Genomic DNA, 56485 nt, shown 5'->3' on the forward strand with positions numbered 1-56485 from the left:
ATGTCGCGCGGCTCCAGTGTGGGGTCGTCCTGCAGGAGGCCGAGCAGCACCTCGCGCAGCACGTCGACCTGACGGGCCGCGCCGTGGCAGCTGTGTATCTGGACGGAGCGGTCGTCCGCCGCGACCGTGCGCCCTTGGCGCCGAACGGCATTGGCCGCGATGTCGGACTGCAGCCAGCCGAGCAGCGTGTCGGGACGCGGCCGGCCGGGCAGGTATTCGTCGGTGCGCGGATCCGCCGGCAGGCCGCGCTGCAGCTCGCGCAGGTCTCGCCCGAGCGTCGCCAGCAGCGGATGCCTCACGTCGCGGTGGCTGACGTCCGCGCGGCGGGGAATCGCGCCGCGGACGCCGGCCAGCGCCCGCCACAGCCCGTCGCTGGGGTGCGGCAGCCACAGGTGCAGGTCGTGGTGGGTCGCCAGAGCGTCGAGCAACTGCACGTCGGTGCACGCCAGGCGGGTGTGCCCGAACAGCGACAGCCGCTGCGGCAGGTCGCTCGGCCCGTCCCGCAGCCGCTCGACGGTCTTGCGGTGGCGCACGTGCGGGGGGTCGGCCTGCACGCGCCCGACCAGCGCCCGCCACAGTTCCGGCTGCCAGAGCAGGTCCTCGTCGAGGTCCCCCGCGTTGCCGTCCAGCCAGTCGGTGAGCAGGTGCGGGCGCTGCCGCGCGTAGGAGGCGAACAGCCCCGCCAGCCGGCGCGCCGTCGCATACCGCCGGGCCCGGCGCAGCTCCGACTCCTCGCCGGTGTGGAAGTGGCCCAAATGTGTTGCCAGCGTTGCACACCACGGCTCGTCGAGGCTGCAGTCGATGACCTCCAGCAGCGGCCACGTCATCGCCTCCGGCGACCACGGGTCCTCGTCGACCGTGCGGGTGATTTCGGCGGTCAACGACGCCGGGCTGCGGAACGCCACCCCGGCGCACACCCCGTCGCCGCCGGCGGCCCCGGACCCGAGCACGTGCGACAGCCGCTGAGAAAGCCAGCGCTCCACACCACGCGCGGGCACCAGCACCAGCTCCTCGGCGAACGGATCGGCCTGGGGGTCGGCCAGCAGGGCGCCGAGAGCATCGGCGAGTGAGTCGGTGCGTTCGGCGCGGTGGAGATGGAGGGCCATTGCGCTGCCACCATAGAACGCCGCACCGACGGGCGGGGATGATTCCGCGCCGACATGCCGTTCGACATGGCATGGAAGCTTGGGACGCGATCAGCGCGCGGCGCAATGTCCGGCAGTACCAGCCAGAACCGGTGTCGGAAGAGGACCTGAACCGCATCGTAGAGGCCGGCTGGCGGGCGCCGTCCGCGAAAAACCGGCAGCCGTGGGACTTCGTCATCGTCACGGACCGCGATCAGCTGCGGGAACTGTCCACGGTCTGGCAGGGCGCCGGTCATATCGCCGCGGCCCCGGCAGCGATCGCGATCGTCGTGCCCGAGCCCCCGGACCAGCGCCGGCTGGTCACCGACACCTACGACATCGGCCAGGCCACGATGGCGATGATGATCGCGGCCACCGACCTGGGCATCGGGACGGGCCACTCGTCGGTGGGCGATCAGGACAAGGCGCGGGCCATCCTGGGCGTGCCCGATGACCACCAGGTCGCCTTCCTGCTGGGCGTCGGATATCCCGCCGACCGTCCGCTCACCCCGGTCCGCAAGCCGAATCGGCGTCCCTTCGCCGAGGTCGTCCATCACGGGCGCTGGTGAGCGCGCGCGACTGAATATGATTGTGCTCGTGCATGATCACCGCGGCGACTACGGAATCGACGGCTCATTCCACACGATCTCGGCGCGCACGCAGGCCATCGCCGTGGCCGCCCAGGCCGCGGCCTTGGGGGTGTGGGCCGGGATCGGCTGGGCGCGCGGCCGGCAGGCCAGGGCGGCGCTGGCCGGGGGATCGGGCGTCGCCCTGCTCGGGGCGATGTTCTCGTATATCTACGCGACGCGCTCGGGCAAGTTCGTCGTCTGGGACCGGGTGCTCGACGAGCTGCGGCTGCGCGGCGACGAGACCGCGCTCGACCTGGGATGCGGGCGCGGCGCGGTGTTGATGGCCGCGGCCAAGCGGCTGCCGCGCGGCCGGGCGATCGGGGTGGACCTGTGGCGGGCCGATCAGACCGACAACTCACAGCAGGCCACGCTGGCCAACGCGGCCTTGGAAGGGGTGACCGACCGCGTCGAGGTGCGCACCGGCGACATGACCGCCCTGCCGCTGCCCGACGAAAGCGTGGACGTCATCGTCAGCAACCTGGCGATCCACAACATCCCGACGCGCGCCGGCCGGTGGCAGGCCCTGGACGAAGCGGTTCGCGTGCTGCGCCCGGGCGGTCGGCTCGCCATCGCCGACCTGTGGGAGACCCGCAACCACGCGGCCCGGCTCCGCGAGCTGGGCTGGCGAAACGTCAAGCGGCGCAACCTCGGATGGCGCATGTGGTACGGCGGCCCCTGGTTTTCCACGCGCCTCGTCACCGCCACCAAACCGGTGCAATGCTGATACGCATGACGAGAAACGAACTCACCGAACAGGTCGTCGTCGCGCGGTTGGCGAAGGGGCTGACCTGGCAGGAGCTGGCCGACGCGATCGACAGGCCGGTGCTGTGGACCACGTCGGCGTTGCTGGGCCAGCACCCGATACCCGCCGAGCTCGGCAAGGTCCTCGTCGAAATGCTCGGTCTCGACGAGTCGGCGGTGCCCGTGCTGGCCGCCCCGCCCATGCGCGGCGGCCTGCCCACCGCCGTGCCGACCGATCCGACCATCTACCGCTTCTACGAAGCCCTGCAGGTGTACGGCGGCGCCATCAAGGAGGTGATCCACGAGCAGTTCGGCGACGGCATCATGAGCGCGATCAACTTCAGCGTCGACCTGCAGAAGCGGCCGCACGCCTCCGGCGATCGGGTGGTGGTGACGTTCGACGGGAAGTTCCTGCCCTACCAATGGACGTCGGCGCAAGGGTGAAGTGACGGTGCGCCGCATCCGTGCCACACTGGCCGCGAGGAGGCGAGCAACGCGGTGGTCAGGTCTTTTACCTGCCACCGCGTTCGCGTTGCCAGTTCAGGCGCCGCGGGGTCTCAGAGCCCGAACTCGGCCTCTATCCCGTCAATTCCGGCGCGGATGGCCGCCAGGGCGTCGGCGCGGGCGCGCAATTTGGTTGCGGCGTGGGCGTGCTGGTGCAGGCCGGCGAATTCGCGCGCGGCCTCCTCGGCGCGGCTGATCACCATCTCGGGCAGCACGATTTCGTCGACGAAGCCCGCCGCGAGGGCGGTTTCGCCGAAGAACGTCTTGGCCAGCCCGGCGGCCTGCTGGTAGGCCGACTGGGTCAGCCGCAGCTTCATGATCTCCAGCGCCGCGTAGGGGATGACCATGCCGATCGCGACCTCGTTGGCCTGGATGTTGTAGGCGTGCGCGGCCACCCGGTGGTCGCCCGACGACAACAGGAACGCGCCCATCGCGATGGCGTGGCCGGTGCAGGCCATCACCACCGGCTTGGGATAGGACAACAGTCGGTACGCCAGCTCGAAGCCGCCGCGGAGCATGTCGATCGCGGGCTGCGCCTGACCCGAGGTCAGGATCTTCAGGTCGAAGCCGCCGCTGAACACGCGCTCGTTGCCGGTGATCACCAGCGCCCCAGCGTTGTCGCTCTCGGCCCGGTCGATCGCCTCGCCCAGCGCCTGCTGCATGGTCGGGCCCAGCGCGTTGACTTTGCCGTCGTCCATCCGGATGACCGCGATGGAGTCCTTCAGGCTGTAGAGGACCGGGCCGCTCATGGTTGCTCCTTCGATCCTCGTCAGACGTGCTGGCTGCGGTGTTTGGCCAGGTCGGCCTCGGCGTTTCCCCAGCGCAGGCTGACGTCGGTGGGCTCGTCGAGCTGCCGGGTGCGCCACCGGTCCTGGGTCTCCTGCACGGCGCCGTTGATCCGCTCGATCTCGCTGCGGAACACGTCGGGGCGGGTTTCCTTGCTCGCGTAGTGGAAGTAGGTCAGCAGGCCGCGCAGCAGCTCGAGCTTCTGCTTTTCCCGTTTCGCCAGGTCGTGGCTGGTCATCAACTCGATGCGCTGAACCGGCGGCAGCGCGTCCCAGTCCAGCACCACATTCGTCTGCAGGACGGGTCGCTCGCCCTGCCAGAACCGCCAACCGCGCGGCTTGTCGGGGCGGTCGTAATAGATCACCGTCCCGGCGAAGCGAGATTCGATGCCGGTTCCGATTTCGGCGCGATCGAGCGCCGAGTCCCACACCATGCGCCATTCCTGGCCGGGCGCGAGCACCGGCAACTCGCGCGGAAGCTGCAGTTCTACGACGTCGGCGTAGCCGTCGGCGGCGTTTTCGTATTCGGCCACCGTCGGCGGATTCGGAAATGAAAAACGGATGTCATAGGCCGCGGTCTGGCCGAAATTCCGGACGACGAGTTCGATCACGTGCCAGTCGGCGGAGTGGGGCTCCATGAACATCGCGACGTGGGGCCGGGTCCGCTCTGCTGCCACCCGACGACTGAGCCTGAGCTGGCGATTTGTGAAGATCAGCGCGACGATACCGAGCAAGATGGCAGCCCACGCCGCCCACGCCAACCAGGTGCTGGACCCCACATTTGTTACCCCGTGCCAGCCGCCCTGGATCCACCCCATTGAATCCACCCTCCGCTTATATCACAGTGATCTTCGGCGGGAAATTTCGCTGGACCGATCGTAGAGGTATTCGGCCCATATTGCCGCCCGGCAATCAGTGCATCGAAAAAAGGCCAGGTTCAATTAGCCGCCCATCAACATTCGCCACTGATCGAGATCGGCGGCGCGGTACACATAGTTGGAGCGCTTGACCTCCGACAGCGATGCGCTCGGCTCGGCCGAATACCAGTGTCCCGGAAACACTGTCGGGTCGCCCGGCAGCGCGGCGAGACGCTGCAGACTGCGATACATCTCGTCGGAGTCGCCGCCCGGGAAGTCGGTGCGGCCGCAACCGTCCAGGAACAGCGTGTCCCCGGCGACCAGGCGGTCCCCCAGCAGGAAGCACTGGCTGCCGGGAGTGTGCCCCGGGGTGTGCAGCAGCTCGATTTCGATTTCGCCGATGCTGACCTTGTCATGGCCCTCGTGGGTGGTGAGGTCGTCCATTCCGATCCCGGTCACCCGCGAAACCCAAAGGGCTTCATGGGTATTCACATGAACCGGGACCTCCGCCCGCTCCTGCAGCTCGGCCAGGCCCTCCATTTTGAAGCCCATCATCTCCCCGCCCACGTGGTCGGGGTGATGGTGGGTCACCAGCACGCCGGACAGGCGCATGCCGTCGGCCTCTAGCGTGTCGAGCAGGTCGCCCGCGGCATACGCGGGGTCGACCACCAGGCAGTCCCCGGTCTGGCGGTCCCCGATCAGGTAGGCAAAGTTGCGCATCTGCGTCGCGAACATGTCACCGGCGGCGAAATCGCGACCCGACAGCAGTTGGCGAAAGTACAGCCGGTCCTCTGGCACCCGACCAGACTAGGGCCTGGCCGCGGCTCGCCGCTCGGTTCAGCCCATGCTGAGTGGGTATTGTTGGCCCATGAAGAAGACGGTCGAGATCGAAGTCGACTTCGATCTGGTCCAAGAGGCGATACGTCGGTTCCATCTGGCCGACACGCGCGAGGCCGTCAATCTCGCGTTGCGGACCCTGCTCAGCGAGTCCGACGCGACGGACCAGGACGACGAGGAGTACGACGAGTTCAGCGACCTCAGCGCGTGGCAACCCCATCGCGACGCGACTAGTTGAGGAGCCGCCCACGGCCGCGTCGGCGGTTTGGTGACGTTGCGCGCCAGGCTGTACCCTCTTTTAGGCCCCGCGGCAGGACTGTCGCTTGGGTGAACGGCCCCCTTAGCTCAGTCGGTAGAGCGTTTCCATGGTAAGGAAAAGGTCAACGGTTCGATTCCGTTAGGGGGCTCGGCGGACGCCGAGCAGGCAGGCGGCCCACACCCCAAACGGGGTGGCCCCGAGGCGATGTAGCTCAGTCGGTTAGAGCGAACGACTCATAATCGTTAGGTCGCCGGTTCGAGTCCGGCCATCGCTACAAGGCAAAAGCGCGACTTGAGAGAGATTTGAGAGAGAACGGACATGGCTTCCAGTACCGATGTGCGGCCCAAGATCACCTTGGCATGCGAGGTGTGCAAGCACCGCAACTACATCACCAAGAAAAACCGCCGCAACGACCCCGACCGCATGGAGCTGAAGAAGTTCTGCCCCAACTGCGGCAAGCACCAGCCTCACCGCGAGACACGGTAGGGCCGCTGCATCTATTGAGATTGACTAGGTAGGTTCTAGACCTGTGTCTTTGAGTCAGGATCTTGTCGGGATTCACTTCCGCTATCCGGACCACTATGTGGTGGAGCGGGAGAAGATCCGCGAATACGCGGTGGCGGTGCAAAACGACGACCCGTGGTTTTTCGGGGAGGACGCGGCGGCCGAACTCGGCTACAAGGCCCTGGTCGCCCCGCTGACCTTCATCTGCGTGTTCGGCTACAAGGCTCAGTCGGCGTTCTTCGACTACCACAACATCGCGGTCGAGGACGCGCAGATCGTCCAGGTCGACCAGGTGCTGAAGTTCGCGAAGCCGATCGTGGCGGGCGACAAGCTCTACTGCGATGTCTGGCTGGACTCGATGCGCGAGGCGCACGGCACCCAGATCATCGTGACCAAGAACATCATCACCGACGAGGCCGGTGACATAGTGCAGGAGACCTACACGACCCTGGCGGGCCGTGCGGGCGAGAACGGGGAAGCGGGATTTTCTGATGCCACTGCGTGAGTTCAGTTCGGTCAAGGTGGGCGACAAGCTCCCCGAGAAGACCTATCCGCTCACCCGCCAGGACTTGGTGAACTATGCGGGGGTCTCCGGTGACTTGAACCCGATCCACTGGGACGACGAGATCGCCAAGGTCGTCGGGCTGGACACCGCGATCGCGCACGGCATGTTGACGATGGGGCTGGGCGGCGGCTACGTCACCTCGTGGGTCGGCGACCCCGGCGCGGTCACCGAGTACAACGTACGGTTCACCGCCGTGGTGCCGGTGCCCAACGACGGCAAGGGCGCCGAGCTGGTCTTCAGCGGCAGGGTGAAGTCGGTGGATCCGGACAGCAAGTCGGTGACCATCGCCATATCGGCCACCACCGGCGGCAAAAAGATCTTCGGCCGGGCCGTCGCGTCGGCAAAGCTGGCGTAGGCGGGGGCTAGTTCATGGCGCTCAAAATCGACGTCCGCGGGATGAGCTGGATATACCCGGACTACTTCGAGATTGGCCGCGAGCAGGTGCGCGCCTTCGCGCGAGCGGCTAAGTGCGACAATCCGGCCCACTTCGACGAGGCCGCCGCCGCCGAACTGGGCTACGAGGGCCTCGTCGCGCCGCTTACTTTCGTTTCGATCTTCGCGAAAATCATCCAGGACGACTTCTTCCGGAATGTGGACATAGGCATGGAGACCATGCAGATCGTCCAGGTCGACCAGCAGTTCGTCTACCACCGGCCGCTATTCGTCGGCGACAAGATCTTCGGCCGCATGGACATCGAGTCCGTCAACGAGCGCTTCGGTGCCGACATCGTCGTCACGAAGAACACCTGCACCAATCTTGATGGCGAGGTCATTCTGAGCGCCTACACCACCCTGATGGGACACGAGGGTGACGACTCCATCCAGCTCAGATGGGACAAGGAAACCGGCCAGGTCGTCAGAACCGCGTAATTAGTATCTGACTCCCACGCCGATGTACACTCGGACCTCGGGGTTTTCCCAGCATCAGCGCGCTTTCCGGGATTCACACAATCGGGGAGCGCGCGTGTCATGTAAGCCCCGGCAGGTAAGCGCAGGTTGGCCTGCCAACCGCGAAGGGGCGTAGCTCAACTGGCAGAGCAGCGGTCTCCAAAACCGCAGGTTGCAGGTTCAAGTCCTGTCGCCCCTGCTGATGGCCGTCCGACGACGACGCAGGCCGAAACGGCCTGAGGAGGAGTCGGACAAACGCGGCGCGTGCGATGGTGGACACTGGAAGAAGTGCCCCACCATGCGGGACGGCTCGCGGAAACTAGCAAACAAAGGAGCATGCGGTGAGCGACGAGGGCGACGCAGCCAACGACGCCGCACGCGACGGCGGCGAGACTGAGGACAGCCGCGACAGCGGCGGTCGCACGGCCGTGGTGACGAAGCCCGCGCGCCCCACCGGCAAGCGGACGCGGCAGCGCGTGACCGACGACTCGAGTTCGTCGGTCGACGCGGAGTCGTCCGACGAGGTCGAGGCCGCCAAGGGGGGCAAGGCCAAGAAGGGCCCAACGGCCAAGGCCCCCAAGAAGAAGCCCGCCGGTCGTTCGGTCAATCCGTTCGCGTTCGTCTACAACTACCTCAAGCAGGTCGTTGCGGAGATGCGGAAGGTGATCTGGCCCAACCGCCGGCAGATGCTCACCTACACCTCCGTGGTGCTGGCGTTCCTGGCCTTCATGGTCGCGGTGGTCGGCCTGGCCGATTTCGGCCTGGCCAAGCTGGTGCTGCTGGTGTTCGGCTGAGCTTTTCAGAGTTACAGGAAGGACCGAAAACCGTGACTACCTTCGACGGTGACACGTCCGCGGGTGAAGCGGTCGACGTGCAGGACGTCGCCGAGACCGCCGAGGCCGCCGAGATCAGCGAGGCCCCCGAGGCCGGCGAGGCCACCGAGACCCCAAGCGACGAGGCTCCCGCCGAGCCGACCGAGGAGGTCGAGGAGGACCCCGCCGCCGCGCTCAAGGCGGATCTGCGCAGCAAGCCCGGCGACTGGTACGTCATCCACTCGTACGCGGGATACGAGAACAAGGTGAAAGCGAACCTGGAAACCCGCGTGCAGAACCTGGACGTCGGCGACTACATCTTCCAGGTCGAGGTGCCCACCGAAGAGGTCACCGAGATCAAGAACGGCCAGCGCAAGCAGGTCAACCGCAAGGTGCTGCCCGGCTACATCCTGGTGCGCATGGACCTGACCGACGACTCGTGGTCCGCGGTGCGCAACACCCCGGGCGTCACCGGGTTCGTCGGCGCGACCTCGCGTCCGTCGGCGCTCTCGCTGGACGACGTGGTGAAGTTCCTGCTGCCGCGTGGGGCGGCGAAGAAGGCCGCCAAGGGCGCGGCCAGCACCGCCGCCGTCGCCGAGGCTGGCGGCCTGGAGCGCCCGACCGTCGAGGTCGACTACGAGGTCGGCGAGTCGGTGACGGTCATGGACGGGCCGTTCGCGACGCTGCCGGCCACCATCAGCGAGGTCAACGGCGAACAGCAGAAGCTCAAGGTGCTGGTGTCGATCTTTGGCCGCGAAACCCCCGTCGAATTGACGTTCAGCCAAGTCTCGAAGATTTAGCAAGGAAGGAACGAACAACAACTCATGGCCCCGAAGAAGAAAGTCGTCGGGCTGATCAAGCTGCAGATCCAGGCCGGGCAGGCCAACCCCGCCCCACCGGTCGGCCCTGCGCTCGGCCAGCACGGCGTCAACATCATGGAGTTCTGCAAGGCGTACAACGCCGCGACGGAAAACCAGCGCGGCAACGTCATCCCGGTGGAGATCACGGTCTACGAGGACCGCAGCTTCACCTTCGCGCTCAAGACACCGCCGGCCGCCAAGCTGTTGCTCAAGGCCGCCGGTGTGGGCAAGGGCTCCGCGGAGCCGCACAAGACCAAGGTCGCCAAGGTCAGCTGGGATCAGGTCAAAGAGATCGCCGAGACCAAGAAGGCCGACCTCAACGCCAACGACATCGACGCCGCGGCCAAGATCATCGCCGGTACCGCCCGGTCGATGGGGATCACCGTCGAGTAGCAACGCACGCCGTGGGAGGGCCAGCTTCGGCCCGCGTAACCACGACCCAACACCAGATTGGATGAATCAATGAGCAAGAACAGCAAGGCATACCGCGCCGCCGTCGAAAAGGTGGACCGCAACAACCTCTACACCCCGCTGGAGGCGGCCAAGCTCGCCAAGGAGACGTCGTCGGCCAAGCAGGACGCGACCGTCGAGGTGGCGATCCGGCTCGGCGTCGACCCGCGCAAGGCCGACCAGATGGTCCGCGGCACCGTCAACCTGCCGCACGGCACCGGTAAGACGGCCCGGGTCGCGGTGTTCGCCGTCGGCGACAAGGCCGAGCAGGCACAGGCCGCCGGCGCCGACATCGTCGGCAGCGACGACCTGATCGAAAAGATCCAGGGCGGGTTCCTGGACTTCGACGCCGCGATCGCCACCCCCGACCAGATGGCCAAGGTCGGGCGCATCGCCCGGATCCTGGGTCCGCGCGGCCTGATGCCGAACCCCAAGACCGGCACCGTCACGCCCGACGTCGCCAAGGCCGTGTCCGACATCAAGGGCGGCAAGATCAACTTCCGCGTGGACAAGCAGGCCAACCTGCACTTCGTCATCGGCAAGGCGTCGTTCGACGAGAAGAGCCTGGCGGAGAACTACGGCGCCGCGATCGACGAGGTGCTGCGGCTCAAGCCGTCGTCGTCGAAGGGTCGCTACCTGAAGAAGATCACGGTGTCGACGACCACGGGCCCGGGCATTCCGGTGGACCCGGGCGTCACCCGCAACTTCGCGGAGGCGTAGTAAGTCGGCGCCTCGGGGCGCCGACGAACGCAGCCGACCATCGATCCCGAGGCCTAGGTAGCCCTAGCCGCCGCACTCGGCGATGCGCCGGCGCAGGAACTCGCGGCCCGGCTCGGAGCCGTTGGACTGCAACGCCTTTCGGTACCACGTCACGGCCTCCGCGGTTCGGCCCGCGCGCCGGAGCAGGTCGGCCCGCACCGTCGCGACGAGATTCGAGCGGCCCAGACGCGGATCGTCCGCCGCGCTGTCCAGGGCGGCCAGCCCCGCGTCGGGGCCGTCGCGGAAACCGACCGCCAGCGCGCGGTTGGCGCGCGCCACCGGGGAGTCCGTCATCGACAGCAGCCGGTCATAGGCGGCGCAGATGGTGACCCAATCCGTGTGCTCCCAGGACGGCGCAGTCGCGTGCAGCGCGGCGATCACCGCCTGCGGCAGGTACGGGCCCGCCGACCCCTCGGCCCGCCGCAGCCGGTCCAGCCCGCGGGCGATGCGTCCGCGGTCCCAGCGGCGACGGTCCTGCTCCTCGAGCGGCACCAGCATCCCGTCGGCGTCCACCCGGGTCGCGCGTCGCGAATCATGCAGCAGCACAAGGGCGGCCAACGCGTGCGCCTCCAGCTCGTGCGGCATCAGCGCACACAGCTCCTGCGCCAGCCGGACCCCTTCGTCGCACAGTTCGTCGCGGATCGCCGACGGGCCCGCCGTCGACCAATAGCCCTCGGTGAACACCGAGTAGATGCAACCGAGCACATGCGGCGTGCGTTCGGGCAACAGCTCGGCGGGCGGCACGCGCAGCGGGATGTTGGCGTGCCGAACCTTGTTCTTGGCGCGCGTGATCCGCTGGCCGATGGCCACCTCGCTCTGCAGCAGCGCGCGGGCGATCTCGCCGACGGTCAGCCCGGATACCAACCGCAGCGTGAGCGCGAGCTGCGATTGGCGGTCCAGCGCCGGGTGCGCGCAGGTGAACATCATCCGCAGCTCGTCGTCGACGACGGGGTGCGGGTCGGTGTGATCGGTGCGCGCCCGAATCTCGTCAACCACTGCCGCCAATTCCTTTCCGGGACGCACCGATTCGCGGCGCAGCCGGTCCCGGGCGCGGTTGCGGGCGACGGTCACCAGCCAGCCGCCGGGGCTGTCCGGCACGCCGTCGCGGGACCAGGTGCGCAGCGCCTCGGCGCAGGCCTCCTGGACGGCGTCCTCCGCGACCGTGAGGTCCCCGGACCACCGCGCGAGCGCGGCGACGGCCGGGCCCCACTCCCGGCGGAAGACGCCGTCCAGGCCTGTCATCTCGGCGAATCTAGAGCGCGGAGATCCCGGCCAGCTGGCGCAACTGCACGGTCGAGGCGGGGATCATCGACGCGACCTTTACGGCCTCGTCGCGATCCGCGGCGCCGATCAGGTAGATGCCCGTGGCGATTTCGGCGCCCTCGATATATGGCCCGTCGGTGATCAGGACCTCACCGTTGCGCACCCGCACGGTCGTCGCCGTGGACCGGTCGTGCAACGCGGCGCCGCCGACGATGTGATCGCCCGCGGCCGCGTGCAGGTCGGCGTGCTTTGCCGCCACCGCTTCCCACTCCGGTGTGCCGGGCGTGTGTGCCGACTCGGCGGGTTCGAGCAGCAGCGCGAGCCAGTCGTTGCCGGTGAGCTTGCGGGACAACTCGATTGAGTGGACGGCGGGCCACACCTCCACGGCCCCGAACTTGGCGAGCGGGACGTCGCGCGCCAGCGCCAGCGCCTCGTCGAGGTTTTCCGCTTCGAACACGTAGTAGCCACACGCCACCTCCGCGCCCTCGGCGAAGGGCCCGTCGGTGACCACCGGCGCGTCCGGACCGCCGCTGATGACCGCCGCCGCGGCGGCGGGAGCCAGCGCGTCTCCGGATCTGATCGCGGGGAGGGCTTTGGCGTGGAAGCTCTCCCATTCCGCCATCGCGGCGGCCGCATCGTCGGGTGAGCGGTCTTGCTCCTGGCTGATCAACAGCGCGAAGTACTGCATTTGTCGTCACCTCCGGGTAGTGAGCGAAACCCTCTGTTCCACTCTCTACCTACTCGACGAACGGCGCAGCCCCGATCCGACAGTCAGGCCTCGATTACTTCGAGGCACCCGGCTTGAGGTAGGTCACCAGGCTGCAGTCGAGCAGCTCGTAGTCGAAGTAGTGCTCGCAGCCGCGTAGATACTTCATGTAGCGCTCGTAGACCTCTTCGGAGGTGACCTCGATGGCCTTGTCCTTGTTGGACTCGAGCGTGTCGCCCCAGATGTGCAGGGTCTTGATGTAGTGCGGACGCAACGAAAGGGGTTCGGGGACAACGAAACCGGCCTTCTCGCCGTGTTCGACCATCATTTCGGTCGACGGCAGCCGGCCGCCCGGGAAGATCTCGGTGACGATGAATTTGATGAACCGGACCGTCTCGAAGGTGATCTTTTTCCCGCGGGCGGCCATCTCGTACGGGTGGTAGCTGACGCTGCTTTGAATCGTCATCCGGCCGTCGTCGGGCATGATGTCGAAACACCGCTTGAAGAAATCGGGGTAGTTCTCGTGCCCGAAGTGCTCGAAGGCCTCGATCGACACAATCCGGTCGACGGGGTCGTTGAAATCCTCCCAACCGTGCAGGCGAACCTCGCGTGACCGGTCGGTGTCGAGCGCCCCGAGCACCTGCTCGCACCGGGCGTGCTGGTTCTTCGACAACGTCAGGCCGATGACGTTGACGTCGAACCGCTCGACGGCGCGCTTCATGGTGGTGCCCCAGCCGCAGCCGATGTCCAGCAGCGTCATGCCCGGCTTGAGATCCAGCTTGTCGAGGTTGAGGTCGATCTTGGCGAGCTGGGCCTCCTCGAGGGTCGAATCCCAGGGCTCGAAGTAGGCGCAGCTGTAGGTCCGGGTCGGGTCCTGGAACAAGGCGAAGAAGTCGTCCGAGACGTCGTAGTGGGCCTGGATGTCTTCGGCGCGTGTCCGCGTCTTGGTCGGGCTAATCGGTTGCTCAGCCATTCTCGTCTTGCTCTCCTGAACTCACGTTCGCCGCCTGAGGTGCAGGTATGCCGCGCGGCGGTGTCTGGCGTGCAACGATACCGAAGCTCACTTCGCAAGCGTGAATTGGTTGCAGTCGACGTAGCCGGTCCTGAACCCTCGGGCGCAGCCGGTCAGATACTTCATGTACCGCTCGTACACCTCTTCTGACTGGAGCGCGACGGCCTCGTCCCGGTGCGCCTCCAGCGCCTCGGCCCAGAGATCGAGGGTCCTGGCGAAGTCCGGCTGCAGCGACTGAATGCGGTTCACGTCGAATCCGACCTTCGCCGCGTGTTCCTCGACCTTCTCGATCATCGGCAGTCGGCCGCCCGGGAAGATCTCGGTCACGATGAACCGGATGAACTTGGCCAATTCCATCGTCACCGGTATGCCGCGCTCCACGAGCTGCCTGCCATGCAACCCGGTGATGGTGTGCAGGAGCATCACACCGTTGGCCGGCATGGCCTCGTAGGCGAACTCGAAGAAGTCGTCGTAGCGGTCGAAGCCGAAGTGCTCCAACGCTTCGATGACGACGATGCGGTCCACCTGCTCGCCGAACTCCGCCCAATCGCACAGCATCACCCGTCGCGACCGGTCGCTGTCGAGTCCATCGAGCACTTGCCGGCAGTAGGCGTACTGGTTCTTGGACAGGGTCAGCCCGACGACGTTGACGTCGTAGCGCTCGATGGCCCGCTTCATCACCGAGCCCCAGCCGCAGCCGATGTCGAGCAGGGTCATCCCGGGTTGGAGCCCAAGCTTGTCCAGCGCCAGGTCGATCTTGGCCAGCTGCGCCTGCTGCAGGGTCATCCCCTCGCGTGGGAAGTAGGCGCAGCTGTAGGTGCGGGTGGGGTCCACGAACAGCGCGAAGAATTCGTTCGACAGATCGTAGTGCGCCCGGACGTTGTCGGAACCGGACCGCATCCGCGTAGCCCCAACCCGATTCTCAGCCATTTGTCCTCCCCGGTGGACGGCACCTTGACCACGTGGCTATCCCCGGGACCCTACACCGGGCGGGGCGCGTCGCTCGGATTTAACCTGCCATGCCCAGCTATTTCTCGAGCGTGAACTGATTGACGTCGATGTAGCCGACCCGGAACGCGTCGGCGCAGCCGGTCAGGTACTTCATGTACCGCTCGTAGACCTCTTCGGACTGGATCGCGATGGCCTCGTCACGGTGCGCCTGCAGGCCCTCCGCCCAGAGGTCAAGCGTCCGGGCGTAGTGCAGCTGCAGCGACTGCCGGCGGGTCAACGTGAAGCCCGCCTTCGCCGAGCGCTCCTGCACCATCTCGATCGACGGCAACCGGCCGCCCGGGAAAATCTCGGTGACGATGAACTTGATGAAGCGGGCCATGTCGAACGTCAGCGGTATGCCGCGTTCGACGCACTGGGGCCCCGTCAGCCCGGTGATCGTGTGCAGCAGCATCACGCCGTCAGCGGGCAGGATGCGATGGGCGAGCTGGAAGAAGTCGTCGTAGCGGTCGTGGCCGAAATGCTCGAACGCGCCGATCGACACGATGCGGTCGACCGGCTCGTCGAACTGCTCCCAGCCGGCCAGCAACACGCGCTTGCCGCGCGGGCTCTCCATGTCGTCGAACGACTTCTGCACATGGGCCGCTTGGTTTTTCGACAAGGTCAGGCCGACGACGTTGACGTCGTAGCGCTCGATCGCCCGGCGCATGGTTGCGCCCCAGCCGCAGCCGACGTCGAGCAGCGTCATACCGGGCCGCAAGCCCAGTTTGCCCAGGGCCAGGTCGATCTTGGCGACCTGCGCCTCTTCCAACGTCATGTCGTCACGCTCGAAGTAGGCGCAGCTGTACGTCTGGGTGGGGTCGAGGAACAAGCGGAAGAAGTCGTCGGACAGGTCGTAGTGTGCCTGCACGTCGTCGAAATGCGGTGTCAAATCCTTGGCCATGTTCGCCTCACTTCGTAAGCGTGTATTGGCCGACGTTGGAGATGCCCTTGCGGAACAGGTTCGCGCAGCCGGTCAGATAGCGCATGTAGCGGTCGTAGACCTCCTCGGACTGGACCGCGATAGCGCGTTCGCGATTGCCCCGCAGATTGGCTGCCCACGTGTCCAGGGTCCGCACGTAATGCGGCCCCATCAATTGGATTTCATCAACTGAGAATCCGCTTTTTCGGGAATTGTCGATGATGTCGGCTTCGCTGCACATCGATCCGCCGGGGAAGATCTCCGTCCCGAGGAAGTGAAAGAACCGTAGATCGGTCATCGTCACCGGGATGCCGTGTTCTCGCCAGTACGTTTGGGGATGGGTGAATATGCTGTGCAACAACATCCGTCCATCGTCCGGAAGGATGTCGTAGGCGCGGTCGAAGAACACGGGCCAGCGGTCCTTTTTGAACGCGTCGAAGGCCTCGATGGTGATGATCCGATCGACCTTCTCGTCGAACTCTTCCCACCCCTGCAGGCGTGCCTCCGCGTGCCGCGCCGTTCCGATGGCGGCGAGCCGGGCCTTGCTGCGCTCGTAGTGGTTGCGGCTCAGGGTAAGTCCGATGACGTTGACGTCGTATTTCTCCACGGCGCGGACCAGCGCCCCGCCCCAGCCGCACCCGACGTCGAGCAGCGTCATGCCGGGCTCCAGCTTCAGCTTGTCCAGCGCTAAGTCCAATTTGGCGAGCTGCGCCTCTTCGAGGGTCATGTCGTCGCGCTCGAAGTACGCGCAGGTGTAGACCCAGCTGCGATCCAAGAAGAGCCCGAAGAAATCGTCCGAAATGTCGTATGCGGCTTGGGACTCTTCGTAGTAGGGCTTCAGCTCCGCCATTGTTAGACATCCTCCTAACGCCAACCGTACAACGCGGTAAGGGTGCCCGAAAATCCACAAGGGCACTCCGAAAACCGCCCGACCGTGACCTCAGACGGCGTCGGCGAAGTTGCTAGTAAGGACGCTTATCAACCGATCCCAAAGTGGCTGAGGCAGGTCGTGACCCATGCCGTCAAACAAGACTAGTCGAGCGCCATTGATGGCGCGCGCGACGGCGCGGCCGCCGGAGGGCGGCATCAGCTTGTCGGCGCGGCCGTGTATCACCACGGTCGGGGCGACCGTGCGCCGGTTGTAGCCGAGCAGGCTGCCGCTGGCCATGATCGCGCTGAAGTGCCGGGCGACGCCCCAGGGGTAATAGCTGCGCTCGTAGCCCTCGACGGCCTCGGCGCGCACCTGCTCCTCGGGCGCGCGATAGCGCGGGCTGCCGGTGATCTTGGTGACGCGCACGACGTTGTCGACGATCACGTCGAGGGGCGAACCGGGCGGGGGTCCCTTGAGGATGGCCAGCAGGGCGCGCGGGGCCGGCGGCGGCAGGAACGGGCGGTTGTTGCTGGAGAAGATGACCGCCAGGCTCTTGGTCCGCTCGGCGAACCGCGCCGCGAAGACCTGCGCGATCATGCCGCCCATCGACGCCCCGACGATGTGGGCGCGCTCGACGCCCAGGTGGTCCAGCACGGCGGCCGCGTCGTCGGCCAGGTCCTCCAGCGCGTAGGCCGCCTCGGCGCGCAGCCCCAGCCAGAACCGCAGCAGCCGCGGGACCAGGGGCTGCCCGGAGCCCGCCTTCGGCGTCTTGCTGGACAGGCCGACGTCGCGGTTGTCGTACCGGATGACCCGCAGGCCCTGGGCGACGAGCCTCTCGCAGAACGCGGTCCGCCACAGCAGCAACTGCGCCCCCAGGCCCATGATCAGCAGGACGGGCGGGTCATCGACGTCGCCCATGTCCTCGTAGTAGAGCTTGAGGTCGCCGGATATCGCGGCGCCGGTGCGAATTTCCATCGGGGGAGTCCCTAGACCTCCACGTCGGTCTGATGCTCGCGGCTGACCTCGACCATGAAGTTGGCGAAGTAGCCCGTCAGTTGCGGGTCGGACATCATCTGCCACTTCGGTGCGAGCAGCTTCATGTACCGCTCGACGTAGAGGAACTGCTTGCCGATGAGCACCAGCTCCCGGGGCAGCTTGACGTCGTAGGCGTCGGCCAGCGTCGACAGCTGCCGCCCGATGTCGGCGTAGGACATGTCGCCCAGCGTCTGCATGGTCAGCGGGGTGGCGAACTTTTCCAGGTCCTTGGCAGCCTGGGCCTCGGGCTTCATGGTGCCGACGGCGCCCATCAGCACGACGATCTTGCCGGCCGAGGCGTGGTCCTTCTTGACCAGCAGCGCGTACACCAGCTCGCGCAGCAGCCAGCGGGTGCGGGGGTCGATGCGGCCCATGATGCCGAAGTCGAAGAACACGATGCGGCCCGCGTCGTCGACGTAGAGGTTGCCGGCGTGCAGGTCGCCGTGGAACAACCCGTGCCGCAGGCCTCCCTCGAAAAGGGAGAACAGCAGCGCCTTGACCAGCTCGGTGCCGTCGAAGCCGGCCTTGCGGATGGCGGCGACGTCGTCGATGCGGATGCCGTGCACCCGTTCCATGGTCAGCACCCGGTCGCTGGTGAAGTCCCAGTGCACCTGCGGCACCCGGATGTTCTTGCCCAGCGGGGAGGCGTGCAGGTGCGACACCCATGCCTCCATCGACTGGGCCTCGAGCCGGAAGTTCAGCTCCTCGGCGAGGTTGCCGGAGAAGTCGGCGACCACGTCCTGCGCCGAGAGCCGGCGGCCGAGCTTGGCCAGCTCGACGGCCTGGGCGAAGCGCTTGAGGATCTGCAGGTCGGCGGCCACCCGGCGGCGGATGCCCGGGCGCTGGATCTTGACGACGACGTCCTCGCCGCTGTGCAGCGTGGCGTAATGCACCTGCGCGATGGACGCGGACGCGAACGGCGTCTCGTCCCACTTGGCGAACAGCTCGGCGGGGTCGGCTCCCAGCTCCTCGACGAAGAGCTTGTGCACCTCTTTTGCGTCGGCGGGCGGCACCCGGTCGAGCAGGCCGCGGAACTCGCGCGACAGCGACTCGCCGAACGCGCCGGGGCTGGACGCGATGATCTGGCCGAACTTCACGTACGTGGGCCCCAGGTCGGCGAACGTTTGGGGGAGCTGCTTGATCACCTTCTGCTGCCAGGGCCCCTTGCTCGGCAGCTTGGTGAGGATGCTCGCGGCGGCGCGGGTGACCTGCCAGCCGGTGGCTGCTACCCGGGCCGCTTCGACCGGCAACGGCACCCGGTCCAGCTTGGACACCTCGCGGTGTTTGGTAGTAGTCATCTCAGCAGTCTGCCAAATCGAGCGTGTCAAGTCCCAATTCCTGTGAGCGCGCTCACCGCGTTTCGGTGCGGGCGAAGTTCTCGGTGAGGGCCTCGATGATCGGCCGCCACACCGGTTTGGGGAGGTCGTGTCCCATCCCGTCGATCACCACGAATCGCGCCCTCGGGATGGCCGCGGCGACGGCGCGCCCGTTGCGCGGCCGCACCATGGGGTCGGCCGAACCGTGCAGCACGACGGTCGGGGCGGTGATCGCCTTGCTGTAACCCAGCAGGCTGCCGGTGCCCAGCATGGCGTCGAATTGGCGCAGCATGCCCGGCGGGTAGCCGCCGCGCTCCGCGAGCCGGCGCACCCGGTCGCGCAGCTCGGCGGCGGGCGGCAGGAAGTTCGGGCCGTTGAACACCGCGACGTTGCGCACCTCGGCCGCCAGTTTCTCCTCCGGCGAGGCGTCCTTCGCCGGCGGCTCGAAGGCGAGCCGGAGGACGCGCCAGGCCGGCAACGCCGCGAACGGCTTGCCGGTGCTCGACATGATGATGCCCAGCGACGCCACCCGATGCCGCTCGGTGGCGGCCAGGATCTGCGCGATCATCCCGCCCAGCGAGGCGCCCACCACGTGCGCCCGGGCGACGCCCAGGTGGTCGAGCAACGCCACCACGTCGCCCGTCATGTCGATCAGGGTGTAGGGCACCCGGCTGGGCCTGCCCAGCAGGTAGCGCCCGACGCGCCCGTACACCGAGCCCGGCGCCCGCAGCCCGTGCATCTTGGCCGACAGCCCGGTGTCGCGGTGGTCGAAGCGGATGACGCGGTAGCCGGCGTCGAGAAGCTGCGCGCAGAAACCGTCGGGCCACATGGGCAGCTGGGCGCCCAGGCCCATGATGAGCAGCGCGGGCGGCGCGGCCGGGTCGCCGAGATCCTCGTAGAAGAGCTCGACCGGGCCGTGCGGCGTCTCGCGGCGCGCGATGCCGCTACGGATTTGCCCTATTTCCGCCAGGGCTGGACCCACCCTTCGATCTGCCAATTTTCCAGCCCGGCGATCAGCTCGTACATGGTGGCGCCGTCGATCGATTCCCGGACGATGTCGGCGTGCCCGGCGTGGCGGGCCAGCTCGTTGATCACGTGCAGGATCACCCAGCGCACCGACCACGCCTTTTGGTCCTTGGGGAACCAGGGGATGTCCTGCGGCACGGGAACCGTGGCGTCGAGGTCGGAGGTTTCGACCAGGCGCAGCGACTCCGCGTTCTGGGCCTCGAGCGCCCGCAGCAGCCCGGCCAGCGTCTCGTCGGGCCGCATCACGTGCTGGTCGCCGAACTCCTTGGCGATCTGCTCGAACGGGCGGGGATCCTTCGGCGGCAGCTCCGGCGCCGCGGCGACGCGCGCCATCCAGTTGCGTTGCATGGCGGTGGCGTGCTTGACCAGCCCGCCGACCGACAGCGCGCTGACCGAAGGCGTGGAGCGGGCCTGTTCGTCGGTGAGGCCGTACGAGACCGCGAAATAGGCGCTCTGGTGGAACGCCAGGAATTCGCGCAGGGCGTTGCGTTCGTCGGTGACGGGCGGGGCGAGTGCGGGCATGGCCCGATCCTAGGTCGAGATGCCGACACGACGGCCGTTTGCGCCGTAAGGTGCGGGCATGCAGGTGATTTCGGCGGACTCGACCGAGCTGTTCGTCGGGCCACCGGACGCGCCGCTGCAGCTCGCGCGCGTCGGCCTGGCGGGCTGCGCCGAGCCGACGCCGATCCGCGTCGACGGCGACGGCCTGAGCGGCGAGGCGATCGCCCGGCCCGGCAGCGACGTCGTCGAGGTCCCGGTCACGGTCGACCGCCCGGTCGTTGGCCAGCGCCGCGCCGCGCGGGTGCGCGCGGGGCGCGCCGGCAAGCCGTTCGAGTTCACCGTCGCCGAGCCCGGCTGGACCATGTTCATGGTCAGCCACTTTCACTACGACCCGGTCTGGTGGAACACCCAGGGCGCCTACACCAGCGAATGGGCCGAAGACCCGCCGGGGCGGCAGGCCAACGGCTTCCAACTGGTCCGCGCGCACCTGGAGATGGCCCGCCGCGAGCCCGAGTACAAGTTCGTGCTGGCGGAGGTCGACTACCTCAAGCCGTACTGGGACGCCCACCCCGAGGACCGCGCCGACCTGCGCCGGTTCATCGCGCAGGGCCGCGTCGAGGTGATGGGCGGCACCTACAACGAACCCAACACCAACCTCACCAGCCCGGAAACGACGATCCGGAACCTGGTGCACGGCATGGGGTTTCAGCGGGACGTGCTGGGCGCCGACCCGGCCACCGCGTGGCAGCTCGACGTGTTCGGCCACGACCCGCAATTCCCCGGGCTGGCCGCCGACGCCGGCCTTACGTCGAGTTCGTGGGCGCGCGGACCGCACCACCAATGGGGTCCGGGCCATGACGTCGAGGCCATGCAGTTCGCCAGCGAGTTCGAGTGGATCGCGCCGTCCGGCCGCGGCCTGCTCACCCATTACATGCCCGCGCATTACGGCGCCGGCTGGGGGATGGACGAATCGGTGTCGCTCGCCGAGGCCGAGGATGCCACCCGCGCGCTGTTCGATCGGCTCAAGAAGGTCGCCCTGACCCGCAACGTGCTGCTGCCGGTCGGGACCGACTACACGCCGCCGAACAAGTGGGTCACCGCGATCCATCGCGACTGGGCCGCGCGCTACACGTGGCCGCGCTTCGTGTGCGCGATACCGCGGGACTTTTTCGCGGCGGTGCGCGCCGAACTCGCGCAGCGCGGCCGCGAGCCGTCCCCGCAAACCCGGGACATGAACCCGATCTACACCGGCAAGGACGTCTCCTACATCGACACCAAGCAGGCCAACCGGGCGGCGGAGAACGCCGTGCTGGAGGCCGAGCGCTTCGCCGTGTTCGCCGCGCTGCTGACCGGCGCCGAGTACCCGCAGGCCGCGCTGGCCAAGGCGTGGGTGCAGCTGGCGTACGGCGCGCACCACGACGCGATCACCGGCTCGGAGTCCGACCAGGTCTACCTCGACCTGCTGACCGGCTGGCGCGACGCCTGGGAGCTGGGCCGAGCGGCCCGGGACAACTCGCTGGCGGCGCTGTCCGGCGCCATCGGCGGCGACGTGGTCGTGTGGAACCCGTTGGCGCACAAGCGGACCGACATCGTCACCGCGCGGTTGGACGCGCCGGTCGGCGCCGGGGTGCGCGTGCTCGATCCCGACGGCGCCGAGCTGCCGGCGCACGTGGCGGACGACGGGCGGTCGGTCACCTGGCTGGCGCGCGACGTGCCGTCGCTGGGCTGGCGGTCCTATCGCCTGGTGCCGGGGAGCGCGGCCGCCGGATGGGAACCGGTGCCCGGCTTGGCGATCGGCAACGAGCACTACCGGCTGGAGGCCGACCCGGCGCGCGGCGGCGGGATCGTGTCCCTGGTGTCCTCCGACGGCCGGCAGCTGATCGCCGACGGCCGGGTGGGCAACGAGCTGGCCCTCTACGAGGAATACCCGTCGCACCCCCGGCAGGGGGAGGGGCCGTGGCACCTGCTGCCCAAGGGTCCGGTGGTGGGCTCGTCGGAGTCGCCGGCCCGGGTGCGGGCCTACCGCGGCCCGCTCGGTCAGCGCCTCGTGGTGCACGGCCGCATCGGCGGGCAGCTGCGCTACACGCAAACCCTGACGCTGTGGAACGGGCTGGCCCGGCTGGACTGCCGCACGGCCATCGACGAATTCGCCGGGGAGGACCGCTTATTGCGGTTGCGCTGGCCGTGCCCGGTGCCGGGCGCCATGCCGGTCAGCGAGGTGGGCGACGCCGTCGTCGGGCGGGGCTTCGCGCTGCTGCACGACGGCGCCCGCTCGGTGGACACCGCGCGGCACCTGTGGACGCTGGACAACCCGGCCTACGGCTGGTTCGGCCTGTCGTCGGCGGTGCGGGTCCGGGTCGGCGCCGGGGTGCGGGCGGTGTCGGTGGCCGAGGTGGTGTCGCCGGCCGAGGCGCAGTCCGGGCCGCTGGCGCGCGAGCTGATGGTGGCGCTGGTCCGCGCCGGCGTCACGGCCACCTGCAGCGGCGCCGACAAGCCGCGCTACGGCTGCCTCGACGTCGACTCGAACCTTCCCGACGTCCGCATCGCGCTGGGCGGGCCGGCCCGCAACTCGTTTACCAAAGCCGTTCTGGCGCAAGCAGACCCGGAGTACTCCGCCGAACTCGAACGCCAGCTGGACCGGACGGGACGGGCCAGGGTCTGGGTGCCGGCCGCCACGCCGTTGGCCGCGGTTTGGGTCCCCGGCGCCGACCTGCGCCCACCGCGGGCGCTGCCGGTGCTGGTGATCGACGGCGGTGACGAGGGCGGCCTGGCCGCCGCGATCGCATCGGTGGTCGACGAGCTCGAGGGCGCGGAGATCCTGGTCAACCAGCGGGCGCCGGCGGGCATGGAACGCTTCGAATCCCGGACGGTCGCGCTGCTCAACCGCGGGGTGCCCAGCTTCGCGGTCGAGACCGACGGCACGCTGCACACCGCGCTGATGCGATCCTGCACCGGCTGGCCGTCGGGCACCTGGATCGACGATCCGCGCCGCACCGCGCCCGACGGCTCGAACTTCCAGCTCCAGCACTGGTCCCACGTCTTCGACTACGCGCTGGTCTGCGGCGACGGCGACTGGCGCGAGGCCCAGATCCCCACGCGCAGCGCGGAATTCGGCCATACCCTGCTCGCCGTCGTGCCCGGCGACGCGGGCGGCGCGCTGCCCACGGCCGGGTCGTTGCTGCGCGTCGAGCCCGCGGGCTCGGTCCAGCTGGCGGCCCTCAAGGCCGCCGGCAACCCGCTGGCGGCGGGGGGTGCCCGGCCCCTCGACCCGAGCGCGGTGGCCCTGAGGCTGGTGCAGACGACCGGGAAACGCACCCGCGTCACGCTCGGCTCCGAGCTGGCCAGGGTGGGCGGTCTCGCGTTCGCCGACCTGATGGAAAGGCCGCTGGAAACGCGCGGCGGGCGCGCGAAATCGGTGGAGCTGCACGGCTACCAGGTGGCCACCGTGCTAACCCATCTCGAAACGCGAAGCGGGGCAACGGAATGCGCGTCGCTGGCGCCGGACGCCGAGGCCGCGCAACCGCTGTACGCGCGCTACTGGCTGCACAACCGCGGGCCCGCGCCGCTCGGGGGGCTGCCGGCCGTCGCCCACCTGCACCCGCAGCGCGTCACCGCCGAACCGGGCGCCGAGGTGGCGTTGCGGCTCACCGTGGCCGGCGACTGCAGCGACGCCACGCTGCACGGCGCGGTGACGCTGCTGTGCCCGGACGGCTGGTCGGCGACACAGGCGGAGCTGCCGTTCACGCTGGGCGTGGGCGACCACCGCGAGGCCGAGGTGACGGTGAGGATCCCGGCGCGGGCGCGGCCCGGGCCCTACCCGCTGCGCGCCCGGCTGTGCCTGACCGGTGACGACGTCCCGGCGGCGTGGCGGCAGGAGGTCGAGGACGTGTGCGTGGTCGACGTGGGCACCCACCGCGAGCGCGAGCTGTTGTACCTCGCCGACGGGCCCGCCGACGTCGAGCTGGCGGCGGGCGGGACCGCCCGGCTGACCGTGACGGTCGGCACCCACGCTCGCGCCGCCCTGGCCGCCGAGGCGCACCTGATCAGCCCCTGGGGCACGTGGGAGTGGATGGCGCCCGCCGCGCTAGGCGCCGTCGTGCCCGCCCGCGGCACCGTCGAGCTCGGCTTCGACCTGACCCCGCCGGCGTGGCTGGATCCCGGCCAGTGGTGGGCGCTGGTCCGGGTGGGCTGCGCGGGCCGGCTGGTGTACTCGCCGGCGGTGCGGGTGACCGTGAGATGAGCGTCGGACTGGTGGCGACCGTGGCCGGCGTACCGGTTTCGGTCGATGAGGTAGACACTCGAGAGATGCGGTTGCGCAGCGGTCCGCGCGCCGCCGCGCTGCCGGCGCCCGGCGCCGGGGAGGGCCGGCAGTTGCGGCGCTGGCTCACCCAGCTGATCGTGACCGAGCGGGTGGTCGCCGCCGAGGCCGCCGCCCGGGGCCTCACCGCGACCGGCGCGCCCGCCGAGGCGGAGCTGCTGCCCGACGCGACCGCACGCCTCGAGATCGGCAGCGTGGCCGCCGCCGCGCTGGCGGACCCGCTGGCCCGGGCGCTGTTCGCCGACGTCACCGCCGCGGTCCGGGTCGGCGCCGACGAGGTGGCCGACTACCACGTCCGCAACCCGCTGCGCTTCGCCGCGCCGCGACCCGGCCCGCACGGCTGGCGCGGCCCCGCGCTCGCCGCGCCGCCCTTGGCCGAGGTGCGCCCGGCGATCGCCGACCACCTGCGGGGCGCCGCCCGCCGGCGCGCCTTCCGGGTGTGGCTGGACGCGCGCCGCGCCGCGCTGGTCCGCCTCGCCCCCGGCTACGAGCATCCGGGCGACCCACGCCAACCCGACAACACGCACCGCCACTGATGGCCGCCCGCACGCTCTGCCTCGACATCGGCGGCACCAAGATCGCCGCCGGACTGACCGATTCCGGTGGTGCGCTGGTGCACACCGCGATCCGGCCCACCCCGCCGGGCGGATCCGCGGAGGAGGTCTGGGCCGCGGTCGCCGCGATCATCGCCGACACCCTGCGCGTCGCCGACGGCGTCGTCACCGCGGTGGGCATCGCGTGCGCCGGGCCCATCGACCTGCACGCCGGCAGCGTCAGCCCGGTCAACATCCGCTCCTGGCGCGGGTTCCCCCTGCGGGACCGGGTCGCCGCCACGATTCCCGGGGTGCCCGTCCTCCTCGGCGGCGACGGCGTGTGCATGGCGCTGGGCGAGCACTGGCTCGGGGCGGGCCGCGGCGCCCGCTTCATGCTCGGCATGGTGGTCTCCACCGGCGTGGGCGGGGGACTGGTCCTCGACGGCGTCCCCTACACCGGGCGCACCGGCAACGCCGGCCACGTCGGTCACATGGTGGTCGAGCAGCACGGCAGGCCGTGTGCGTGCGGCGGGCGTGGCTGCGTCGAGACCGTCGCGTCCGGGCCGTGGATGGTGCGCTGGGCGCGGGAAAACGGCTGGGCCGCGCCGCCCGGCGCCGGCGCCCGGGAGCTGGCCGCCGCGGCGGCGGCCGGGGAGCCGGTGGCGCAGCGGGCGTTTCGGCGGGGCACCACCGCGCTGGCCGCGATGATCGCGTCGGTCGGGGCGGTGTGCGACCTCGACCTCGTCGTCATCGGCGGCGGTGTGGCCAAGTCCGGGGACCTGCTCTTCGACCCGCTGCGGGCCGCGCTGACCGAGTACGCCGGGCTGGAGTTCCTGGCCGGCCTGCGCGTGGTGCCCGCGGCGCTGGGCGGCGAAGCCGGGCTGGTCGGTGCCGCCAGGCTGGCCGGGCTCGCGTAGCCGCACCGTTTTGGCTGACTGCGGGGGGTCAGGCTATCCTGGTTGCCGATCCACCGAAGACCGTCGGTCACCGAGCAATCGGTTGAAGGTCCGGGAACATCCCGGCGGCCCGCGCAGGAGGACGAGGCAGAACGCCGGCGCACGCCGGCGAATTTCTACGCCCCGGCCGCTTCCCGCGCCGGGGCGTACTTCGTTTTGAGGCGTTCCACGTGGTTCCCGACAACTTTGACCTCAGGAGGCATGCATGGCCCGGGCTGACAAGGCCACCGCCGTTGCAGACATCGCGGAGCAGTTCAAGGACTCGACGGCCACCCTGATCACCGAGTACCGCGGTTTGACGGTGGCCAACCTGGCCGAGCTGCGCCGCTCGCTGGCGGGATCGGCCACCTACACGGTGGCCAAGAACACGCTGATCAAGCGGGCGGCCGCGGACGCCGGCATCGAGGGTCTCGACGAGCTGTTCGCCGGGCCGACGGCCATCGCGTTCGTCAGCGGCGAGCCGGTCGACGCCGCCAAGGCGATCAAGACCTTCGCTAAGGAGAACAAGGCGCTGGTCATCAAGGGCGGCTACATGGATGGCCACCCGCTGAGCGTCTCCGAAGTCGAGCGCATCGCGGACCTGGAGTCCCGCGAGGTGCTGCTGGCCAAGCTGGCCGGCGCGATGAAGGGCAACCTGGCCAAGGCGGTCGGGCTGTTCGCCGCCCCCACCTCCCAGATGGCCCGGCTGCTGGCCGCGCTGCAGGAGAAGAAGCCCGCCGAGGCCGCCGCACCGGCCCCGGCCGCCGAGGCCCCGGCCGCAGAAGCGCCCGCCGCCGAAGCGCCCGCCGAGACCGCGGAAACTGCCGAAGCCCCGGCCGAAGCCGAATAACAACCGACCGCAACGTAGATAACTAAGGAAGGACCCACACCATGGCAAAGATGACTGCCGACGACCTGCTCGACGCGTTCAAGGAAATGACCCTGCTGGAGCTCTCGGACTTCGTCAAGAAGTTCGAGGAGACCTTCGAGGTCACCGCGGCCGCCCCGGTCGCCGTCGCCGCCGCCGGCCCGGCCGCCGGTGGCGCGCCCGCCGAGGCCGCCGAGGAGCAGTCGGAGTTCGACGTCATCCTCGAGGCCGCGGGCGACAAGAAGATCGGCGTGATCAAGGTGGTCCGCGAGATCGTCTCCGGCCTGGGCCTCAAGGAGGCCAAGGACCTCGTCGACGGCGCGCCCAAGCCGCTGCTGGAGAAGGTGGCCAAGGAGGCCGCCGACGACGCCAAGGCCAAGCTCGAGGCCGCCGGCGCCACCGTCACCGTCAAGTAGCACTACTTCACGAAACCCCCGGAAGCGCCCCTTCCGGGGGTTTCGTGCGCTCAGTGGACGCCGAAGGCCGCCCGCTGCGACTCTCGCACGCGCTCGGGTGAATCTCCCAGAGCGACAAGGAAATTCGACGTCAGCGAGCCCAGCACCGGCGCGACGGCCGCGCCGTCGTCCCCGTAGAAGCCGGCCAGTTCGAGCATCACGAACCCGTGCATGAACGCCCAGAACTGGGCCGCCGTGGCCACCACCGCCGCGTCGTCGGCCGCGGAACCCACCGTGATCCGGCCGGCGCGCATCGACCGCTGCACCGCGCGCACCGCGTGCGCGAAGCTGGGGATGTCCCGCTCGATCTCGGCGGCCGTCAGCATCAGGACGTTGCCCGCGGGCGCGTTGATGCCGTGCGCGCTGGTGCTGCCGAACATCAGCCGATACAGGTGCGGACGCTCGATGGCGTAGCGCCGGTAGGCGGCGCCGACGGCGAACAGGTCGGCGACCGGGTCGTCGGTCTCCGGCACCGTCAGCGCGGCGTCGAACTGCCGCAGGCCCTCCTCGGCGACCTGGGCGATCAGGCCCCGCATCCCGCCGAAATGGGTGTAGACCGCCATCGTCGACGTCCCGGCCGCGCCGGCCACCTTTCGGGTCTGCAGAGCGTCGGGCCCCTGCTCGTCGAGCAGGCCCACGGCGGCGTGCAGCATCTCGTCGCGAACACTGCGAACGCTGGGCTCGGTCTGCGAAGTCATCCTTGTCATCTTCTCACCACGGGCGTACCGTTCCTATAACACTGAAATATCAATGTTATAGGAGCTTAGCAGTGACATCCACGCAAGCCACCCGATCCACGAACCCGTATCTCGAGGGCTTTTTGGCGCCGGTGGGCGCCGAAGTCACCGCGAGCGACCTGGAGGTCACCGGGCACATCCCCGAGCACCTCGACGGGCGCTACCTGCGCAACGGGCCCAACCCGGCCGAAGAGGTGGACCCGGCCACCTATCACTGGTTCAGCGGCGACGGCATGGTGCACGGGGTCGCGCTGCGCGACGGCCAGGCCCAGTGGTACCGCAACCGCTGGGTGCGCAGCCTCTCGGTGTGCGCCACGCTGGGCGAGCCGGCGCCGGCCCGACTGAACCCGCGGGCCGGCATGCTGTCCTTCGGCGCCAACACCAACGTGCTGACCCACGCCGGGCGCACCCTGGCGCTGGTCGAGGGCGGGGCCGCCAACTACGAGCTGACCGACGACCTCGACACCGTCGGCACCTGCGACTTCGACGGCACCCTGGAGGGCGGCTACACCGCCCATCCGCACCGCGACCCCGACAGCGGCGAATTGCACGCCGTGTCTTACTCTTTCGCCCGCGGGCGGACGGTGCAGTACTCGGTGATCGACGCCGGCGGGCGGGCCCGCCGCACCGTCGACATCGAGGTGACCGGGTCGCCGATGATGCACGACTTCTCGCTGACCGACAAATACGTGGTGATCTACGACCTGCCGGTGACGTTCGACCCGGTGCAGGTGCTGCCCGCCAACATTCCGCGCTGGCTGGGGTTGCCGGCCCGGCTGGCGCTGCAGTCGCTGGTCGGGCGGGTCCGGGTGCCGGGCCCGATCGCCGCGATGATGAACCGCAACCCGAAACACGACGACCGGATGCCGTACGCGTGGAACCCCGGCTACCCGGCGCGCATCGGGGTCATGCCCCGCGAGGGCGCCAGTAAGGACATCCGCTGGTTCGACATCGAACCCTGCTACGTCTATCACCCGCTCAACGCCTACTCCGAAATGCGCGACGGCGCAGAGGTTTTGGTGCTCGACGTGGTGCGCTACGCGCGGATGTTCGACCGCGACCGGCGCGGCCCCGGCGACACCACGCCCCGGCTGGACCGCTGGACCGTCAACCTGGCGACCGGCGCCGTGGCCACCGAATGCCGCGACGAGCGCTCGCAGGAATTCCCGCGGATCAACGAGACGCGCCTCGGCAAGCGGCACCGCTTCGGCTACGCCGTCGGCCTCGAAGGCGGGTTCCTCGCCGCCGGTCTGGCGGAGATGGCGACCCCGGTCTACAAGCACGATTACGCCACGGGATCGGCGACGGTGGCCGCAGCCGACCCCGAGCTTTTACTCGGGGAGATGTCTTTCGTTCCCAACCCGGCGGCGGCCGGCGAGGACGACGGCATCCTGATGGGCTACGGCTACCACCGCGGCCGCGACGAAGGACAGCTGGTGCTGCTGGATGCGCAGACCCTCGAATCGGTGGCTACCGTGCATTTGCCGCAGCGGGTACCGATGGGATTCCACGGCAACTGGGCGCCTTCCGGCTAACTCGCGTCGAATAGGGGCGAGGCGCCACGTCTCAGGTCGGCCAATTTTTCCCGGCGGTGCGATCCAAGCCTGATGCCGGGTGCCTGACGTGCGCTACAGTGACTGATGCCACACAAAAGGGCAGGTGGCGGGCACGAGCGTCGACGGAAGGATTCCCCATGGGCGTCGCTATCGAGGTGAGGGGACTCACGAAGTCGTTCGGTCCCTCGAGAATTTGGGAAGACGTGACGTTGGATATCCCCGCCGGGGAGGTCAGCGTCCTGCTGGGGCCGTCGGGTACCGGCAAATCGGTGTTCCTCAAGTCGCTGATCGGTCTGCTGCGCCCGGAGCGCGGCTCGATCATGATCGACGGCACCGACATCCTCGAGTGCTCGGCCAAGGAGCTCTACGAGATCCGCACGCTGTTCGGCGTCATGTTCCAGGACGGCGCGCTGTTCGGTTCGATGAACCTGTTCGACAACGCGGCGTTCCCGCTGCGCGAGCACACCAAGAAGAAGGAAAGCGAGATCCGTGACATCGTCATGGAGAAGCTGACCCTGGTGGGCCTCGGCGGCGACGAGAAGAAGTTCCCCGGTGAGATCTCCGGTGGTATGCGCAAGCGCGCCAGCCTGGCCCGGGCGCTGGTGATGGACCCGCAGATCATCCTGTGCGACGAGCCCGACTCCGGTCTGGACCCGGTTCGTACCGCGTATCTGAGCCAGTTGATCCTCGACATCAACGCCCAGATCGACGCCACCGTCCTGATCGTGACGCACAACATCAACATCGCCCGGACCGTGCCGGACAACATGGGCATGCTGTTCCGGCGCAAGCTGGTCATGTTCGGCCCGCGCGAAGTGCTGCTGACCAGCGACGAGCCCGTCGTGCGGCAGTTCCTCAACGGCCGGCGCATCGGGCCGATCGGCATGTCCGAGGAGAAGGACGAGGCCACCATGGCCGAGGAGCAGGCCCTGCTCGACGCCGGTCACCACGCCGGCGGCGTCGAGGAGATCGAGGGAGTGCCCCCGCAGATCGTCGCGACGCCGGGCATGCCCGAGCGCAAGGCCGTCGCGCGGCGCCAGGCCCGGGTCCGCGAGATCCTGCACACCCTGCCCAAGAACGCCCAGGCGGCGATCCTCGACGACCTCGAAGGCACCCACCGGTTCAAGGCCAACGAGTTCGGCGGGTCGTAAAAATTTGGAATAACACGGTGCAACTTGCCGCCCCGCCCTCTTGACGACCGGGCCTAAACGGGTCAGTCTGTTGGGCAGCATGTACCCACGGGAAGTCGAGATTGCGAGCCAGCGTCGATGTCCCTGGGCTGATTGTCGTGGGTAGTTGAGGAATGCGCGGTCCTGCGCTATTGTTGGACGTTGCGCTGGCTACTTCCTGCCCACCTCACCCGCCACCTGACACCGTGGTCTTAGCCTGAGCCCCTCCCCGCGGCTTAGCTATTTAGTTGTGCGCGTGAGATCTGGGTAGATCGTTCGCCGGCCGAACCGACAAAATTGTTGCGGCGAACGCAGCCGGTGCCCCCGGAAACCGTGAGTCGCACGAGGTGCTGGAAGGACGCATCTTGGCAGATTCCCGCCAGAGCAAGAGTCGCCAGAGTTCCAAAAACTCAAGTTCCACCAACGGCTCCGTGCCCGGAGCACCCAACCGAGTTTCCTTCGCCAAGCTCCGCGAACCGCTTGAGGTTCCGGGGCTTCTCGACGTGCAGACCGACTCGTTTGAGTGGCTCATCGGGTCGCCGCGCTGGCGCGAGGGCGCAATGGCCCGCGCGGGTGGCATGGGAGGGGCCAACCCGGTGGGTGGCCTCGAGGAGGTGCTCTACGAGCTGTCGCCGATCGAGGACTTCTCGGGCTCGATGTCGCTGTCTTTCTCCGATCCCCGCTTTGACGAGGTCAAGGCGCCGGTCGACGAGTGCAAAGACAAGGACATGACCTACGCGGCCCCGCTGTTCGTCACGGCCGAGTTCATCAACAACAACACCGGTGAGATCAAGAGCCAGACGGTGTTCATGGGCGACTTCCCGATGATGACCGAGAAGGGCACCTTCATCATCAACGGGACCGAGCGCGTCGTCGTCAGCCAGCTGGTGCGCTCTCCGGGCGTCTACTTCGACGAGACGATCGACAAGTCCACCGAGAAGACGCTGCACAGCGTCAAGGTGATCCCCAGCCGCGGCGCCTGGCTCGAGTTCGACGTCGACAAGCGCGACACCGTCGGCGTCCGCATCGACCGCAAGCGCCGGCAGCCCGTCACGGTGCTGCTCAAGGCGCTGGGCTGGACCGCCGAGCGCATCACCGAGCGGTTCGGCTTCTCCGAGATCATGATGTCGACGCTGGAGAAGGACAACACCGCCGGCACCGACGAGGCGCTGCTGGACATCTACCGCAAGCTGCGCCCGGGCGAGCCGCCGACCAAGGAGTCCGCGCAGACCCTGCTGGAGAACCTGTTCTTCAAGGAGAAGCGCTACGACCTGGCCCGGGTGGGCCGCTACAAGGTCAACAAGAAGCTCGGCCTGAACACCGAGCACCCGATCACGACGACCACGCTGACCGAAGAGGACGTCGTCGCCACCATCGAGTACCTGGTGCGCCTGCACGAGGGGCAGTCGGTGATGACCGTCCCCGGCGGCGTCGAGGTGCCGGTGGAGACTGACGACATCGACCACTTCGGCAACCGGCGGCTGCGCACGGTCGGCGAGCTGATCCAGAACCAGATCCGGGTCGGCATGTCCAGGATGGAGCGCGTCGTCCGGGAGCGGATGACCACTCAGGACGTCGAGGCCATCACGCCGCAGACGCTGATCAACATCCGCCCGGTGGTCGCCGCGATCAAGGAGTTCTTCGGCACCAGCCAGCTGTCGCAGTTCATGGACCAGAACAACCCGCTGTCGGGCCTCACCCACAAGCGCCGCCTGTCGGCGCTGGGCCCGGGCGGTCTGTCCCGTGAGCGCGCCGGCCTGGAGGTCCGTGACGTGCACCCGTCGCACTACGGCCGGATGTGCCCGATCGAGACGCCGGAGGGCCCGAACATCGGTCTGATCGGCTCGCTTTCGGTGTACGCGCGGGTCAACCCGTTCGGGTTCATCGAGACGCCGTACCGCAAGGTGGTCGACGGTGTGGTCACCGACGAGATCGTGTACCTGACCGCCGACGAGGAGGACCGCCACGTGGTGGCGCAGGCCAACTCGCCGATCGATCCCAGCGGCCGGTTCGTCGAGCCGCGCGTCCTGGTTCGCCGCAAGGCGGGCGAGGTCGAGTACGTGCCCTCGTCCGAGGTCGACTACATGGACGTGTCGCCGCGCCAGATGGTGTCGGTGGCCACCGCCATGATCCCGTTCCTCGAGCACGACGACGCCAACCGCGCCCTGATGGGCGCCAACATGCAGCGCCAGGCGGTTCCGCTGGTGCGCAGCGAGGCGCCGCTGGTGGGCACCGGCATGGAGTTGCGCGCCGCGATCGACGCCGGCGACGTCGTCGTCGCGGACAAGCCCGGGGTGATCGAGGAGGTCTCCGCGGACTACATCACCGTGATGGCCGACGACGGCACCCGGCACACCTACCGGATGCGCAAGTTCGCCCGTTCCAACCACGGCACCTGCGCCAACCAGTCGCCGATCGTCGACGCGGGCGACCGCGTCGAGGCCGGCCAGGTGATCGCCGACGGCCCCTGCACCGAGAACGGTGAGATGGCCCTCGGCAAGAACCTGCTGGTCGCGATCATGCCGTGGGAGGGCCACAACTACGAGGACGCGATCATCCTCTCCAACCGCCTGGTCGAAGAGGACGTGCTGACCTCGATCCACATCGAGGAGCACGAGATCGATGCCCGCGACACCAAGCTGGGCGCCGAGGAGATCACCCGGGACATCCCCAATGTCTCCGACGAGGTCCTCGCCGACCTGGACGAGCGCGGCATCGTGCGGATCGGGGCCGAGGTTCGCGACGGCGACATCCTGGTCGGCAAGGTCACCCCGAAGGGTGAGACCGAGCTGACCCCGGAGGAGCGGTTGCTGCGGGCGATCTTCGGCGAGAAGGCCCGCGAGGTCCGCGACACCTCGCTGAAGGTGCCGCACGGCGAGTCCGGCAAGGTCATCGGCATCCGGGTGTTCTCCCGCGAGGACGACGACGAGCTGCCGGCCGGGGTCAACGAGCTGGTCCGCGTGTACGTGGCCCAGAAGCGCAAGATCTCCGACGGCGACAAGCTCGCCGGCCGGCACGGCAACAAGGGCGTGATCGGCAAGATCCTGCCCGTCGAGGACATGCCGTTCCTGCCGGACGGCACCCCGGTGGACATCATCCTGAACACCCACGGTGTGCCGCGACGGATGAACATCGGCCAGATCCTGGAAACGCACCTCGGCTGGTGCGCGCACAGCGGCTGGAAGGTCGACACCGGCAAGGGCGTGCCCGACTGGGCCGCCAACCTGCCCGAGGACCTGCTGCACGCCGAGCCGAACGCCATCGTGTCCACGCCGGTGTTCGACGGTGCGCAGGAGGCCGAGCTGCAGGGACTGCTGTCGGCCACGCTGCCCAACCGCGACGGCGAGGTGCTGGTCAACGCTGACGGCAAGGCGGTGCTGTTCGACGGCCGCAGCGGCGAGCCGTTCCCGTACCCGGTGACCGTCGGCTTCATGTACATCATGAAGCTGCACCACCTGGTGGACGACAAGATCCACGCCCGCTCCACCGGCCCGTACTCGATGATCACCCAGCAGCCGCTGGGCGGTAAGGCGCAGTTCGGTGGTCAGCGGTTCGGCGAGATGGAGTGCTGGGCCATGCAGGCCTACGGCGCCGCGTACACGCTGCAGGAGCTGTTGACCATCAAGTCCGACGACACCGTCGGCCGGGTCAAGGTGTACGAGGCGATCGTCAAGGGCGAGAACATTCCCGAGCCGGGCATCCCCGAGTCGTTCAAGGTGCTGCTCAAGGAGCTGCAGTCGCTGTGCCTCAACGTCGAGGTGCTGTCGTCCGACGGCGCGGCCATCGAGCTGCGCGAGGGCGAGGACGAGGACCTGGAACGGGCCGCCGCCAACCTGGGAATCAACTTGTCCCGCAACGAATCCGCCTCTGTTGAGGACTTGGCTTAATTAGTTACTAAACCCGCAAGGGGAAAGGGAGTTACGTGCTCGACGTCAACTTCTTCGATGAACTCCGTATCGGCCTGGCCACCGCGGAGGACATCCGGCAATGGTCTTACGGCGAGGTCAAGAAGCCGGAGACGATCAACTACCGCACGCTGAAGCCGGAGAAGGACGGCCTGTTCTGCGAGAAGATCTTCGGACCGACTCGGGACTGGGAGTGCTACTGCGGCAAGTACAAGCGCGTTCGCTTCAAGGGCATCATCTGTGAGCGCTGCGGCGTCGAGGTGACCCGCGCCAAGGTGCGCCGCGAGCGGATGGGCCACATCGAGCTGGCGGCGCCCGTCACGCACATCTGGTACTTCAAGGGTGTGCCCTCGCGCCTGGGCTACCTGCTCGACCTGGCGCCGAAGGACCTCGAGAAGATCATCTACTTCGCCGCGTACGTGATCACGTCCGTCGACGACGAGATGCGGCACAACGAGCTCTCGACGCTCGAGGCCGAAATGATGGTGGAGCGCAAGGGAGTTGAGGACCAGCGCGACGCCGAGCTGGAGGCCCGCGCGCAGAAGCTCGAGGCCGACCTGGCCGAGCTGGAGGCCGAGGGCGCCAAGGCCGACGCCCGGCGCAAGGTTCGTGACGGCGGCGAGCGGGAGATGCGCCAGATCCGCGACCGTGCCCAGCGTGAGCTGGACCGGCTGGAGGACATCTGGAGCACCTTCACCAAGCTGGCCCCCAAGCAGCTGATCGTCGACGAGAACCTCTACCGCGAGCTCGTAGACCGCTACGGCGAGTACTTCACCGGTGCCATGGGCGCGGAGTCGATCCAGAAGCTGATCGAGAACTTCGACATCGACGCCGAGGCCGACAACCTGCGGGACGTCATCCGAAACGGCAAGGGGCAGAAGAAGCTTCGCGCGCTCAAGCGGCTCAAGGTGGTCGCGGCGTTCCAGCAGTCGGGCAACTCGCCGATGGGCATGGTGCTCGACGCCGTGCCGGTCATCCCGCCGGAACTGCGCCCGATGGTCCAGCTCGACGGTGGCCGGTTCGCGACCAGCGACCTCAACGACCTGTACCGCCGCGTGATCAACCGCAACAACCGGCTCAAGAGGCTGATCGACCTCGGCGCGCCCGAGATCATCGTCAACAACGAGAAGCGGATGCTGCAGGAGTCGGTGGACGCGCTGTTCGACAACGGCCGCCGCGGCCGCCCGGTCACCGGGCCGGGCAACCGCCCGCTGAAGTCGCTGTCCGATCTGCTCAAGGGCAAGCAGGGCCGGTTCCGCCAGAACCTGCTCGGCAAGCGCGTCGACTACTCGGGCCGTTCGGTCATCGTGGTCGGCCCGCAGCTCAAGCTGCACCAGTGCGGCCTGCCCAAGCTGATGGCGCTGGAGCTGTTCAAGCCGTTCGTGATGAAGCGGCTCGTCGACCTCAACCACGCGCAGAACATCAAGAGCGCCAAGCGGATGGTCGAGCGGCAGCGTCCCCAGGTGTGGGACGTGCTCGAAGAGGTCATCGCCGAGCACCCGGTGCTGCTGAACCGCGCGCCCACCCTGCACCGGCTGGGCATCCAGGCCTTCGAGCCGATGCTGGTGGAGGGCAAGGCGATTCAGCTGCACCCGTTGGTGTGTGAGGCGTTCAACGCCGACTTCGACGGTGACCAGATGGCGGTGCACCTGCCGCTGTCCGCCGAGGCGCAGGCCGAGGCCCGCGTCCTGATGCTGTCCTCCAACAACATCCTGTCGCCGGCGTCCGGCCGCCCGTTGGCCATGCCCCGACTGGACATGGTGACCGGGCTGTACTTCCTGACCACCGAGGTCGACGGGGACACCGGCGAATACCGGCCGGCCGCCAAGGACCAACCGGAGGTCGGGGTGTACTCCTCGCCGGCCGAGGCGATCATGGCGTCGGACCGCGGGGTGCTCTCGGTGCGGGCCAAGATCAAGGTGCGGCTGACCCAGCTGCGTCCGCCCGCCGAGATCGAGGCCGAGCGCTTCGGCGCCAACGGCTGGCGGCCGGGCGACGCCTGGATGGCCGAGACCACGCTGGGCCGGGTGCTGTTCAACGAGCTGCTGCCGGTGGCCTACCCGTTCGTGAACAAGCAGATGCACAAGAAGGTGCAGGCCTCGATCATCAACGACCTGGCCGAGCGCTACCCGATGATCGTGGTGGCGCAGACGGTCGACAAGCTCAAGGACGCCGGTTTCTACTGGGCGACCCGCAGCGGTGTCACGGTCTCGATGGCCGACGTGCTGGTTCCGCCGCGCAAGAAGGAGATCCTCGACCAGTACGAGGAGCGCGCCGACAAGGTCGAAAAGCAGTTCCAGCGTGGCGCTTTGAACCACGACGAGCGCAACGAGGCGCTGGTGGAGATCTGGAAGGAAGCCACCGACGAGGTCGGTCAGGCGCTGCGCGAGCACTACCCGGCCGACAACCCGATCATCACGATCGTCGACTCGGGTGCCACGGGTAACTTCACCCAGACCCGGACGCTGGCCGGCATGAAGGGCCTGGTGACCAACCCGAAGGGTGAGTTCATCCCGCGTCCGGTCAAGTCGTCGTTCCGCGAGGGCCTGACGGTGCTGGAGTACTTCATCAACACCCACGGCGCTCGAAAGGGATTGGCGGACACCGCGTTGCGTACCGCCGACTCCGGCTACCTGACCCGTCGTCTGGTGGACGTGAGCCAGGACGTCATCGTCCGCGAGCACGACTGCGAGACCGAGCGCGGCATCGTCGTCGAGCTGGCCGAGCGTCAGCCCGACGGCACGCTGATCCGCGACCCGTACATCGAAACCTCGGCGTACGCACGGACTTTGGGCACCGACGCGGTCGACGAGAAGGGCAACGTCGTCGTCGCGCGCGGCGAGGACCTGGGTGACCCGGAGATCGACGCCCTGCTGGCGGCGGGCATCACGTCGGTCAAGGTGCGTTCGGTGCTGACCTGCACCACCGGCACCGGCGTGTGCGCGACCTGCTACGGGCGCTCGATGGCCACCGGCAAGCTGGTCGACATCGGCGAGGCCGTCGGCATCGTCGCGGCCCAGTCCATCGGTGAGCCCGGCACCCAGCTGACGATGCGGACCTTCCACCAGGGTGGTGTCGGTGAGGACATCACCGGCGGTCTGCCCCGTGTTCAGGAGCTGTTCGAGGCCCGCGTCCCGCGCGGCAAGGCGCCGATCGCCGACGTCACCGGGCGGGTCCGCCTCGAGGACGGTGAGCGGTTCTACAAGATCACCATCGTTCCGGACGACGGCGGCGAGGAAGTCGTCTACGACAAGCTCTCCAAGCGGCAGCGGCTGCGCGTGTACAAGCACGACGACGGCTCCGAGGGAGTGCTGTCCGACGGCGACCACGTCGAGGTGGGCCAGCAGCTGATGGAAGGCTCGGCCGACCCGCACGAGGTGCTGCGCGTGCAGGGCCCCCGCGAGGTGCAGATCCACCTGGTCCGCGAGGTCCAGGAGGTCTACCGCGCACAGGGTGTGTCGATCCACGACAAGCACATCGAGGTGATCGTCCGCCAGATGCTGCGCCGCGTCACCATCATCGACTCGGGCTCGACGGAGTTCCTGCCCGGCTCGCTGATCGACCGTGCGGAGTTCGAGGCGGAGAACCGCCGCGTGGTGGCCGAGGGCGGCGAGCCCGCCGCCGGGCGCCCCGTGCTGATGGGTATCACGAAGGCGAGCCTCGCCACCGACTCGTGGCTGTCGGCGGCGTCGTTCCAGGAGACCACGCGAGTGCTGACCGATGCGGCGATCAACTGCCGCAGCGACAAGCTCAACGGTCTGAAGGAGAACGTGATCATCGGAAAGCTGATCCCGGCCGGTACCGGCATCAACCGCTACCGCAATATCCAGGTGCAGCCCACCGAGGAGGCCCGCGCCGCGGCGTACACGATCCCGTCCTACGAGGATCACTACTACAGCCCGGACTTCGGCCAGGCCACCGGAGCCGCGGTTCCGCTGGACGACTACGGGTACAGCGACTACCGCTAGTTCGACCTAGTTCGAGACGAGAAAGCCCCGGGCCCAAAGAGGTCCGGGGCTTTTTCGTTCGCGGTATCGTGGCAGGTCGATTGAGCGCATCCCCGTTGCGGTCGTCGAGGACGGTGAGAATCCATGGGCGACTTGCATTCACCGGTGCGGTCGTTGGTCACTCGCGACAACTTGATGGCCGTGCTGCGCGCGGCCGGGCGCCGACGGCTGATCCTGATCCATGCGCCCTCGGGGTTCGGCAAGACCACGCTGGTGGAACAATGGCGGGCAGAACTGGCCGGCTCCGGTGTGGCGGTGGCCTGGTTGACGGTCGATGACAACGACAACAACGTGGTGTGGTTTCTTTCGCACGTGCTCAAGGTGATCCGGCGCGCCCATCCCGCCATAGGAGCGTCGTTGGGGCGGACCCTTGACGAGCGCGGGGAGGAGGCGGTGCGCCCCGTGCTGACGTCGCTGATCGACGAGATCGATCGGAACGGTTGCCCGGTCACGCTCGTGGTGGACGATTGGCAGCGGGTATCCGATGGCCAGACGGCCGATGCGCTGCGTTTCCTGATCGACCAGGGTTCCGTTCACCTGCAAGTCATCGTGAACAGCTGGTCGCTCCCACGGTTGCCGTTGGCCGAGTTGCGACTTCGCGACGAACTGGTCGAAATCGATTCCGAGAAGCTGTGTTTCGATGCCGATGAGGCGCAAGCGCTGTTGAACGACGGTGCGGGGCTGCGGTTGGCGGACACCGACGTGGCGGCCCTGACCGCCGCGACGCACGGGCGGGTCGCCGCCCTGCAGCTGGCGATGCTCTCGCTGCGCGGCGATGACCCGGGGGACGGGGCCGCCGGCCTGCTGCGTCGAATGCCGATGGGCAGCGACGCGGCCGGTGAATTCCTCGCGCGAAATGTCCTCGACACCCTGGAGCCCGAATTGCTCGAGTTCCTCTGCGCGACGTCGATCACCGAACGAACCTGCGGGGAGCTGGCATCGGTGTTGGCGGGGGTCGGCGGCGGGCAGGACGTACTCGACGACGTCGAGCGACGCGGCCTGTTCCTGCGGCGCCTCGACGACGACCCGCGGTGGTTTCGCTATCACGAGATGTTCGCCGGTTTTCTGCGGCGCCGGCTCGAGTGCGACAACCCCGATCGCCTCAAACACCTGCACCGCATCGCATCGGACTGGTTCGCCGAGCACGGCTATCTCGGTTATGCGGTCGACCACGCGCTCGCCGCCGGGCAGGCCACCAGGGCGGTCGATCTCGTCGAGCGGGACCGGACGATCGGATCGGTCAACCAATCGCGCATGGCGACCTTGCTCGGCATCATCGAGAAGCTACCCGCGGAGCTGGTGAACACGCGGCCACGGCTGCACCTTTCCATGGCGGCGGCCAACATTCTGCTGCAGCGGCCCGCGGCCGTCGAGGCCGCACTCGACCGCGCCATCGCCGCCATACCCGCCTCGGGCCTGCCCGCGGCGGCGCGGGCGGATCTGGCGCTGGAGGCCAAGGTGTGGCGAGCGGTGGCGCAACTGAACTCCGACCGGATCGAAGGCATGGCCCGTCTGGTGGCCGAGGTGATATCGCGGCCAAAGACCCTGCGCCCGGTGCTGCCCCAGGCGACGGCGACCATCGCGGCGTTCGCCGGGATCTACCGCTTCGACTACGAGGCGGCCCATCGGGCCCTGGAGTGGGCGGCGCCCTACGACGAGGGGGCCGCCGCCGGGTACCACAGCTGCTGGGCCGGCATTGCCGCCAGACATCAGCTCGACATCCCCCGCGCGCTGCGCAGCTTCCGGAAGGCTTTCGAAATCGGCGCCGCGGTGGGGCGGGAGTCGCAGGCGGCGCGGCACGCCGGCGCGCTGCTCGGCGAATTGCTCTACGAAATGGGCGAATTCGCCGAGGCGGCGGATCTTCTAGAGGAGAGCTATCGGCTCGGTCCCGAAGCCGGCGCGGTCGACTACCTGGCGGCGCAATACGCCGTCAGCGCGAAAATCAAAGCGGCGCAGGGAGATCGAGATGCGGCGGGCGGTCGCCTCGACGCCGGCATGGCGGTGGCCGAGAAGTTGGGGTTGCCGCGGCTGGCGGCCGTCGTCAACCACGAGCGGGTCAGGTTGCAGCTGCCGATCGCCCCGCCGGAGGCCGCGCGGCTGCGGTCCATGCATCGCGTCTTTCACGGCGGCAACGGCATCGCCACCATCACCGCCGAGCTGGACGAGGCGTCCGGCATCCGCCTGCTCTCGCGAAGCCGCGCCGCCGACGACCGCGACCAGGCGTGCCGGCGCGCCGGCGCGCTGCTCGGCGGCATTGCCCCGACCGCTCGGCCGCTGGCGAACCTTCAGGCCCGCCTGCTGCTGGCTGAAACCCTCAACGTGGCCGGGCTGGCGGAGGAGGCGCGAAACCACGTCGCGGCGGTCCGCGACCTGTGCGCCGAACACGGGCTGCCGCAGCTGCTCGTCGACGCTCGGCTCGGTTAGCAGGGCCCCGAGCTCTTGGTCGCGGTGGTCAAAGCCGCCGACGCCGGGGTGTTCTGCGACACCGCAGAGGAGCAGCGGTGGCTTGCTTCGCGGCGACATTTCGCGTGTGCTCTTAGGAGAGGAGGTGACAAGCGATGGACGAGCCAGGTGGCGTCGGGGTTGGTGCCAGGCCCGCCGAGGAATTGTTGGTTTACGAGGGAGACGTGTTCATCAACTTCCGAACCAGTCGGCAATGGGTGCTGATCAAGTTGTTCGCGCTGCCACCCGCCGCGGACGACCACCAGGTGTTGGCATTGTTGATCCACCACCCGCGCTACCGCGACAGCTACGCCGCACCGGAGTTCAAGGACGCCGAGACCATTCACGGCCCGTACTGGTTGAATGCCATCACTCCTGAGGTGTTTTCCCCGGTGGCGTCCGCTGATGCCGAGGCATTGATCCGTACCTGGGCCGACTACACAGTCCCGTTAGCCGACGATGACCGCGCAGCCATGGAACGTGAGGTCTACCCGCGGATCCGAGAAGCAACCAGCCGCTACCAGCTGCCAGATATGCGCGACACCGCCCAGCATGACTGGGGTTACGTGGTCGGCTCAGATGGATTTCACGAATTCGTCTTGATCAATCGCCAGACGAACATTGTGGCGCTGCTGGTGGCGAGCGACGACTAATTAACCGGTTCCGTACGGTTGAGACGTGCGGCAACGAATCCCTGATGCACCCCTTCGCTCAGCTGGGTGACGTCCTGGGTCAGCCGAGGCAGACAATCGCTATCGACCAAGAGGCTGTGCACGATGAGCCGACCCGCGTGCGGCTGTTCAGATCCGGCGACATAGTTGCTCAGCTGGACCCACACACTTCGGTTCCCAATGAGGGTGATGCCGCTGCAACGCACTGCGGCCGTCCATTGGATCGGAGGGACGGGTAAGACCTGAACCTCGATGCCGGTGGCGTTGAGACCGCGCAGCGTGCGATCGGCGTGGCGCAGCACGTCGTAAAAGGCGGGCCAGCCGGTATAGCCGAAGACGCTGATCGTCTCGGCAGCCTCCCACTCGCCGTTGCCGAGCGGTCCACACACCGCCATCCGCGCTACCTGCTGACCGGGAATGTCGGGAAGCGCAAGCAAGTGCCAATTCATGGGAATACTCAACCGCTGCAACCATTCCGGTATCTCGGCTCCGGACAATGCTTCGATATCTTCGATGTCTTCGTCTTCCCGAAACGCGTCGACCAGCGAGGCTGCGGGCAGAGGCCGCCAGCGCGGTGACGGCGACGGCGCGCTCATGGCACGGCCGCCTCACCACCTTGGCTGCCTCCGGAGAGGATCGTCCACACCAAGACTCCCCCGACCACAACCCATCCGAACACTTGCTTGCCTCCCTCACTGAGATCGTGGCCGATGTCCGGCAGCCATGCGTGGCCACCCGGCGACGGCCCAGGGTGCGTCGCCGGTGGTGCTGGCACATCCGGCTGATCCCAGCCAAACACTGGCGGCTGCTGCACCGGACTGATGGTGAATCCCGGCGGCGACGGATCTTTCAACCACGGCGGTAGGTCAGCCGGGTCGGCGAACTGAGTCGGTGGCAGCGATACCGGTATGGGGTGACCGGGCTCCGGTGGAGCTGGCGCCGTTGCAGGGGGATCGAGTACTGGCGGCAGCTGCGGCGGATCATCGACAAACGGCGAAAGTGGCAAGTGCACCTTGGGGTTCTTCCCTGACTGCCTCGGTGAGTTCGCCAGCGGACGCGGCCCACCGGCCGGCCATCGCCCGCACCGCGGTGGTCTCCACCCGCACTGGCTGCATGAGAGCGATTTTATTCGCTCTTGTGGGCGGCGAAAGTCACTCAGCAAGTCACCGGCAGATGCCTTGCCGGTGTGGGCGACGGCGTCGCCGCGCGTCGGCACGCCTCACTACACTGGCCCTCGTGCTCATCGGTTCGCACGTCCACTCCGACGATCCCCTGTCCGCCGCCCAGGCCGACGGCGCCGACGTGGTGCAATTCTTCCTCGGCAACCCGCAGAGCTGGAAGAAGCCCAAGCCGCGCGACGATGCCGAGACGCTGAAGGCGTCCGCCCTGCCCCTGTACGTCCACGCGCCGTACCTCATCAACGTCGCCTCGGCCAACAACCGGGTCCGCATCCCGTCGCGCAAGATCCTGCAGGACACCTGCGACGCGGCCGCGGCGATCGGCGCGACGGCGGTGATCGTGCACGGCGGTCACGCCGACGACAACGACATGGAGGCCGGCTTCGAGCGGTGGGTCAAGGCGCTGGACTACCTCGAAACCGACGTGCGCGTGTACCTGGAGAACACGGCGGGTGGCGACCACGCCATGGCCCGCCACTTCGACACCATCGGCCGGCTCTGGGATCACATCGGCGACAAGGGCATTGGCTTCTGCCTGGACACCTGCCACGCGTGGGCAGCGGGCGAGGAGCTGATCGACGCGGTCGACCGGATCAAGGCCCTGACCGGCCGCATCGACCTGGTGCACTGCAACGACTCGAGGGACGCCGCGGGCTCCGGCGCCGACCGGCACGCCAACTTCGGCACCGGCCAGATCGATCCCGAGCTGCTCGTCGCGGTGGTCAAGGCCGCCGACGCCCCGGTGATCTGCGAGACCGCGGACGAGGGCCGCAAGGACGACATCGCGTTCCTGCGGGAAAACACCGGCGGCTGATCCACGGCCTATGCTCGGTCGGCTGGCGACGCTTTTCGGAGTGCTCATCCTGGTCGCCGGTTGCTCGCCCTGGCCCGAGCTGCCGTCGGGATTCGTCACCGGCACCAGCAGCCACCACATCGACATCGGCGGGCACGATCGCGACTATCGGCTCTACAAGCCTGCGGGGGTGCCCGCGCCGGCTCCGCTGGTGGTCGTCATGCACGGCTATTCCGGCAGTGCCGCGCAAGCCGAAAGGGGTTATGGCTGGGACCGTTTGGCCGATTCCGCCAAGTTCGTCGTCGCCTATCCGGACGGCCTCGACCGGGCCTGGAACGTCGACGGGGAGGGGTGCTGCGGCCGCCCGGGACGCGAAGGCGTCGACGACGTCGCCTTCATCAGCGCGGCCGTCGCCGACATCGCCCGCAACGTCGGCATCGACCCCGCCAAGGTCTACGCCACCGGCATGAGCAACGGCGCCATCATGTCCCTCACGCTGGCGTGCGCCACCGGCATTTTCGCGGCCGTCGGCCCCGTCGCCGGCACCCAGCTGAGCACCTGCCGGAACCCGCAGCCGGCGTCGGTCATCCACATTCACGGCACCGCCGACCGGCTCGTCCCGTACGGCGGCGGGCAGGGTTTCAGCGTCATCAACGGCCCGTCGGTGCCAGAGGTGAACGCGTTCTGGCGCAACGTCGATCAATGCGGCGCCCCCAACTCCACCGGCAACGGGCCGGTGACGACCTCGACGGCCGCGTGCGCCGACAACCGGGGCGTCGTCCTGATCACCGTGGACGGCGGCGGCCACGAGTGGCCGCCGTTCGCGACCAAGGCGCTGTGGCAGTTCTTCGCGGCGCACCCGCGCTGATCATTACAGCTCTTGTGCGACTGTCGGAAAACTGTAACATGGGTGGCATGCCCGATACCCATGTCGTGACCAACCAGGTTCCGCCCCTGGAGAACTACAACCCGGCCACGTCCGCCGTGCTCGCCGAGGCACTGATCCGCGAGGGCGGGCAGTGGGGTCTGGAAGAGGTGAATGAGCTTGGGGCGCTTGCGGGCAGCCGCGAGGCGCAGCGCTGGGGCGAGCTCGCCGACCGCAACCGGCCGGTGCTGCACACCCACGACCAGTATGGCCACCGCGTCGACGAGATCGAGTACGACCCGGCCTATCACGAGCTGATGCGCGCGGCGATCGCCCACGGCATCCATGCGGCGCCCTGGGCCGACGCGCGGCCGGGCGCGCACGTGGTGCGCGCCGCCAAGATGTCGGTCTGGAACGTCGAGCCCGGACACACCTGCCCCGTCTCGATGACGTACGCCGTCGTCCCGGCGCTGCGCCACAACGCCGAACTGGCGGCGGTTTACGAGCCGCTGCTGACCAGTCGCGAGTACGACCCCGAGCTGAAACTGGCCACCACGAAGGCCGGCATCACCGCGGGCATGTCGATGACCGAGAAGCAGGGCGGCTCCGACGTGCGCGCCGGCACCACCCAGGCGACCCCCAATGCCGATGGCAGCTACAGCCTCACCGGCCACAAGTGGTTCACCTCGGCGCCGATGTGCGACATCTTCCTGGTGCTGGCGCAGGCGCCGGGCGGGCTGTCCTGCTTCCTGCTGCCGCGGATACTGCCCGACGGCACCCGCAACCGGATGTTCCTGCAGCGGCTGAAGGACAAGCTCGGCAACCACGCCAACGCGTCCAGCGAGGTCGAATACGACGGCGCCACCGCGTGGCTGGTGGGCGAGGAGGGCCGCGGCGTCCCCACGATCATCGAGATGGTCAACCTCACCCGGCTGGACTGCACGCTCGGCAGCGCCACCAGCATGCGCACCGGCCTGACCCGCGCCATCCACCATGCCCAGCACCGAAAGGCGTTCGGCGCCTACCTGATCGACCAGCCGCTGATGCGCAACGTGCTCGCCGACCTCGCCGTCGAGGCCGAGGCGGCCACGATCGTCGCGATGCGGATGGCCGGCGCCACCGACAAGGCGGTGCGCGGCGACGAGACCGAGGCGCTGCTGCGCCGGATCGGCTTGGCCGCCAGCAAGTACTGGGTGTGCAAGCGCGCCACCCCGCACGCCGCCGAGGCGCTGGAATGCCTGGGCGGCAACGGTTATGTCGAGGACTCCGGCATGCCGCGACTGTTCCGTGAGGCGCCGCTGATGGGCATCTGGGAGGGCTCGGGCAACGTCAGCGCGCTGGACACGTTGCGCGCCATGGCAACCCGCCCCGAGTGCGTCGAGGTGTTGTTCGGCGAGCTGGCCCAGACCGCGGGCCAGGATCACCGGCTGGACGGCCATGTGGAAAAGCTGCGGGGGCAACTGGCCGACCTGGACAACATCGCCTACCGCGCCCGCAAGGTCGCCGAGGACATCTGCCTGGCGCTGCAGGGCTCGCTGCTGGTGCGGCACGGCCACCCCGCCGTCGCCGAGGCGTTCCTGGCCACCCGGCTCGACGGCCGGTGGGGCGGTGCGTTCGGCACCATGCCGGAAGGGCTGGACCTCGCCCCCATCCTGGAGCGCTCGCTGGTAAAGGGCTGAGCCACAACATGACCCACGCGATCAGGCCGGTCGACTTCGACAACCTGAAAACCATGACCTACGAGGTCACGGATCGGGTTGCGCGCATCACCTTCAACAGGCCGGAGAAGGGCAACGCGATCGTCGCGGACACCCCGCTCGAGCTCTCGGCGCTGGTGGAGCGCGCCGACCTCGACCCGGGCGTCCACGTCATCCTCGTGTCGGGGCGCGGCGAGGGCTTCTGCGCGGGCTTCGACTTATCCGCCTACGCCGATCGCACGGGGTCGGCCGGGGGAACCGGCGCGTATCAGGGCACCGTGCTGGACGGCAAGGCCCAGGCGGTCAACCACCTGCCGGATCAGCCGTGGGACCCGATGATCGACTACCAGATGATGAGCCGATTCGTGCGCGGGTTTTCCAGCCTGATGCACGCCGACAAGCCGACGGTGGTCAAGATCCACGGCTACTGCGTGGCCGGCGGCACCGACATCGCGCTGCACGCCGACCAGGTGATCGCCGCCGCCGACGCCAAGATCGGCTACCCGCCGACCCGGGTGTGGGGCGTCCCCGCGGCCGGCCTGTGGGCCCACCGGCTCGGCGACCAGCGCGCGAAACGCCTGCTGCTGACCGGGGATTGCATCACCGGCGCGCAGGCCGCCGAGTGGGGCCTTGCCGTCGAAGCGCCGGACCCGAAGGACCTCGATGAGCGGACCGAGCGACTGGTCGAACGGATCGCCGCGGTGCCGGTCAACCAGCTGATCATGGTCAAGCTGGCGCTCAATTCGGCTCTGCTGCAACAGGGAGTGGCCACCAGCAGGATGGTCAGCACCGTCTTCGACGGCGTCGCGCGCCACACGCCCGAGGGCCACGCCTTCGTGGCCGACGCGGTCGAGCACGGTTTCCGGGAGGCGGTTCGCCATCGCGACGAGCCCTTCGGTGACCACGGCCGCCGCGCGTCACAGGTGTAAGCCATGCCCGACATGACGGCCCGGTCGGTGGTGCTCAGCGTGCTGCTCGGCGCCCACCCGGCGCACGCTCGGGCCAGCGAATTAGTCAGGCTCACTGCGGATTTCGGGATCAAAGAGACCACGCTGCGCGTCGCGCTGACCCGCATGGTCGGCGCCGGCGACCTGATCCGGTCCGCCGACGGCTACCGGCTCTCCGATCGCCTGCTGGCCCGCCAGCGCCGCCAGGACGACGCCATCGACCCACGGGTCCGCCCGTGGGGCGGGGAGTGGATCACGCTGATCGTGACCAGCGTGGGCGGCGACGCCCGCACCCGGGCTGCGCTGCGGAACGCCATGCACGACAAGCGCTTCGGTGAACTGCGCGAGGGCGTGTGGATGCGCCCCGATAACCTGGAGCCCGACCTCGATCCCGAGATCGACGCCCGGGTGCGGGTCCTGCGGGCGCGCGTCGACGACGCCGCCGAGCTGGCCGCGCAGCTGTGGGACCTGCCCGCCTGGGCCGGGGCCGGCAACCGGCTGCTCGACGAGATGGCCGCCGCGCCGGACGTACCCGCGCGGTTCGTGGTGGCCGCGGCGACGGTGCGGCACCTGCTCACCGACCCGGTCCTGCCCGACGAACTGCTGCCCGCCGACTGGCCCGGTGCGCGGCTGCGTGCGGCGTACCACGACTTCGCCACTGAACTGCTGCAGCGGCGGGAACCACTATTCGCGGAGGCAAAATGAGCGATCCGGTGCGTATCGAGCGCAATGGCCCGGTCACCACGGTGATCATCGACCGGCCGGGGGCGCGCAACGCCGTCAACGGCCCCACGGCCGCCGCGCTCTACGCGGCGTTCGAGGACTTCGACCGCGACGACACCGCATCGGTCGCCGTGCTCTGGGGCGACGGCGGAACCTTTTGCGCCGGAGCCGATTTGAAGGCATTCGACACGCCGGACGCCAATCAGGTACACCGCACGGGCCCCGGCCCGATGGGCCCGTCGCGAATGGTGCTATCCAAACCGGTGATCGCCGCGGTGAGCGGCTACGCGGTAGCGGGAGGGCTTGAGCTGGCCGTCTGGTGCGACCTGCGGGTGGCCGAGGAGGACGCCGTGTTCGGCGTGTTCTGCCGGCGCTGGGGCGTGCCCCTGATCGACGGCGGGACCGTGCGGCTGCCCCGGTTGATCGGGCACAGCCGGGCGATGGACATGATTCTCACCGGCCGCGGTGTCAAAGCCGACGAAGCGATGGCCATGGGTCTGGTTAACCGCGTGGTGCCCAAGGGCCACGCCCGGCAGGCCGCCGAGAAGTTGGCCGCTGAATTGGCCGCACTGCCGCAGGCCTGTATGCGCTCCGACCGGCTCTCGGCGCTCAGCCAGTGGGGAATGAGGGAATCCGAGGCGCTGGACTTCGAGTTCGCGAGCATGCATCGCGTCTCCGCCGTCGCGATGGAAGGGGCTCGGCGTTTCGCCGCGGGCGCCGGGCGCCACGGCGCGCCCGCGAATTAGCCTGGCGGCCCTAGCCTTTGCTGATGGTGTTGCCCGAGCCGAGGTTGTCGACCTTCGGCTCGCCGTCCTTATAGGTGACGGTGTTGTTGAACCCCACCACGCTGATGCGCGTGTCGACCTTGTCGAGGGTGATCTTGTTGTTGGCGCCACCGATGGTCACCGTCGCGCAGGTGCCGGTGACGGTCAGCGTGTTGTTGGAGCCGCCGACGTTGAGCGTCTTGCCGTTGGCGCAATCGAGCGTGGCCGTGGTCCCCATCGACCCGTAGTTCAGCGAGTTCCCGATCTCGATGGAGGCGGTCGTGCTCGCCCCGCTCGAGCTCGTCGGCGCGGCCGCGCCGCTCGTCGTGGTGGCGGTGCTCTTCGTCGTGGTCGTCGTTGCCCCGCCGGGCGGATTGGCCGTCGAACTGCAGCCCGCCAGCACTAGGGCCGCGGCGGCCGGCACCAGGGCGAGCGCGGCCAGCCTGGACGAGCGGTCGGTGATGTGGTCACGCATCGATCCTCGATTCCCCGTTGAGTTCTGCCGTACCTCAGCCCGGCACCTGCTGGAGCCGGTTGGTCATGCCCAGTTCGCGTCCGCGGTCCCAGAGGACCGGCGAACCGCCGTGGAAGAAGACGGTCTCGTCGTACCCGTACACGGTGATGTCGTGGGTGACCGAGTCCGCGATGACGGTGTTGCCCGACCCCATGACCGTGACCGCCCAGCAGTTTCCCTTGGCGTTGATGATGTTGGCGGTGCCGTTGACGATCAGGGTGGCGTCGTTGCAGTCCAGGGTCTGCTCGACGCCCTGCCCGGTGATATGGGTGTCGCCGTTCTTGGCCTGCGCGTCCGGCGCCGGGGCGACGGGGGCGGCTGCGACGACGGCACAGGTGACCAGCGGCCCCGCGACGGTTATCCAGTTCACTGCACGCCCCCTTTTAAAGACGGGTGAATCCGCTCGAATGAGCCTACGAGTTTCCCGGCCGCCGTCAACTAGAGTCATTAGTCAACCCACCCGGGATCAATCGAAGGGCGATCGCCATGGCAGCTCCGGAACCGCCGCCGGCGGCTGGGCGCCAGCGCGCCACGAAGTCGGGCTCCCGCCCGGCCAAACTGAGCCGCGACGGCATCGTCGACGGCGCGCTGACCTTCCTGGACCGGGAGGGATGGGACTCGCTGACCATCAACGCGCTGGCCACGCAGCTGGGCACCAAGGGCCCGTCGCTGTACAACCACGTGGACAGCCTCGAGGACCTGCGCCGTGCGGTGCGGATCCGGGTCATCGACGACATCATCACCATGCTGAACCGGGTCGGCGAGGGCCGCGCCCGCGACGACGCCGTGCTCGTCATGGCCGCCGCCTACCGCAGCTACGCGCACCACCACCCCGGCCGGTACTCGGCCTTCACCCGGATGCCGCTGGGCGGCGACGACCCCGAGTACGCCTCCGCCACCAGGGGCGCGGCGGCGCCGGTGATCGCCGTGCTAGCGTCCTACGGCCTGGACGGGGTCGCGGCGTTCCACGCCGCGCTGGAGTTCTGGTCCGCGATGCATGGCTTCGTGCTGCTGGAGATGACCGGCGTCATGGACGACATCGACACCGACGCGCTGTTCTCCGACATGGTGTTGCGGCTGGCCCGCGGTTTGGAGGGGCTGGAAAGGCGCTCCGCGCACCAGCATGCCGCCCCGAACTGAGCCCGAAGGTGGCGACCCGCTGCGCCCGGCTGCGCCGCGCTTGCGATCGCCACGAGTCCGATGATGGTAGTGGGTCAGTTTGAATCACCGGGCGCTGGGCGCCGCGCCGAACCCGTGGGATGATGGGAATATGCCTGACCGGTCACGCAAGCGTCCACGCGACCTCAATGCGCTCGCCGCGTCCATCGTGAACGACGCTACCGACGAGACGCCAGAACCAGGAATCCGCAACGGCAAAGATCCGGCTGCGATCGAGCTGGGCCGCAAGGGCGGCCTAAAGGGCGGCCGGGCGCGCGCCGAGAAGTTGACAGCCGAGCAGCGGAGCGAGATCGCGAAAAAGGCCGCCGCGAGCCGTTGGCACAAAATCTAGACGAAGCGCGTAGCTCTCGAAAATTTTTCCGTAACCGATTCAAAACCTCGTTTTTCGAGGTCTGCCGTATACTTGAGATGTTGCGCTACGCAACGAAACAAATGAACCAGGTGGACGGTAGGGGATTCGAACCCCTCGGGCAAAGGTTTCCAGACTCCCGCCCGGCACCGTGCACCGCCCAGTGTGAGAGGCCCGTGACCTCGCCTTTCGACGAGGCCACGGGCGGTGGTCAACTACCTCCTATGGGGGTTCGATCACCAACACGATCAAAAGGGTTAGGCACGCGATGCGTACTACCCCCCTGATCGTGAAGGAGCGCCGAGGTGTCATCTCGACCTTCTCCTTCCTCTCGGGAGGAGCTGCCGTTCAGCTCCTCGTTAACCTCAACCCCGGCTGCAACCGGGGTTGAGGTGTCTCTGAGGGTGTAGGTGCCGCGCCGATGTCCGCGATCCAGTTTTCCCTGGCGGACGATGTAATTAACGGTGTTCTTTACCCGTTCCCTCGTGGCGTCTGACCGGTGCGCCTTCAGTAGTTGCTCGATTTCGTCGAGGTCAAGGACCGCGTCGGGATGCTGTTCGAACAAGTTGATAACCGCGTCGGTGAAGGTCGTCTTGTCGGTTGATGTTGAAGTCACCGTGTCGGTTGGTTCGTTAGCGTCATCGGTGGGCGATGCGGCCATGTATTGCTCGATGAACGGGCCGATGTTTTCGCGCATTGCCCGTAAACGTGCAAGGCGGTCCTCGGCATCAGCGATGTCTCTGTCTAGGCGCGCCAACGCCACTACCATGCTGCCCTGTGCGCTCGTCATAAACCGAAACGATACCACGCCCCCACACTCCGCGGATTATGACAGCGTTGTAATTAAACTTTCTGGTGCATGCCCCTTGAAACTGACCGTTGGCTCAAGCATAATTAGGGCATGGTCAACCGGCTCTCCACGGATCGGCGGGCGCAGATCGTGTCCTGCTTGTGTGAGGGGTTGAGTATTCGCGCCACGGTGCGCGTGACCGGGGCCAGCAAGAACACCATCACCAAACTGTTGGTGGATCTCGGTCGGGCGTGCGCCGAATACCAGGACGGCGCACTAGTGGATCTGCCGTGCAAGAACATTCAGTGCGACGAAATCTGGTCGTTCTGTTACGCCAAGCAGAAGAACGTCCCCAACGAGCACCGGGGCGAGTTCGGCTACGGCGACGTGTGGACCTGGACGGCGCTGTGCGCTGACACCAAGTTGGTGCCGAGCTGGCTGGTCGGTGAGCGCACCGGGTTCGACGCCGAAGTGTTCATGCGGGACTTGGCATCTCGGCTGAGTAACCGCATTCAGTTGACCACCGATGGGCTGCACCTGTATGTGAGCGCTGTCGAGGCCGCATTCGGCGCAGACATCGACTACGCCGTACTGCACAAGCTCTACGACGCCCCTACTGGCGTCGACAACGAGCGCCGCTACAGCCCCGCCGTCTGCACCGGCATTGAGGTGCGGGCCGTGCAAGGACATCCCGCGTTGGCGAAGGCCAGCACCTCATACGTCGAACGGCAAAACCTGTCGATGCGGATGGGTATGCGCCGATTCACCCGCCTCACCAACGGTTTCAGTAAGAAGGTGGAGAACCTGGCGCATGCGGTCTCGCTGCATTACATGAACTACAACTTCGCCCGGCCGCACCAGACACTCACCAAGAAGGCCGGAGGGCACCAGGTAACGCCCGCGATGGCCGCCGGTGTCGAGAACCGCGTCTGGACGCACCGCGACATCGCCGCGCTACTCGACTAAAGAGGAATCCCGGTCGTAGCTGCAAGCCACAACCGGGATTCCTAACCTTGCCTGCCTTACCTAGCCGAGCCGCGTCATGCCCTGCCGAGCCCTGCCTAGCCGCGACGCAGTTGACTCTACGCGCCTATGCCTCACCTAATCTCAGGTCACCAAAAGACGCCGAGTACGTCGGCCTGTGCGCGAAAATCCCGTCAAAATCGTGGCTGGCGCCTGAAACCAGATAGGACAGATCGGGGAATCCACACCTCTTGGACGCAATCGAGGTACACAAAACGCTACTTGCGAACCACTCCCGCCACAGTGCGGAGCGCAAAGCCCTTCAAACTGACCCACTACCCCGATGATCGCCGCTTTGACCTGCGAGACCGGCGGCGGGTATTGTGGTAGCTCGTGCCTGGCGGCTTACGGCGCCTGACGTAAGGGAACGGATGCCGGGCTAATTCGCATGTCCACGACGCATCGGATGGAATTCCGTGCTGAGCGCTTGCGACACACCCGGCCGCGGGGTACAGGAGTTAGCCCGGGGCGGGGCAAAACTGCAGTACACAGACTTAACAGCCGAGCCAGAACGCAAACTTCGACACAGAAAGCCTCCTAGATGCCAACCATTCAGCAGCTGGTCCGCAAGGGTCGTCGGGACAAGATCGGAAAGGTCAAGACCGCGGCTCTGAAGGGCAGCCCGCAGCGCCGTGGCGTATGCACCCGCGTGTACACCACCACCCCGAAGAAGCCGAACTCGGCTCTTCGGAAGGTCGCGCGCGTCAAGCTGACGAGTCAGGTCGAGGTCACGGCGTACATCCCCGGCGAGGGCCACAACCTGCAGGAGCACTCGATGGTGCTGGTTCGTGGTGGCCGGGTTAAGGACCTGCCCGGTGTCCGGTACAAGATAATCCGCGGTTCGCTCGACACGCAGGGCGTCAAGAACCGCAAGCAGGCTCGTAGCCGTTACGGCGCCAAGAAGGAGAAGAGCTGATGCCACGCAAGGGGCCCGCACCCAAGCGTCCGCTGGTCAACGACCCGGTATACGGGTCGCAGCTGGTCACCCAGTTGGTGAACAAAGTTCTGCTCAAGGGGAAGAAATCGCTCGCCGAGCGCATTGTTTATGGAGCGCTCGAACAAGCCCGCGAAAAGACCGGCACGGACCCGGTGATCACGCTCAAGCGCGCTCTCGACAACGTCAAGCCCGCCCTCGAGGTGCGCAGCCGCCGCGTCGGTGGTGCGACTTACCAGGTGCCCGTCGAGGTGCGCCCGGACCGGTCCACCACGCTGGCGCTGCGCTGGCTTGTCAGCTTCTCGCGGCAGCGCCGTGAGAAGACCATGATCGAGCGGCTGGCAAACGAACTCCTGGATGCCAGCAACGGCCTCGGGGCCTCCGTCAAGCGGCGTGAGGACACCCACAAGATGGCCGAGGCAAACCGCGCCTTCGCGCATTATCGCTGGTGACAGCCGCCCGCGATGATGCGGGAGGCCAGAAAGACAGCAACCGAGCAATCGAAAGAGTGGGAAGACTTCTGTGGCACAGAAGGACGTGCTGACCGACCTCACCAAGGTCCGCAACATCGGCATCATGGCGCACATCGACGCCGGCAAGACGACGACGACCGAGCGCATCCTCTACTACACCGGTATCAGCTACAAGATCGGTGAGGTCCACGACGGCGCCGCCACCATGGACTGGATGGAGCAGGAGCAGGAGCGCGGGATCACCATCACCTCCGCCGCCACCACCTGCTTCTGGAACGGCAACCAGATCAACATCATCGACACACCGGGCCACGTCGACTTCACCGTCGAGGTGGAGCGCAGCCTGCGCGTGCTCGACGGCGCCGTGGCCGTCTTCGACGGCAAGGAGGGCGTCGAGCCGCAGTCCGAACAGGTCTGGCGGCAGGCCGACAAGTACGACGTCCCCCGCATCTGCTTCGTCAACAAGATGGACAAGATCGGCGCCGACTTCTACTTCTCCGTGCGCACCATGGAGGAGCGCCTCGGCGCCAACGTCATCCCGATCCAACTGCCCGTCGGCTCGGAGGGTGACTTCGAGGGCGTCGTCGACCTGGTCGAGATGAAGGCCAAGGTGTGGCGCGGCGAGACCAAGCTCGGCGAGACCTACGACACCATCGACATCCCGGCCGAGCTGGCGGAGAAGGCCGACGAGTACCGCACCAAGCTGCTCGAGGCCGTCGCCGAGACCGACGAGGCCCTGCTGGAGAAGTACCTCGGCGGCGAGGAGTTGTCGGTCGCGGAGATCAAGGGCGCGCTGCGCAAGCTCACCATCAGCTCCGAGGCCTACCTGGTGCTGTGCGGCAGCGCGTTCAAGAACAAGGGCGTGCAGCCCATGCTCGACGCGGTGATCGACTACCTGCCCTCGCCGCTGGACGTGCCGCCGGCCGTCGGGCATGCGCCGGGCAACGAGGACGAGGAGGTCGTGCGCAACCCGTCGACCGACGAACCGTTCTCGGCGCTGGCGTTCAAGGTCGCGACGCACCCGTTCTTCGGCAAACTCACCTACGTCCGGGTGTACTCGGGCAAGGTCGATTCCGGCAGCCAGGTCATCAACGCCACCAAGGGCAAGAAGGAGCGGCTGGGCAAGCTGTTCCAGATGCACTCCAACAAGGAGAACCCGGTGGAGACGGCCTCGGCCGGTCACATCTACGCGGTGATCGGGCTGAAGGACACCACCACCGGTGACACCCTGAGCGACCCGAACCACCAGATCGTGCTGGAGTCGATGAGCTTCCCCGACCCGGTGATCGAGGTGGCCATCGAGCCGAAGACCAAGAGCGACCAGGAGAAGCTCTCCCTGTCGATCCAGAAGCTCGCCGAGGAGGACCCGACCTTCAAGGTGCACCAGGACGTCGAGACCGGCCAGACCGTGATCGGCGGCATGGGCGAGCTGCACCTGGACATCCTCGTGGACCGCATGCGCCGCGAGTTCAAGGTCGAGGCCAACGTCGGCAAGCCGCAGGTGGCGTACAAGGAGACCATCCGCCGCGTGGTGGAGAAGGTCGAGTACACCCACAAGAAGCAGACCGGCGGCTCGGGCCAGTTCGCGAAGGTGCTGATCAGCATCGAACCGTTCCACGGCGAGGACGGCGCGACCTACGAGTTCGAGAACAAGGTCACCGGTGGGCGCATCCCGCGCGAGTACATCCCGTCGGTGGACGCCGGCGCGCAGGACGCCATGCAGTACGGCGTGCTGGCCGGCTACCCGCTGGTGAACCTCAAGGTCACCCTGCTCGACGGCGCCTTCCACGAGGTCGACTCGTCGGAGATGGCGTTCAAGATCGCCGGCTCGCAGGTGCTGAAAAAGGCTGCGGCGCAAGCGCAGCCGGTGATTCTGGAACCGATCATGGCCGTCGAGGTCACCACGCCCGAGGACTACATGGGCGACGTGATCGGCGACCTGAACTCCCGCCGTGGCCAGATCCAGGCCATGGAGGAGCGGGCGGGGGCGCGCGTCGTGAAGGCGCACGTGCCGCTGTCGGAGATGTTCGGCTACGTCGGCGACCTGCGGTCCAAGACTCAAGGCCGGGCGAACTACTCCATGGTGTTCGACTCGTACGCCGAGGTTCCGGCGAACGTGTCGAAGGAGATCATCGCGAAGGCGACGGGCCAGTGAGGCCGAGCAATCAGCTTTAGCGCTTGCGAGTAAGCTGGCCCGGTTAACACCGCGGCCGAAACCCAGAAAATCAACACTGCTTAACAAAGCACCAACAAGTCGGAGGACATAACAGTGGCGAAGGCGAAGTTCCAGCGGACCAAGCCCCACGTCAACATCGGGACCATTGGTCACGTTGACCACGGCAAGACCACCCTGACCGCGGCTATCACCAAGGTCCTGCACGACAAGTATCCGGACCTGAACGAGTCGAAGGCGTTCGACCAGATCGACAACGCCCCCGAGGAGCGTC

The 56485-nt window shown here is 67.9% G+C and carries 55 protein-coding genes and 3 tRNA genes (2 of these 58 cut by a window edge); 39 read left to right on the forward strand and 19 right to left on the reverse strand.

Going from position 1 to position 56485, the window contains the following annotated elements; translation table 11 throughout:
* Positions 1-1106: the start of an exodeoxyribonuclease V subunit gamma gene (gene recC / locus AC5Y7V_RS05675; RefSeq protein WP_499879078.1), read on the reverse strand. It extends 2200 nt beyond the left edge of the window; the window shows 1106 of its 3306 coding nt (coding positions 1-1106); its start codon is at positions 1104-1106; the stop codon falls past the left edge of the window.
* Positions 1107-1177: 71 nt separating this feature from the next.
* Here recC and AC5Y7V_RS05680 point away from each other — a divergent pair, with 71 nt between their 5' ends.
* From AC5Y7V_RS05680 to cynS, 3 genes are read left to right on the forward strand one after another with little or no spacing between them, the layout of a single operon-like run.
* Positions 1178-1693, forward strand: a complete 516-nt coding sequence (locus AC5Y7V_RS05680) for a nitroreductase family protein (protein WP_499879079.1) — start codon at positions 1178-1180, stop codon at positions 1691-1693.
* 28 nt (positions 1694-1721) lie between these two features.
* A complete protein-coding gene (locus tag AC5Y7V_RS05685; protein ID WP_499879080.1) occupies positions 1722-2477 on the forward strand; it encodes a class I SAM-dependent methyltransferase in 756 nt (251 codons plus the stop codon).
* A gap of 5 nt (positions 2478-2482) precedes the next feature.
* Positions 2483-2938 carry a cyanase gene (gene cynS / locus AC5Y7V_RS05690; RefSeq protein ID WP_499879081.1) on the forward strand — a complete coding sequence of 152 codons (456 nt, stop codon included), beginning with the start codon at positions 2483-2485 and terminating at the stop codon, positions 2936-2938.
* A gap of 113 nt (positions 2939-3051) precedes the next feature.
* Here cynS and AC5Y7V_RS05695 read toward each other — a convergent pair whose 3' ends face one another.
* From AC5Y7V_RS05695 to AC5Y7V_RS05705, 3 genes are all read right to left on the reverse strand, one after another.
* Positions 3052-3747 carry a crotonase/enoyl-CoA hydratase family protein gene (locus tag AC5Y7V_RS05695; protein ID WP_499879082.1) on the reverse strand — a complete coding sequence of 232 codons (696 nt, stop codon included), beginning with the start codon at positions 3745-3747 and terminating at the stop codon, positions 3052-3054.
* A 20-nt stretch (positions 3748-3767) separates the two neighbouring features.
* Positions 3768-4601 (reverse strand): DUF8453 domain-containing protein, encoded by an 834-nt coding sequence (locus tag AC5Y7V_RS05700; RefSeq protein ID WP_499879083.1) that lies wholly within the window; start codon positions 4599-4601, stop codon positions 3768-3770.
* 123 nt (positions 4602-4724) lie between these two features.
* Positions 4725-5438, reverse strand: coding sequence for an MBL fold metallo-hydrolase (locus AC5Y7V_RS05705; RefSeq protein ID WP_499879084.1), 714 nt, complete (start codon positions 5436-5438; stop codon positions 4725-4727).
* A gap of 70 nt (positions 5439-5508) precedes the next feature.
* Between AC5Y7V_RS05705 and AC5Y7V_RS05710 the strand changes: the two genes are divergently transcribed.
* The 12 genes from AC5Y7V_RS05710 to rplA all read left to right on the forward strand — a co-directional run bounded on the left by AC5Y7V_RS05710 (position 5509) and on the right by rplA (position 10535).
* Positions 5509-5715, forward strand: a complete 207-nt coding sequence (locus AC5Y7V_RS05710; protein ID WP_499879085.1) for a type II toxin-antitoxin system VapB family antitoxin — start codon at positions 5509-5511, stop codon at positions 5713-5715.
* Between the two features lie 96 nt (positions 5716-5811).
* Positions 5812-5884 (forward strand) — tRNA-Thr (locus AC5Y7V_RS05715).
* A gap of 52 nt (positions 5885-5936) precedes the next feature.
* Positions 5937-6010 (forward strand) — tRNA-Met (locus AC5Y7V_RS05720).
* A gap of 44 nt (positions 6011-6054) precedes the next feature.
* On the forward strand, positions 6055-6222 hold the full coding sequence (rpmG, locus tag AC5Y7V_RS05725; protein WP_066907182.1) for a 50S ribosomal protein L33: 168 nt from the start codon (positions 6055-6057) through the stop codon (positions 6220-6222).
* 43 nt (positions 6223-6265) lie between these two features.
* Positions 6266-6745 (forward strand): (3R)-hydroxyacyl-ACP dehydratase subunit HadA, encoded by a 480-nt coding sequence (gene hadA, locus AC5Y7V_RS05730; protein ID WP_499879086.1) that lies wholly within the window; start codon positions 6266-6268, stop codon positions 6743-6745.
* Positions 6732-7160, forward strand: coding sequence for a (3R)-hydroxyacyl-ACP dehydratase subunit HadB (gene hadB / locus AC5Y7V_RS05735; protein ID WP_499879087.1), 429 nt, complete (start codon positions 6732-6734; stop codon positions 7158-7160). Before hadA ends, hadB begins: the two co-directional genes overlap by 14 nt.
* A gap of 14 nt (positions 7161-7174) precedes the next feature.
* Entirely contained in the window at positions 7175-7675 is a 501-nt protein-coding gene (gene hadC, locus AC5Y7V_RS05740; protein WP_499879088.1) for a (3R)-hydroxyacyl-ACP dehydratase subunit HadC, read from the forward strand.
* A 144-nt stretch (positions 7676-7819) separates the two neighbouring features.
* A tRNA-Trp gene (locus AC5Y7V_RS05745) sits at positions 7820-7892 on the forward strand.
* A gap of 142 nt (positions 7893-8034) precedes the next feature.
* The gene (gene secE, locus AC5Y7V_RS05750; RefSeq protein WP_499879089.1) at positions 8035-8487 is read left to right on the forward strand and encodes a preprotein translocase subunit SecE; all 453 of its coding nucleotides are present in this window, start codon (positions 8035-8037) and stop codon (positions 8485-8487) included.
* A 113-nt stretch (positions 8488-8600) separates the two neighbouring features.
* Positions 8601-9305 carry a transcription termination/antitermination protein NusG gene (gene nusG, locus AC5Y7V_RS05755; protein ID WP_499879624.1) on the forward strand — a complete coding sequence of 235 codons (705 nt, stop codon included), beginning with the start codon at positions 8601-8603 and terminating at the stop codon, positions 9303-9305.
* A gap of 24 nt (positions 9306-9329) precedes the next feature.
* Positions 9330-9758, forward strand: coding sequence for a 50S ribosomal protein L11 (gene rplK / locus AC5Y7V_RS05760; RefSeq protein WP_066907205.1), 429 nt, complete (start codon positions 9330-9332; stop codon positions 9756-9758).
* A gap of 69 nt (positions 9759-9827) precedes the next feature.
* Positions 9828-10535, forward strand: coding sequence for a 50S ribosomal protein L1 (rplA, locus tag AC5Y7V_RS05765; RefSeq protein ID WP_499879090.1), 708 nt, complete (start codon positions 9828-9830; stop codon positions 10533-10535).
* Positions 10536-10598: 63 nt separating this feature from the next.
* Here rplA and AC5Y7V_RS05770 read toward each other — a convergent pair whose 3' ends face one another.
* The 10 genes from AC5Y7V_RS05770 to AC5Y7V_RS05815 form a co-directional block, all read right to left on the reverse strand.
* A complete protein-coding gene (locus AC5Y7V_RS05770) occupies positions 10599-11816 on the reverse strand; it encodes an RNA polymerase sigma factor (protein ID WP_499879091.1) in 1218 nt (405 codons plus the stop codon).
* Positions 11817-11826: 10 nt separating this feature from the next.
* Positions 11827-12525: a YciI family protein gene (locus AC5Y7V_RS05775; protein WP_499879092.1), complete on the reverse strand. Its 699-nt coding sequence runs from the start codon at positions 12523-12525 to the stop codon at positions 11827-11829.
* Positions 12526-12619: 94 nt separating this feature from the next.
* A complete protein-coding gene (gene mmaA4, locus AC5Y7V_RS05780) occupies positions 12620-13516 on the reverse strand; it encodes a hydroxymycolate synthase MmaA4 (protein ID WP_499879093.1) in 897 nt (298 codons plus the stop codon).
* Between the two features lie 87 nt (positions 13517-13603).
* Positions 13604-14485 carry a cyclopropane mycolic acid synthase family methyltransferase gene (locus tag AC5Y7V_RS05785; RefSeq protein ID WP_499879094.1) on the reverse strand — a complete coding sequence of 294 codons (882 nt, stop codon included), beginning with the start codon at positions 14483-14485 and terminating at the stop codon, positions 13604-13606.
* A 97-nt stretch (positions 14486-14582) separates the two neighbouring features.
* Positions 14583-15446: a cyclopropane mycolic acid synthase MmaA2 gene (gene mmaA2 / locus AC5Y7V_RS05790; RefSeq protein WP_499879095.1), complete on the reverse strand. Its 864-nt coding sequence runs from the start codon at positions 15444-15446 to the stop codon at positions 14583-14585.
* A gap of 7 nt (positions 15447-15453) precedes the next feature.
* Positions 15454-16314, reverse strand: a complete 861-nt coding sequence (locus tag AC5Y7V_RS05795; protein WP_499879096.1) for a cyclopropane mycolic acid synthase family methyltransferase — start codon at positions 16312-16314, stop codon at positions 15454-15456.
* A 90-nt stretch (positions 16315-16404) separates the two neighbouring features.
* Positions 16405-17310, reverse strand: coding sequence for an alpha/beta fold hydrolase (locus tag AC5Y7V_RS05800; protein WP_499879097.1), 906 nt, complete (start codon positions 17308-17310; stop codon positions 16405-16407).
* An 11-nt stretch (positions 17311-17321) separates the two neighbouring features.
* Complete coding sequence (locus AC5Y7V_RS05805; RefSeq protein ID WP_499879098.1) at positions 17322-18668, reverse strand: ABC1 kinase family protein; 1347 nt, start codon at positions 18666-18668, stop codon at positions 17322-17324.
* 52 nt (positions 18669-18720) lie between these two features.
* Positions 18721-19668: an alpha/beta fold hydrolase gene (locus AC5Y7V_RS05810; RefSeq protein WP_499879099.1), complete on the reverse strand. Its 948-nt coding sequence runs from the start codon at positions 19666-19668 to the stop codon at positions 18721-18723.
* Positions 19644-20234: a DinB family protein gene (locus AC5Y7V_RS05815; protein WP_499879100.1), complete on the reverse strand. Its 591-nt coding sequence runs from the start codon at positions 20232-20234 to the stop codon at positions 19644-19646. The genes AC5Y7V_RS05810 and AC5Y7V_RS05815 overlap by 25 nt, the downstream gene beginning before the upstream one ends.
* A gap of 58 nt (positions 20235-20292) precedes the next feature.
* Here AC5Y7V_RS05815 and AC5Y7V_RS05820 point away from each other — a divergent pair, with 58 nt between their 5' ends.
* From AC5Y7V_RS05820 to rplL, 5 genes are all read left to right on the forward strand, one after another.
* A complete protein-coding gene (locus tag AC5Y7V_RS05820; RefSeq protein WP_499879101.1) occupies positions 20293-24453 on the forward strand; it encodes a glycoside hydrolase family 38 N-terminal domain-containing protein in 4161 nt (1386 codons plus the stop codon).
* Complete coding sequence (locus tag AC5Y7V_RS05825) at positions 24450-25067, forward strand: DUF7158 domain-containing protein (protein WP_499879102.1); 618 nt, start codon at positions 24450-24452, stop codon at positions 25065-25067. Before AC5Y7V_RS05820 ends, AC5Y7V_RS05825 begins: the two co-directional genes overlap by 4 nt.
* Positions 25067-25981, forward strand: coding sequence for an ROK family protein (locus AC5Y7V_RS05830; protein ID WP_499879103.1), 915 nt, complete (start codon positions 25067-25069; stop codon positions 25979-25981). Before AC5Y7V_RS05825 ends, AC5Y7V_RS05830 begins: the two co-directional genes overlap by 1 nt.
* 244 nt (positions 25982-26225) lie before the next feature.
* Positions 26226-26849: a 50S ribosomal protein L10 gene (gene rplJ, locus AC5Y7V_RS05835; protein ID WP_499879104.1), complete on the forward strand. Its 624-nt coding sequence runs from the start codon at positions 26226-26228 to the stop codon at positions 26847-26849.
* Positions 26850-26890: 41 nt separating this feature from the next.
* Positions 26891-27283 (forward strand): 50S ribosomal protein L7/L12, encoded by a 393-nt coding sequence (gene rplL / locus AC5Y7V_RS05840; RefSeq protein ID WP_067012853.1) that lies wholly within the window; start codon positions 26891-26893, stop codon positions 27281-27283.
* A 50-nt stretch (positions 27284-27333) separates the two neighbouring features.
* On the opposite strand, the gene AC5Y7V_RS05845 is transcribed toward rplL, so the two are convergent.
* Positions 27334-28020 carry a TetR/AcrR family transcriptional regulator gene (locus tag AC5Y7V_RS05845; protein ID WP_499879105.1) on the reverse strand — a complete coding sequence of 229 codons (687 nt, stop codon included), beginning with the start codon at positions 28018-28020 and terminating at the stop codon, positions 27334-27336.
* Positions 28021-28091: 71 nt separating this feature from the next.
* On the opposite strand from AC5Y7V_RS05845, the gene AC5Y7V_RS05850 reads away from it, so the two are divergent.
* From AC5Y7V_RS05850 to AC5Y7V_RS05875, 6 genes are all read left to right on the forward strand, one after another.
* Entirely contained in the window at positions 28092-29594 is a 1503-nt protein-coding gene (locus tag AC5Y7V_RS05850) for a carotenoid oxygenase family protein (protein ID WP_499879106.1), read from the forward strand.
* Between the two features lie 158 nt (positions 29595-29752).
* Positions 29753-30766 (forward strand): ABC transporter ATP-binding protein, encoded by a 1014-nt coding sequence (locus AC5Y7V_RS05855; RefSeq protein ID WP_067012860.1) that lies wholly within the window; start codon positions 29753-29755, stop codon positions 30764-30766.
* Positions 30767-31149: 383 nt separating this feature from the next.
* Positions 31150-34671, forward strand: coding sequence for a DNA-directed RNA polymerase subunit beta (rpoB, locus tag AC5Y7V_RS05860; protein ID WP_499879107.1), 3522 nt, complete (start codon positions 31150-31152; stop codon positions 34669-34671).
* Between the two features lie 35 nt (positions 34672-34706).
* Positions 34707-38657, forward strand: coding sequence for a DNA-directed RNA polymerase subunit beta' (locus tag AC5Y7V_RS05865; RefSeq protein WP_499879108.1), 3951 nt, complete (start codon positions 34707-34709; stop codon positions 38655-38657).
* 123 nt (positions 38658-38780) lie between these two features.
* Positions 38781-41120, forward strand: a complete 2340-nt coding sequence (locus AC5Y7V_RS05870; RefSeq protein WP_499879109.1) for a winged helix-turn-helix domain-containing protein — start codon at positions 38781-38783, stop codon at positions 41118-41120.
* Positions 41121-41254: 134 nt separating this feature from the next.
* Positions 41255-41791, forward strand: coding sequence for a hypothetical protein (locus AC5Y7V_RS05875; RefSeq protein WP_499879110.1), 537 nt, complete (start codon positions 41255-41257; stop codon positions 41789-41791).
* Here AC5Y7V_RS05875 and AC5Y7V_RS05880 read toward each other — a convergent pair.
* A complete protein-coding gene (locus AC5Y7V_RS05880; RefSeq protein WP_499879111.1) occupies positions 41788-42405 on the reverse strand; it encodes a hypothetical protein in 618 nt (205 codons plus the stop codon). The genes AC5Y7V_RS05875 and AC5Y7V_RS05880 overlap by 4 nt on opposite strands.
* A 640-nt stretch (positions 42406-43045) precedes the next feature.
* Between AC5Y7V_RS05880 and AC5Y7V_RS05885 the strand changes: the two genes are divergently transcribed.
* From AC5Y7V_RS05885 to AC5Y7V_RS05910, 6 genes are read left to right on the forward strand one after another with little or no spacing between them, the layout of a single operon-like run.
* Complete coding sequence (locus AC5Y7V_RS05885; protein ID WP_499879112.1) at positions 43046-43801, forward strand: deoxyribonuclease IV; 756 nt, start codon at positions 43046-43048, stop codon at positions 43799-43801.
* A gap of 10 nt (positions 43802-43811) precedes the next feature.
* Complete coding sequence (locus AC5Y7V_RS05890) at positions 43812-44648, forward strand: extracellular catalytic domain type 1 short-chain-length polyhydroxyalkanoate depolymerase (protein WP_499879113.1); 837 nt, start codon at positions 43812-43814, stop codon at positions 44646-44648.
* A gap of 47 nt (positions 44649-44695) precedes the next feature.
* Entirely contained in the window at positions 44696-46324 is a 1629-nt protein-coding gene (locus tag AC5Y7V_RS05895) for an acyl-CoA dehydrogenase family protein (RefSeq protein WP_499879114.1), read from the forward strand.
* An 8-nt stretch (positions 46325-46332) separates the two neighbouring features.
* Positions 46333-47271: a crotonase/enoyl-CoA hydratase family protein gene (locus tag AC5Y7V_RS05900; RefSeq protein WP_499879115.1), complete on the forward strand. Its 939-nt coding sequence runs from the start codon at positions 46333-46335 to the stop codon at positions 47269-47271.
* 3 nt (positions 47272-47274) lie between these two features.
* Positions 47275-47994: a PaaX family transcriptional regulator C-terminal domain-containing protein gene (locus AC5Y7V_RS05905; protein ID WP_499879116.1), complete on the forward strand. Its 720-nt coding sequence runs from the start codon at positions 47275-47277 to the stop codon at positions 47992-47994.
* The gene (locus tag AC5Y7V_RS05910) at positions 47991-48758 is read left to right on the forward strand and encodes a crotonase/enoyl-CoA hydratase family protein (protein ID WP_499879117.1); all 768 of its coding nucleotides are present in this window, start codon (positions 47991-47993) and stop codon (positions 48756-48758) included. Before AC5Y7V_RS05905 ends, AC5Y7V_RS05910 begins: the two co-directional genes overlap by 4 nt.
* Before the next feature lie 10 nt (positions 48759-48768).
* On the opposite strand, the gene AC5Y7V_RS05915 is transcribed toward AC5Y7V_RS05910, so the two are convergent.
* Both AC5Y7V_RS05915 and AC5Y7V_RS05920 read right to left on the reverse strand, forming a co-directional pair.
* Complete coding sequence (locus AC5Y7V_RS05915; protein ID WP_499879118.1) at positions 48769-49251, reverse strand: DUF3060 domain-containing protein; 483 nt, start codon at positions 49249-49251, stop codon at positions 48769-48771.
* Positions 49252-49285: 34 nt separating this feature from the next.
* The gene (locus tag AC5Y7V_RS05920; protein ID WP_499879119.1) at positions 49286-49660 is read right to left on the reverse strand and encodes a DUF3060 domain-containing protein; all 375 of its coding nucleotides are present in this window, start codon (positions 49658-49660) and stop codon (positions 49286-49288) included.
* A gap of 116 nt (positions 49661-49776) precedes the next feature.
* On the opposite strand from AC5Y7V_RS05920, the gene AC5Y7V_RS05925 reads away from it, so the two are divergent.
* Together AC5Y7V_RS05925 and AC5Y7V_RS05930 are read left to right on the forward strand one after the other, a co-directional pair.
* A complete protein-coding gene (locus tag AC5Y7V_RS05925) occupies positions 49777-50430 on the forward strand; it encodes a TetR/AcrR family transcriptional regulator (protein ID WP_499879120.1) in 654 nt (217 codons plus the stop codon).
* A gap of 130 nt (positions 50431-50560) precedes the next feature.
* Positions 50561-50800, forward strand: coding sequence for a hypothetical protein (locus AC5Y7V_RS05930; RefSeq protein ID WP_499879121.1), 240 nt, complete (start codon positions 50561-50563; stop codon positions 50798-50800).
* A gap of 229 nt (positions 50801-51029) precedes the next feature.
* On the opposite strand, the gene AC5Y7V_RS05935 is transcribed toward AC5Y7V_RS05930, so the two are convergent.
* Positions 51030-51608 carry a hypothetical protein gene (locus AC5Y7V_RS05935; RefSeq protein ID WP_499879122.1) on the reverse strand — a complete coding sequence of 193 codons (579 nt, stop codon included), beginning with the start codon at positions 51606-51608 and terminating at the stop codon, positions 51030-51032.
* A 111-nt stretch (positions 51609-51719) separates the two neighbouring features.
* Here AC5Y7V_RS05935 and AC5Y7V_RS05940 point away from each other — a divergent pair, with 111 nt between their 5' ends.
* The 5 genes from AC5Y7V_RS05940 to tuf all read left to right on the forward strand — a co-directional run.
* Positions 51720-52574, forward strand: a complete 855-nt coding sequence (locus tag AC5Y7V_RS05940; protein WP_499879123.1) for an IS1 family transposase — start codon at positions 51720-51722, stop codon at positions 52572-52574.
* A 598-nt stretch (positions 52575-53172) separates the two neighbouring features.
* Positions 53173-53547, forward strand: a complete 375-nt coding sequence (gene rpsL, locus AC5Y7V_RS05945) for a 30S ribosomal protein S12 (protein WP_003879423.1) — start codon at positions 53173-53175, stop codon at positions 53545-53547.
* On the forward strand, positions 53547-54017 hold the full coding sequence (gene rpsG / locus AC5Y7V_RS05950; protein WP_067012878.1) for a 30S ribosomal protein S7: 471 nt from the start codon (positions 53547-53549) through the stop codon (positions 54015-54017). Before rpsL ends, rpsG begins: the two co-directional genes overlap by 1 nt.
* Before the next feature lie 70 nt (positions 54018-54087).
* Positions 54088-56193, forward strand: coding sequence for an elongation factor G (fusA, locus tag AC5Y7V_RS05955; protein WP_499879124.1), 2106 nt, complete (start codon positions 54088-54090; stop codon positions 56191-56193).
* A gap of 114 nt (positions 56194-56307) precedes the next feature.
* On the forward strand, positions 56308-56485 hold the beginning of the coding sequence (tuf, locus tag AC5Y7V_RS05960; RefSeq protein WP_499879125.1) for an elongation factor Tu. 1013 nt of this gene lie beyond the right edge of the window; only the first 178 of its 1191 coding nucleotides appear in the window; it begins with the start codon at positions 56308-56310; its stop codon lies beyond the right edge, outside the window.

This window comes from Mycobacterium sp. NGS34, assembly GCF_059812845.1.

Bases quoted from the DNA above. Each gene is read 5' to 3' on its own strand.
- mmaA4 (WP_499879093.1), bottom strand. From the start codon at position 13,516: ATGGCTGAGCAACCGATTAGCCCGACCAAGACGCGGACACGCGCCGAA.
- cynS (WP_499879081.1), top strand. From the start codon at position 2,483: ATGACGAGAAACGAACTCACCGAACAGGTCGTCGTCGCGCGGTTGGCG.
- AC5Y7V_RS05680 (WP_499879079.1), top strand. From the start codon at position 1,178: ATGGAAGCTTGGGACGCGATCAGCGCGCGGCGCAATGTCCGGCAGTAC.
- rplA (WP_499879090.1), top strand. From the start codon at position 9,828: ATGAGCAAGAACAGCAAGGCATACCGCGCCGCCGTCGAAAAGGTGGAC.
- AC5Y7V_RS05710 (WP_499879085.1), top strand. From the start codon at position 5,509: ATGAAGAAGACGGTCGAGATCGAAGTCGACTTCGATCTGGTCCAAGAG.
- AC5Y7V_RS05880 (WP_499879111.1), bottom strand. From the start codon at position 42,405: ATGAGCGCGCCGTCGCCGTCACCGCGCTGGCGGCCTCTGCCCGCAGCC.
- AC5Y7V_RS05805 (WP_499879098.1), bottom strand. From the start codon at position 18,668: ATGACTACTACCAAACACCGCGAGGTGTCCAAGCTGGACCGGGTGCCG.
- AC5Y7V_RS05905 (WP_499879116.1), top strand. From the start codon at position 47,275: ATGCCCGACATGACGGCCCGGTCGGTGGTGCTCAGCGTGCTGCTCGGC.
- AC5Y7V_RS05825 (WP_499879102.1), top strand. From the start codon at position 24,450: ATGAGCGTCGGACTGGTGGCGACCGTGGCCGGCGTACCGGTTTCGGTC.
- AC5Y7V_RS05925 (WP_499879120.1), top strand. From the start codon at position 49,777: ATGGCAGCTCCGGAACCGCCGCCGGCGGCTGGGCGCCAGCGCGCCACG.
- rplJ (WP_499879104.1), top strand. From the start codon at position 26,226: ATGGCCCGGGCTGACAAGGCCACCGCCGTTGCAGACATCGCGGAGCAG.
- AC5Y7V_RS05915 (WP_499879118.1), bottom strand. From the start codon at position 49,251: ATGCGTGACCACATCACCGACCGCTCGTCCAGGCTGGCCGCGCTCGCC.
- AC5Y7V_RS05935 (WP_499879122.1), bottom strand. From the start codon at position 51,608: ATGACGAGCGCACAGGGCAGCATGGTAGTGGCGTTGGCGCGCCTAGAC.
- rplL (WP_067012853.1), top strand. From the start codon at position 26,891: ATGGCAAAGATGACTGCCGACGACCTGCTCGACGCGTTCAAGGAAATG.
- hadC (WP_499879088.1), top strand. From the start codon at position 7,175: ATGGCGCTCAAAATCGACGTCCGCGGGATGAGCTGGATATACCCGGAC.
- AC5Y7V_RS05910 (WP_499879117.1), top strand. From the start codon at position 47,991: ATGAGCGATCCGGTGCGTATCGAGCGCAATGGCCCGGTCACCACGGTG.
- AC5Y7V_RS05930 (WP_499879121.1), top strand. From the start codon at position 50,561: ATGCCTGACCGGTCACGCAAGCGTCCACGCGACCTCAATGCGCTCGCC.
- AC5Y7V_RS05695 (WP_499879082.1), bottom strand. From the start codon at position 3,747: ATGAGCGGCCCGGTCCTCTACAGCCTGAAGGACTCCATCGCGGTCATC.
- AC5Y7V_RS05870 (WP_499879109.1), top strand. From the start codon at position 38,781: ATGGGCGACTTGCATTCACCGGTGCGGTCGTTGGTCACTCGCGACAAC.
- AC5Y7V_RS05815 (WP_499879100.1), bottom strand. From the start codon at position 20,234: ATGCCCGCACTCGCCCCGCCCGTCACCGACGAACGCAACGCCCTGCGC.
- AC5Y7V_RS05875 (WP_499879110.1), top strand. From the start codon at position 41,255: ATGGACGAGCCAGGTGGCGTCGGGGTTGGTGCCAGGCCCGCCGAGGAA.
- AC5Y7V_RS05830 (WP_499879103.1), top strand. From the start codon at position 25,067: ATGGCCGCCCGCACGCTCTGCCTCGACATCGGCGGCACCAAGATCGCC.
- AC5Y7V_RS05770 (WP_499879091.1), bottom strand. From the start codon at position 11,816: ATGACAGGCCTGGACGGCGTCTTCCGCCGGGAGTGGGGCCCGGCCGTC.
- AC5Y7V_RS05890 (WP_499879113.1), top strand. From the start codon at position 43,812: ATGCTCGGTCGGCTGGCGACGCTTTTCGGAGTGCTCATCCTGGTCGCC.
- AC5Y7V_RS05820 (WP_499879101.1), top strand. From the start codon at position 20,293: ATGCAGGTGATTTCGGCGGACTCGACCGAGCTGTTCGTCGGGCCACCG.
- rplK (WP_066907205.1), top strand. From the start codon at position 9,330: ATGGCCCCGAAGAAGAAAGTCGTCGGGCTGATCAAGCTGCAGATCCAG.
- AC5Y7V_RS05940 (WP_499879123.1), top strand. From the start codon at position 51,720: ATGGTCAACCGGCTCTCCACGGATCGGCGGGCGCAGATCGTGTCCTGC.
- AC5Y7V_RS05785 (WP_499879094.1), bottom strand. From the start codon at position 14,485: ATGGCTGAGAATCGGGTTGGGGCTACGCGGATGCGGTCCGGTTCCGAC.
- rpsG (WP_067012878.1), top strand. From the start codon at position 53,547: ATGCCACGCAAGGGGCCCGCACCCAAGCGTCCGCTGGTCAACGACCCG.
- rpsL (WP_003879423.1), top strand. From the start codon at position 53,173: ATGCCAACCATTCAGCAGCTGGTCCGCAAGGGTCGTCGGGACAAGATC.
- AC5Y7V_RS05855 (WP_067012860.1), top strand. From the start codon at position 29,753: ATGGGCGTCGCTATCGAGGTGAGGGGACTCACGAAGTCGTTCGGTCCC.
- rpmG (WP_066907182.1), top strand. From the start codon at position 6,055: ATGGCTTCCAGTACCGATGTGCGGCCCAAGATCACCTTGGCATGCGAG.
- AC5Y7V_RS05700 (WP_499879083.1), bottom strand. From the start codon at position 4,601: ATGGGGTGGATCCAGGGCGGCTGGCACGGGGTAACAAATGTGGGGTCC.
- AC5Y7V_RS05845 (WP_499879105.1), bottom strand. From the start codon at position 28,020: ATGACTTCGCAGACCGAGCCCAGCGTTCGCAGTGTTCGCGACGAGATG.
- hadB (WP_499879087.1), top strand. From the start codon at position 6,732: ATGCCACTGCGTGAGTTCAGTTCGGTCAAGGTGGGCGACAAGCTCCCC.
- AC5Y7V_RS05900 (WP_499879115.1), top strand. From the start codon at position 46,333: ATGACCCACGCGATCAGGCCGGTCGACTTCGACAACCTGAAAACCATG.
- AC5Y7V_RS05795 (WP_499879096.1), bottom strand. From the start codon at position 16,314: ATGGCGGAGCTGAAGCCCTACTACGAAGAGTCCCAAGCCGCATACGAC.
- AC5Y7V_RS05800 (WP_499879097.1), bottom strand. From the start codon at position 17,310: ATGGAAATTCGCACCGGCGCCGCGATATCCGGCGACCTCAAGCTCTAC.
- mmaA2 (WP_499879095.1), bottom strand. From the start codon at position 15,446: ATGGCCAAGGATTTGACACCGCATTTCGACGACGTGCAGGCACACTAC.
- AC5Y7V_RS05895 (WP_499879114.1), top strand. From the start codon at position 44,696: ATGCCCGATACCCATGTCGTGACCAACCAGGTTCCGCCCCTGGAGAAC.
- AC5Y7V_RS05775 (WP_499879092.1), bottom strand. From the start codon at position 12,525: ATGCAGTACTTCGCGCTGTTGATCAGCCAGGAGCAAGACCGCTCACCC.